This window comes from Bacillus sp. N5-665, from assembly GCF_022637375.2.
Taxonomy (GTDB): domain Bacteria; phylum Bacillota; class Bacilli; order Bacillales; family Bacillaceae_G; genus Bacillus_A; species Bacillus_A wiedmannii.
The window spans coordinates 288,358-346,028 of sequence record NZ_CP093324.1 but is presented as its reverse complement, the minus strand read 5'-3'; the positions used below and the strand labels follow the sequence as shown (position 1 = coordinate 346,028).

37 protein-coding genes and 8 pseudogenes (2 of these 45 only partly in view) are annotated in these 57,671 nt (G+C 32.1%); 34 read left to right on the top strand and 11 right to left on the bottom strand.

Annotated features, from left to right (window positions below):
* The 15 genes and pseudogenes from MNO09_RS01520 to MNO09_RS01450 all read left to right on the top strand — a co-directional run.
* Positions 1–1,233, top strand: partial view of a non-ribosomal peptide synthetase gene (locus MNO09_RS01520; protein WP_070169512.1) — the 3' end only. 7,368 nt of this gene lie to the left of the window's left edge; 1,233 of the gene's 8,601 nt are visible here — the last part of the coding sequence; the start codon falls outside the window, past its left edge; its stop codon occupies positions 1,231–1,233.
* A gap of 82 nt (positions 1,234–1,315) precedes the next feature.
* Positions 1,316–4,672: a non-ribosomal peptide synthetase gene (locus tag MNO09_RS01515; RefSeq protein WP_241949901.1), complete on the top strand. Its 3,357-nt coding sequence runs from the start codon at positions 1,316–1,318 to the stop codon at positions 4,670–4,672.
* A 66-nt stretch (positions 4,673–4,738) separates the two neighbouring features.
* On the top strand, positions 4,739–8,854 hold the full coding sequence (locus tag MNO09_RS01510; protein ID WP_241949900.1) for a non-ribosomal peptide synthetase: 4,116 nt from the start codon (positions 4,739–4,741) through the stop codon (positions 8,852–8,854).
* 37 nt (positions 8,855–8,891) lie between these two features.
* Positions 8,892–9,656 carry a thioesterase II family protein gene (locus MNO09_RS01505; RefSeq protein ID WP_098715409.1) on the top strand — a complete coding sequence of 255 codons (765 nt, stop codon included), beginning with the start codon at positions 8,892–8,894 and terminating at the stop codon, positions 9,654–9,656.
* A 79-nt stretch (positions 9,657–9,735) separates the two neighbouring features.
* Positions 9,736–10,452, top strand: coding sequence for a 4'-phosphopantetheinyl transferase family protein (locus tag MNO09_RS01500; protein ID WP_241949899.1), 717 nt, complete (start codon positions 9,736–9,738; stop codon positions 10,450–10,452).
* A 31-nt stretch (positions 10,453–10,483) separates the two neighbouring features.
* On the top strand, positions 10,484–11,245 hold the full coding sequence (locus MNO09_RS01495; RefSeq protein ID WP_241949898.1) for a ParB N-terminal domain-containing protein: 762 nt from the start codon (positions 10,484–10,486) through the stop codon (positions 11,243–11,245).
* A 79-nt stretch (positions 11,246–11,324) separates the two neighbouring features.
* The gene (sbnA, locus tag MNO09_RS01490) at positions 11,325–12,308 is read left to right on the top strand and encodes a 2,3-diaminopropionate biosynthesis protein SbnA (RefSeq protein ID WP_098656147.1); all 984 of its coding nucleotides are present in this window, start codon (positions 11,325–11,327) and stop codon (positions 12,306–12,308) included.
* 34 nt (positions 12,309–12,342) lie between these two features.
* The gene (sbnB, locus tag MNO09_RS01485) at positions 12,343–13,362 is read left to right on the top strand and encodes a 2,3-diaminopropionate biosynthesis protein SbnB (protein WP_070169519.1); all 1,020 of its coding nucleotides are present in this window, start codon (positions 12,343–12,345) and stop codon (positions 13,360–13,362) included.
* 164 nt (positions 13,363–13,526) lie between these two features.
* The gene (locus MNO09_RS01480; RefSeq protein WP_241949897.1) at positions 13,527–14,258 is read left to right on the top strand and encodes a hypothetical protein; all 732 of its coding nucleotides are present in this window, start codon (positions 13,527–13,529) and stop codon (positions 14,256–14,258) included.
* A gap of 622 nt (positions 14,259–14,880) precedes the next feature.
* Positions 14,881–15,645: an SDR family oxidoreductase gene (locus tag MNO09_RS01475; RefSeq protein WP_241949896.1), complete on the top strand. Its 765-nt coding sequence runs from the start codon at positions 14,881–14,883 to the stop codon at positions 15,643–15,645.
* A gap of 262 nt (positions 15,646–15,907) precedes the next feature.
* Positions 15,908–16,162: pseudogene (locus tag MNO09_RS01470) on the top strand (DUF4879 domain-containing protein); the annotation flags it as partial.
* Positions 16,163–16,349: 187 nt separating this feature from the next.
* On the top strand, positions 16,350–17,471 hold the full coding sequence (tnpB, locus tag MNO09_RS01465; protein ID WP_241949894.1) for an IS200/IS605 family element RNA-guided endonuclease TnpB: 1,122 nt from the start codon (positions 16,350–16,352) through the stop codon (positions 17,469–17,471).
* A 69-nt stretch (positions 17,472–17,540) separates the two neighbouring features.
* A pseudogene (locus MNO09_RS01460) lies at positions 17,541–17,768 on the top strand (DUF4879 domain-containing protein); the annotation flags it as partial.
* 490 nt (positions 17,769–18,258) lie between these two features.
* Positions 18,259–20,220 (top strand): DUF3472 domain-containing protein, encoded by a 1,962-nt coding sequence (locus tag MNO09_RS01455; RefSeq protein WP_241949893.1) that lies wholly within the window; start codon positions 18,259–18,261, stop codon positions 20,218–20,220.
* 283 nt (positions 20,221–20,503) lie between these two features.
* On the top strand, positions 20,504–21,154 hold the full coding sequence (locus tag MNO09_RS01450; RefSeq protein ID WP_088106839.1) for an RpiB/LacA/LacB family sugar-phosphate isomerase: 651 nt from the start codon (positions 20,504–20,506) through the stop codon (positions 21,152–21,154).
* Between the two features lie 248 nt (positions 21,155–21,402).
* Here MNO09_RS01450 and MNO09_RS01445 read toward each other — a convergent pair.
* Together MNO09_RS01445 and blaIII are read right to left on the bottom strand one after the other, a co-directional pair.
* Positions 21,403–21,570, bottom strand: a pseudogene (locus tag MNO09_RS01445) (IS256 family transposase); the annotation flags it as partial.
* A 138-nt stretch (positions 21,571–21,708) separates the two neighbouring features.
* Entirely contained in the window at positions 21,709–22,662 is a 954-nt protein-coding gene (gene blaIII / locus MNO09_RS01440) for a class A beta-lactamase BlaIII (RefSeq protein ID WP_088106840.1), read from the bottom strand.
* A 754-nt stretch (positions 22,663–23,416) separates the two neighbouring features.
* Here blaIII and MNO09_RS01435 point away from each other — a divergent pair.
* Positions 23,417–24,190 (top strand): ABC transporter ATP-binding protein, encoded by a 774-nt coding sequence (locus tag MNO09_RS01435; protein ID WP_070168774.1) that lies wholly within the window; start codon positions 23,417–23,419, stop codon positions 24,188–24,190.
* Positions 24,162–26,105 (top strand): ABC transporter permease, encoded by a 1,944-nt coding sequence (locus tag MNO09_RS01430; protein ID WP_070168775.1) that lies wholly within the window; start codon positions 24,162–24,164, stop codon positions 26,103–26,105. Before MNO09_RS01435 ends, MNO09_RS01430 begins: the two co-directional genes overlap by 29 nt.
* Before the next feature lie 60 nt (positions 26,106–26,165).
* Here the strand turns inward: MNO09_RS01430 and MNO09_RS01425 are convergent.
* Positions 26,166–26,459: pseudogene (locus MNO09_RS01425) on the bottom strand (erythromycin esterase family protein); the annotation flags it as partial.
* Between MNO09_RS01425 and MNO09_RS01420 the strand changes: the two are divergent.
* From MNO09_RS01420 to MNO09_RS01405, 4 genes and pseudogenes are all read left to right on the top strand, one after another.
* Positions 26,459–26,839: pseudogene (locus MNO09_RS01420) on the top strand (lipoprotein BA_5634 family protein); the annotation flags it as partial. The pseudogenes MNO09_RS01425 and MNO09_RS01420 overlap by 1 nt on opposite strands.
* 698 nt (positions 26,840–27,537) lie before the next feature.
* On the top strand, positions 27,538–29,991 hold the full coding sequence (locus MNO09_RS01415) for a transglycosylase domain-containing protein (RefSeq protein WP_088106853.1): 2,454 nt from the start codon (positions 27,538–27,540) through the stop codon (positions 29,989–29,991).
* A 203-nt stretch (positions 29,992–30,194) separates the two neighbouring features.
* The gene (locus tag MNO09_RS01410) at positions 30,195–31,361 is read left to right on the top strand and encodes a hypothetical protein (RefSeq protein WP_098654312.1); all 1,167 of its coding nucleotides are present in this window, start codon (positions 30,195–30,197) and stop codon (positions 31,359–31,361) included.
* Between the two features lie 1,564 nt (positions 31,362–32,925).
* Entirely contained in the window at positions 32,926–34,353 is a 1,428-nt protein-coding gene (locus MNO09_RS01405) for an S-layer homology domain-containing protein (protein ID WP_088106855.1), read from the top strand.
* A 148-nt stretch (positions 34,354–34,501) separates the two neighbouring features.
* On the opposite strand, the gene MNO09_RS01400 is transcribed toward MNO09_RS01405, so the two are convergent.
* Positions 34,502–35,056, bottom strand: coding sequence for a helix-turn-helix domain-containing protein (locus tag MNO09_RS01400; protein WP_088059283.1), 555 nt, complete (start codon positions 35,054–35,056; stop codon positions 34,502–34,504).
* Between the two features lie 192 nt (positions 35,057–35,248).
* Between MNO09_RS01400 and MNO09_RS01395 the strand changes: the two genes are divergently transcribed.
* The 5 genes from MNO09_RS01395 to MNO09_RS01375 all read left to right on the top strand — a co-directional run bounded on the left by MNO09_RS01395 (position 35,249) and on the right by MNO09_RS01375 (position 39,704).
* The gene (locus MNO09_RS01395; protein ID WP_241949892.1) at positions 35,249–35,470 is read left to right on the top strand and encodes a serine ammonia-lyase; all 222 of its coding nucleotides are present in this window, start codon (positions 35,249–35,251) and stop codon (positions 35,468–35,470) included.
* A 188-nt stretch (positions 35,471–35,658) separates the two neighbouring features.
* On the top strand, positions 35,659–36,162 hold the full coding sequence (locus MNO09_RS01390; protein WP_088106856.1) for a DUF3902 family protein: 504 nt from the start codon (positions 35,659–35,661) through the stop codon (positions 36,160–36,162).
* Between the two features lie 98 nt (positions 36,163–36,260).
* Positions 36,261–37,082: a peptidoglycan-N-acetylglucosamine deacetylase gene (locus MNO09_RS01385; protein ID WP_088106857.1), complete on the top strand. Its 822-nt coding sequence runs from the start codon at positions 36,261–36,263 to the stop codon at positions 37,080–37,082.
* Between the two features lie 258 nt (positions 37,083–37,340).
* The gene (locus tag MNO09_RS01380; RefSeq protein WP_088106858.1) at positions 37,341–39,071 is read left to right on the top strand and encodes a methyl-accepting chemotaxis protein; all 1,731 of its coding nucleotides are present in this window, start codon (positions 37,341–37,343) and stop codon (positions 39,069–39,071) included.
* Positions 39,072–39,449: 378 nt separating this feature from the next.
* Entirely contained in the window at positions 39,450–39,704 is a 255-nt protein-coding gene (locus tag MNO09_RS01375) for a SunI/YnzG family protein (RefSeq protein WP_088106859.1), read from the top strand.
* Between the two features lie 274 nt (positions 39,705–39,978).
* Here the strand turns inward: MNO09_RS01375 and MNO09_RS01370 are convergent, their stop codons facing one another.
* The 3 genes from MNO09_RS01370 to MNO09_RS01360 all read right to left on the bottom strand — a co-directional run bounded on the left by MNO09_RS01370 (position 39,979) and on the right by MNO09_RS01360 (position 43,998).
* Positions 39,979–41,766, bottom strand: a complete 1,788-nt coding sequence (locus tag MNO09_RS01370) for a helix-turn-helix transcriptional regulator (protein ID WP_088106860.1) — start codon at positions 41,764–41,766, stop codon at positions 39,979–39,981.
* Between the two features lie 114 nt (positions 41,767–41,880).
* Positions 41,881–42,459, bottom strand: a complete 579-nt coding sequence (locus MNO09_RS01365) for a sensor domain-containing protein (protein WP_070168702.1) — start codon at positions 42,457–42,459, stop codon at positions 41,881–41,883.
* Positions 42,460–42,660: 201 nt separating this feature from the next.
* The gene (locus MNO09_RS01360) at positions 42,661–43,998 is read right to left on the bottom strand and encodes an erythromycin esterase family protein (protein WP_070168703.1); all 1,338 of its coding nucleotides are present in this window, start codon (positions 43,996–43,998) and stop codon (positions 42,661–42,663) included.
* 360 nt (positions 43,999–44,358) lie between these two features.
* On the opposite strand from MNO09_RS01360, the gene MNO09_RS01355 reads away from it, so the two are divergent.
* Complete coding sequence (locus MNO09_RS01355) at positions 44,359–45,240, top strand: CPBP family intramembrane glutamic endopeptidase (RefSeq protein WP_088106861.1); 882 nt, start codon at positions 44,359–44,361, stop codon at positions 45,238–45,240.
* Positions 45,241–45,338: 98 nt separating this feature from the next.
* Here MNO09_RS01355 and MNO09_RS01350 read toward each other — a convergent pair whose 3' ends face one another.
* Positions 45,339–45,785: a hypothetical protein gene (locus MNO09_RS01350; RefSeq protein WP_016135638.1), complete on the bottom strand. Its 447-nt coding sequence runs from the start codon at positions 45,783–45,785 to the stop codon at positions 45,339–45,341.
* 583 nt (positions 45,786–46,368) lie between these two features.
* Positions 46,369–47,361 carry a helix-turn-helix domain-containing protein gene (locus MNO09_RS01345; RefSeq protein ID WP_070169534.1) on the bottom strand — a complete coding sequence of 331 codons (993 nt, stop codon included), beginning with the start codon at positions 47,359–47,361 and terminating at the stop codon, positions 46,369–46,371.
* 401 nt (positions 47,362–47,762) lie between these two features.
* Here MNO09_RS01345 and MNO09_RS01340 point away from each other — a divergent pair, with 401 nt between their 5' ends.
* The 5 genes and pseudogenes from MNO09_RS01340 (at position 47,763) to MNO09_RS01320 (ending at position 54,319) form a co-directional block, all read left to right on the top strand.
* Positions 47,763–48,935, top strand: a complete 1,173-nt coding sequence (locus MNO09_RS01340; protein WP_088106862.1) for a tyrosine-type recombinase/integrase — start codon at positions 47,763–47,765, stop codon at positions 48,933–48,935.
* Positions 48,936–49,638: 703 nt separating this feature from the next.
* Positions 49,639–50,246 (top strand): annotated as a pseudogene (fic, locus tag MNO09_RS01335) (protein adenylyltransferase Fic).
* A gap of 849 nt (positions 50,247–51,095) precedes the next feature.
* Complete coding sequence (gene sdaAB / locus MNO09_RS01330; RefSeq protein ID WP_070168682.1) at positions 51,096–51,794, top strand: L-serine ammonia-lyase, iron-sulfur-dependent subunit beta; 699 nt, start codon at positions 51,096–51,098, stop codon at positions 51,792–51,794.
* 21 nt (positions 51,795–51,815) lie between these two features.
* Positions 51,816–52,706, top strand: a complete 891-nt coding sequence (gene sdaAA / locus MNO09_RS01325; protein ID WP_070168683.1) for an L-serine ammonia-lyase, iron-sulfur-dependent, subunit alpha — start codon at positions 51,816–51,818, stop codon at positions 52,704–52,706.
* A 293-nt stretch (positions 52,707–52,999) separates the two neighbouring features.
* Positions 53,000–54,319 (top strand): aromatic amino acid transport family protein, encoded by a 1,320-nt coding sequence (locus MNO09_RS01320; RefSeq protein ID WP_070168684.1) that lies wholly within the window; start codon positions 53,000–53,002, stop codon positions 54,317–54,319.
* Positions 54,320–54,433: 114 nt separating this feature from the next.
* On the opposite strand, the pseudogene MNO09_RS30965 reads toward MNO09_RS01320, so the two are convergent.
* Positions 54,434–54,544 (bottom strand): annotated as a pseudogene (locus MNO09_RS30965) (IS6 family transposase); the annotation flags it as partial.
* A 217-nt stretch (positions 54,545–54,761) separates the two neighbouring features.
* Positions 54,762–56,075, bottom strand: coding sequence for a condensation protein (locus MNO09_RS01315; protein ID WP_241949891.1), 1,314 nt, complete (start codon positions 56,073–56,075; stop codon positions 54,762–54,764).
* Positions 56,076–56,615: 540 nt separating this feature from the next.
* Between MNO09_RS01315 and MNO09_RS01310 the strand changes: the two genes are divergently transcribed.
* Both MNO09_RS01310 and MNO09_RS01305 read left to right on the top strand, forming a co-directional pair.
* Positions 56,616–57,017: a BlaI/MecI/CopY family transcriptional regulator gene (locus MNO09_RS01310; protein WP_070168686.1), complete on the top strand. Its 402-nt coding sequence runs from the start codon at positions 56,616–56,618 to the stop codon at positions 57,015–57,017.
* Positions 57,017–57,671, top strand: a pseudogene (locus MNO09_RS01305) (M56 family metallopeptidase); it runs 1,261 nt beyond the window's last position. Before MNO09_RS01310 ends, MNO09_RS01305 begins: the two are co-directional and overlap by 1 nt.

The window sequence follows — 57,671 nt, the reverse complement described above, 5'->3', positions numbered from 1 at the left end:
TATATATTACCTGATGAAGCTGAACTTGATCCAGAAGTGCAACTGAATGAAATGGAAAAAGCGAATTTAACAGTATTTGAAACTGTACCTACGGTACTTCAATCAACCTTAGAAAGAATTTCTTTAAATGAAGAAAAAAGACCGAGCTTTAGTTCCTTACGATGGGTAGTGTTAAATGGGGAAACTTTACCACCTGAACTTTGCCGTCAATGGTTTAAGTATTATCCGGATATTCCGATGATTAATGCTTGTGGAGCAACGGAGAGTTCAGATGATGTTAATCATCATTATATTTTAGAGCCGCCAGCTTTAGAAGAAAACTTTATATCAATAGGAAAGGTAATTCCGAATTGTACGGTATATATTTTAGATCAATTTATGAATCCAGTACCTATAGGGGTACCTGGGGAATTATGTTATGGTGGTGTTTGTGTAGGACGTGGTTATCTTAATGATAAAGAAAAAACTGAAAAAGCTTTTAGGAAAAACCCGTTTACTAATGATAAAAATGAACGTTTATATAAGACTGGAGATTTAGTTCGTTTACGTAATGATGGTGCAGTTGAATTTTTAGGGCGCATAGATTATCAAGTGAAAATTCGTGGTTTCCGAATTGAGCTAGGCGAAGTAGAGGCAATATTAAGTAAACACCCAGATATTATACAAGTCGTTGCTTTAGCGCATACGGATTCTTCAGGGAATAAAAGATTAATAGCTTATTTAACACTTGAAAAGAATTCAAATTTAACAACAAAAGAATTACGTAATTATATGAAGGAACAAGTTCCAGCTCATATGATTCCTTCTTTCTTTGTCTTTTTAGATGAATTCCCAATTACTTCAACTGGAAAGTTAGATAGAAAAAATCTACCTGATCCTATGTTTAATCTTAATGAGGATAATTTTGTTGAACCTAAAACAGATTTAGAGAAAAAAATTGCAAAGATTTGGGGAAATGTACTTGGATATCAATCGGTTAGTATGAGAGATGACTTTTTTGAAAATGGGGGAGAATCTTTAATTGCAACAAGATTGATTTCTTTAATTAGAAAAGAATTTCAAATAGATATGTCGTTACGTACTCTTTTTGAGGTAACAACTGTAGAAGGATTAGTTTTAGCTGTTAAATCTGAATTAGATTTAAAACAGAATCAGGAAATTCAAGATTTAATTAGTGATCTTCAAGGACTATCTGAAGAGGAAATAAATTTAATTTTAAAAGATGGTCAATAATAAGTTGTAAATAATGAGGTAGGTGGGAATATTAAAAGTCTATTCCCACCACCAATTTATGATATTAGGAGGATCAGAAAAAATGAGTAAAGAAAAGCTTATGGCTAGGTTAGCTAAATTATCTCCTGAACAAAGAATATTTTTAGAGAAACAATTGAATAAAAATGAATCAAGTATAATTCCTTCTCGAAAAACTAATGAACCTACAATTTTATCATTTGCACAACAAAGAATGTGGTTTCTTGAACAATTAGAGCCTGGGTCTTCTACATACAATATGCCGTTTTTAGTAAAAATAAAGGGAGACTTTAATATTAGTGTCTTTAAACGTTGTTTAAATGAAATTATATGCAGGCATGAAATTCTTCGTACTACATTTTTATCGTTAGATGGAGATTTACGTCAAAAAATACATCCATTTATGCGAATAGATTTTGAAGTTCATAATTTGTGTTCCTATTCCAAGGATACTGCTGAAGATATATGTTCGTCACAAATGAAAAGGAAAGCAATCGAACCTTTTAATTTGGAAACGGGTCCATTACTACATACAAGTATTTGGCAGATAACAGAAGATGAATTTTGGGTTTTAGTAAATATGCATCATATTATTGGGGATGGTTGGTCAATGGCTATATTAATTGAGGAACTATCTATTTTATATAATAATTTTTTGAAAGCGGATGTTGCTAATTTATCACCTTTAAAGATACAATATGCAGATTTCTCAATTTGGCAAAAGAATTGGTTAACAGGTTCTAAATTTCAAACACAATTAGACTATTGGAAGAAACAACTTAAAGGTGTCTTACCAGTACTAGATTTACCCACAGATTTTTCGAGACCAAGTAAATTATCATACAAGGGTAGTAATGAACTTATTAATATTTCATATGAAACTGTGCAGAGATTAAAAGAATTAGGTAAAAGTGAAGGTTGTACATTATATATGACTTTGCTTGCAGCATATTATACCCTTCTTCTAAAGTATACAAACCAGGAAGATATTATCATAGGATCACCAATTGCAAATAGGAATCATAGAGAGATAGAGCCTCTGATTGGATTTTTTGTAAATACATTAGCTTTAAGAATTAATTCAAAAAGAGATGTAGCTTTTCGTGAACTAATTAATAAAGTAAAAGAAATATGCTTAGGAGCATATTCAAATCAAGATATACCTTTTGAAGCAATTGTGGGTGAATTAAATTCAGAACGAACAGCAAATCATTCAGTTTTGTTTCAAACGATGTTTTCGTTAGAGCAGAACATTAAGAAATCTCTTAATCTTGCGAATGTAAAAATGGATTTTGAAAGATTCGAAACCGATACAGCAAAATTCGATTTAAGTTTAATAATTAATGAACATGATGATGGACTTATTTGCACGTTTAACTATAGTACAGATTTATTTATGAAAAGCAGTATACAACAGATGGCGAAACATTTCGTAACTATATTAAAAGCTATTATAGAAAATCCGAATGTTCAATTAAGTGAAATTTCATTATTAGATGATGAAGAAAAAAGAAAAATTTTAAATGAGTGGAATAATAATAAAGAAAATTTAAGGAGTATGTGTATACAAGAAAAATTTGAATTACAAGTAACAAAAACCCCTGATGCTATAGCTTTAATTTGTAAAAATGATTCATTAACTTATCGTGAATTAAATAATAGAGCAAATCAAGTTGCGCATTACTTGCGGAGAAATGGGGTCAGGTCGGGAAAATATGTTGGAATTTGCTTAGAGCGTTGTTCGGAGTTGATGATTTCAATATTGGGAATACTTAAAGCTGGGGGAGCTTATATCCCGTTAGATCCTTCTTATCCAATGGAAAGGCTGTCTTACATATTAGAAGAATCTCAACTTGATATATTACTTACTCAGAAAAGTTTTATGTCTAAGTTTACTGAATTTAGAGTTGATAATGTAGTGCAAATGGATGGAAATCAAGAGTTTAATAAGGAAGATACTATAAATCTTGACCATTTTGTAGATTTAGATGATTTAGCGTATATGATTTATACTTCTGGTTCTACCGGAAAGCCAAAAGGGGTCATGGTCCCACATAGAGGATTAACAAATTATTTAAATTGGTGCACTCAAAATTATTATAAAGGGAATGGTGGACAAGGTTCATTAGTTCTGTCATCAATATCTTTTGACTTAACAATTACGGGAATGTTTTCTCCATTATGTATAGGAGAAACAGTAGTTTTATTTCCTGAGCGATTAGACTTAGAAGAATTGGGAAGATGGGTTCGGAAAAGAAAATATAGTGTTATAAAGCTAACACCAGCACATTTAGAGTTATTATCTCATCAAGTTTCTGAAGAAGATGCTGCTTTTTGTACAGATACTTTTGTAGTAGGAGGAGAGCCTCTACTCGCAAAACATGTTGATTTTTGGGTAAAGCATGCTCCAAATACGGTAATAATAAATGAATATGGACCGACTGAAGCAGTGGTTGGATGTACTAATTATATAGTAAAAACAGGAGAGGATTATAGTAAATCCATACCTATAGGAAAGCCTATTTTTAATACTGAAATGTATGTATTAGATACCTCTTTACAACCCGTACCTATTGGTGTTCATGGAGAACTATATATTGGAGGAGAGGGATTAGCAAGAGGGTATTATAAACGACCGGAATTAACTGCGGAAAGATTTATTAATTCTCCATTCAATAGTAATGAAAAACAGAAATTGTATAAAACTGGAGATATAGTGCGTTATTTATCAAATGGAAATCTTGAGTATATTGACCGCATAGATCAACAAGTTAAATTGAGGGGATTTAGAATTGAATTAGGAGAAATTGAAAGTATTTTAAGCAATCACGATGCAATTTCAAGTGTAGTTGTTAATGTTTATGAGGAAAATGAGAATAAAAAATTAATAGCATATATTGTACCAAAATATAGACATGAGATGCAATGGGATTTTCTTTATGATTATATGAAAAAACATGTACCAGATTATATGATACCAGCAAAGTTTGTAGTATTAGAAGAACTTCCATTAACTCCAAATGGGAAAATTGATAGAAGACGGTTACCAAAACCAATATTTAGTGGGGATGATCAGAAATTTGCAGAACCAATAACTGATTTGGAGAAAGAAATTGCAATGATTTGGGGCGAAGTATTGGGATATAAGAAGGTTAGCATGAAAGATAATTTCTTTAAAAGTGGTGGAGAATCTTTACTAGCAACAAAATTTATTTCGCTAGTAAGAAACAAATTGAAAATAGAATTACCATTAAAGCTGATATTTGAAGTTACTACCTTAGAAGAATTTGTTTTGTTTGTGAAGCAAGAACTAGAGTTGGAGCAAGATAAAGAGTTGATAGATTTACTAAAAGATTTAGAAGATACAGATGAAATGATGTCAGATAAAGTATTATCAATATTAATTAATCATCAAGAGTAGATAATTTATTAATTTCAGAAGAGTTGTATATTACGAAATACACTTTTAAATAATGGAGGTGCGTTTATGGAAGGAAAGGAAGATTTGTTTGCAAAATTAGAATCATTATCCCCAGAGAAGAAAAAATTTTTAATGGACCGATTAAAACGGAATAACCCTAAAAATATTATGAAAAAGAGAAGGGAAAGTGACCTTCCTGTTCTATCTTTTGCTCAGCAAAGACTTTGGTTTTTTGATCAATTAGAACCCGGTTCTTCAACGTATAATATGCCGTTTCTTCTGAAGATAGAAGGAGACTTTGATATTAATGTTTTTGAAAAAAGTTTAAATGAAATTATACAAAGACATGAAATTTTACGCACTACTTTTTTATTAATGGACGAGCAGCCAATCCAAATTGTAAATCCAAATTTATCAATACAAGTTAAATATGTCGATCTTCAGGCGTACTCTAAAGAGGAAAGACAAAAAATTTCTGATGAACAGATAAAAAAGGTTTCAAAAAAACCCTTCAATCTTGAGATAGGTCCCCTTGTACGTGCAAATATTTGGCAAGTAGAAGAGAAAGAATATTGGATGTTGCTAAATATGCATCATATTGTCGGAGATGGATGGTCTGTTGGGATTTTAATCCAAGAAATTTCGAATGTTTATAATGCATTTATTAAAGGAAATAACTCCCCTTTATTACCATTAACAATGCAATATACTGATTTTTCTATTTGGCAAAAGGGATGGTTGCAAGGTTCCAAGCAACAAGAACAATTGAATTATTGGAAAAAACAATTGAGTGGCAATCTACCTGTTCTTGATTTACCAAGGGATTTTTCAAGACCTAATAAAGCAACATATAATGGAGACGAAGAATATATCACAATTCCTAAAGGGTTAGTAGAGAAATTAAGAACCTTATCCCAACAGGAGGGTGGTACATTGTATATGCTGTTATTAGCGGCGTATAATACTTTGTTATATAAATATAGTAAACAAGAAGATATTATTGTAGGTACACCAATTGCAAATCGAAATCATTTGGAAATTGAACCATTAATAGGTTTTTTTGTAAATACGTTAGCATTGCGTACTAGAGTGAGAAAAGAAATGTGTTTTAGGGAACTACTACAAGAAGTAAAACAAACATGCCTAGGAGCATATTCAAATCAAGATATCCCATTTGAAAATATTGTTGCAGAAATTGTATCAGAACGTCAGAGTAATAGCTCTGTACTTTTTCAAACTGTTTTTGCTTTAGAGAAACAAACACAAAATATAATTGAAATGTCAGGTGTAAAAGTTAAGCCTGAGAAATTAAATATTAATGTTGCAAAGTTTGATTTGACCTTATCTATGATTGAGGAGGAAGATAAGGTATCTGGAACTTTTAACTACAATACTGGTCTATTTAGAAAAAGTACCATTCAACGTATTTCAAAACATTATCTGTCTATATTAGAACAGGTAATTGAAAATCCTAACATAAAATTAAACCAATTATCATTAATAAACAAAGAAGAATTAAATCAAATGATTAAAAGGGAACATAATGTAATAAAGAATTTACAGATAGAAACCACTCTACCTGAACTATTTGAAGAACAGGTCAAAAAAGTACCGAACAATATAGCGGTACAATACGGGGATGCTTCATTAACTTATGATGAATTAAATACAAAAGCTAATCAGTTAGCTCATTATTTAAAAGGTCAAGGGGTAGGTCCAGAAGTTATGGTAGGTATTTCCATGGAACGTTCTTTAGATCTAATTATAGGAATTTTTGGGGTTTTAAAGGCAGGTGGAGCATATGTACCAATTGATCTAAATGCTCCATCAGCCAGAATTCATTATATGTTAGAAGATTCTATGGTACCAATTGTTCTTTCCCAACAGGGCTTATCTAATAAAATCCTTAAAGATAAAGTGAAGGTTATTTGTTTAGATACGGACTGGAATGAAATTGAAAAAATGAGGACTTCGGATTTAATAGGGGAAGTTCAAGTTTATAATCTAGCTTATGTAATTTATACTTCAGGATCTACTGGAAAACCAAAAGGAGTCATGGTTCCACATAGAGGATTAACAAATTATTTAAATTGGTGCACTCAAAATTATTATAAAGGGAATGGTGGACAAGGTTCATTAGTTCTGTCATCAATATCTTTTGACTTAACAATTACGGGAATGTTTTCTCCATTATGTATAGGAGAAACAGTAGTTTTATTTCCTGAGCGATTAGACTTAGAAGAATTAGGAAGATGGGTTCGGAAAAGAAAATATAGTGTTATAAAGCTAACACCAGCACATTTAGAGTTATTATCTCATCAAGTTTCTGAAGAAGATGCTGCTTTTTGTACAGATACTTTTGTAGTAGGAGGAGAGCCTCTACTCGCAAAACATGTTGATTTTTGGGTAAAGCATGCTCCAAATACGGTAATAATAAATGAATATGGACCGACTGAAGCAGTGGTTGGATGTACTAATTATATAGTAAAAACAGGAGAGGATTATAGTAAATCCATACCTATAGGAAAGCCTATTTTTAATACTGAAATGTATGTATTAGATACCTCTTTACAACCTGTACCTATTGGTGTTCATGGAGAACTATATATTGGAGGAGAGGGATTAGCAAGAGGGTATTATAAACGACCGGAATTAACTGCGGAAAGATTTATTAATTCTCCATTTAATAGTAATGAAAAACAGAAATTGTATAAAACTGGAGATATGGTACGTTATTTATCAAATGGAAATCTTGAGTATATTGACCGCATAGATCAACAAGTTAAATTGAGGGGATTTAGAATTGAATTAGGAGAGATTGAAACTATACTTAATCAATATTCTAAAATACGTGAGGGTATTGTTTTAGTTCGAGAAGACATTCCAGGTGACAAAAAACTAGTGGGGTACATTATTGGAGAAGATCTTACAGCTGATGAGGTTGAGAAACTTAGCAATTACATGTCAAAGCAGTTGCCTGATTATATGGTACCGAGTGCTTTTGTGTTATTAGAAAAAATACCGTTAACAATTAATGGGAAAGTAGACAAGGAGGCATTGCCTGCTCCAGATATGTCTTTAATTAAACGACCGGAATATAGTGAACCAAAAACAGATGTTGAAAAAAAATTAGTTGAAATCTGGGAAGAGTTACTGGGGTATTCCGGAATCTCCTTATATGACAATTTTTTTGAAATTGGTGGGCACTCCTTATTGGCAGTTCAATTAATGTCAAAAATTAAAAAGAAATTCAATGTGAAAATTCCATTAACTGTAATCTTCCGAAGTGGAACAATTGCTGCATTAGCAAAACAAATAGATAGAAATAATATTTATAAAGTTAATAATTCAATAGTACCTCTTCAACCAAAGGGGGAGAAGAGACCTATTTTCTTTGTTCATCCTATTGGTGGACATATTATAAGTTATTTTGAATTAGCTAAATATTTAGGTGTTAAGCGTCCGTTTTACGCTTTTCAGTCGCTAGGATTAGAGGGTGGAGAAACTATATTAACAAATATAAAAGAAATGGCTAATTTTTATATTAAGGAAATGCAGAATGTTCAGGAAGAAGGGCCTTATATTATTGGTGGATGGTCTTTTGGCGGGGGTGTAGCTTTTGAAATGGCAAGACAATTAGTTGAGAAAGGAATAAAGGTTGAAGCCATTATATTACTAGATACATGGGCACCAGAGATATATAATGTTACATCAGAATGGGATGATTTAGCCGTATTTATGAATGATTTAATGAAGCAATATAACCTAGAGGTTTCCGAAGAATTAATATTAGGATATAAAAATTTAAGTATGCAAGATGAACGTATTCGCTATGTAATAAATTATTTAAAGAATCATTCAAAGTTTAAGCAAGATATACAAGTTGAAGATCTAAAAAAGATGATTCAGGTATTTCAAACAAATCTTAATGCCTATCGTAATTATAAGCCCGCAAAATTGAATCAAGATATATTACTTTTTACTGCAAATCATCCAGATAAAGAAAATAATCATGTAGAAGATGACACCTTGTTTTGGGGAAAATATGTAGAAAAACAATTAAATGTTATAGAGCTAAATGCAAATCATTATAGTATGATTCAGTCTCCGCATGCTGAAGATATTGCACATCATATTGATGTATTCTTAAAAGGGATAAGTAAAAAAATTACAAAATCCTAGTTCTAATTTTAATTAAATTTTTAAAGGTGTGTTTCATATGAATAATATTTATTCACCATCTCTATATTTCAAAAAATTCAATAAGATGAATTCTTTTCCAGCTAGTATGAGGTTATTCTGTTTTCATTATGCAGGAGGAAGTGCTAGTAATTTTAAAAAATGGTCAACTGAATTACCTGAACAGATTGAAGTAATTGCTGTTCAACTACCAGGTAGAGAAAATAGAATTATGGAGAAACCATTCAATAATATCCAATCTATTATATGTGAATTAGCAGTAGAGATTCTTCCTTTATTAGATAGACCATATGTATTTTTTGGACATAGTATGGGGGCATTATTAAGTTATGAAATGTCATGGTATCTAAAAGAAAAGTTTTCAACATCTCCAGAGAAGTTAATTATTTCGAGTTTTAGGGCACCGCATCTATCACCAATAACAAATAATATGCATGATTTATCTGTACCTATTTTTATTGAGAAGTTAAAAGAAATGGGAGGAACATCTGACGAAATATTACGTAATCAAGAGCTAATGGAATTAATTATACCTACTATACGTGCAGACTTTGAAGTGTGTGAAAAGTATGTATATAAAGAAAGAAATAAATTAAATTGTCCTATTGTGGCGTATGGTGGAACAGAAGATAATAGAGTTCGTTTAGAGCACCTAAAACAGTGGGAGAAACACACTAGTAAAGCTTTTAAAGTTCAGATGTTACCAGGGAATCATTTCTATTTAAAAGACGTAGAAAATGAGTTGCTATATTTAATTTCTAAGGAATTATTAGAAAATTATTAAATGAATTTCATCATGTTATCAAATAAATTTATTTTTATACAAATGGATGATAAGTGAAATATTGTTGAGAGGAAGAATAATGGAAGAAAGAGTATCCGTTTTTTATCTAAAAATACCTGAAAATATTAAAATATCACATTTTACTTGTTGTTTGAATGTTTTAGATGAAGAAGAGCAGGTAGAATTTAATAGTTACTTAGTAGAGCATAAAAAAATAGAGTTCTTATTTGGAAGACTGCTGGTGAAATCTCTATTTGCACAAAAATTAAATTTGTTAGTATATGATATTTTGCTTAAAAAAAATAGTTTTGGAAAGCCATATGTAAAATGGGAATTCAATAGACAACGAAATCCTATGTATTTTAATTTATCACATACAAGTCAGATTATTGTTTGTGGAATTGCAAAAGAAAAATATATTGGAATAGATGTTGAAAAGACCAATAGAAATTATTTAGATGTTATGGATGTAGTTTTTTGTAAAAGAGAAATTAACTTAGTATTAGATCAGATAAAGTCTACAGATAAGAAAGAGATGTTTTTTAGAATTTGGACAAGGAAGGAAGCTTTATTAAAAGCCAGAGGTACAGGACTTTACACACCTCCTTTATCTATTTCTGTACCAGAAAATAGCGGAATTATTAAAGGAGGTGATTTTTTATATAATTCCTTTTTATTAGACCCTGATTATATTGTTTCAGTTGCTTTAAAATGTTCGGAAAATAAAAGATATACATTTAGTATTCAAGAAATTCTTCTTAAAGAATTAATAGATTTATATAAAACTTTATCTTAAATGATGAAAATAGTTTCCAGGAGGAAATGGTATGCTAGATGACTTAAAAGTAATTTCAACCGAGCAAATATATTTACATGAAGAGTATGAACTTGAAAGGTTAAAGAAGCTAAGTAATAAAATTAAAAATGAACAGGTTTTAAAGAATCCGCCAATCGCTTTACAATTAGCCAAAGATAAATATCTAATCCTTGATGGAGCACACCGGACGTTATCCTTGAAGCAATTGAATTGTAAAAGAATGGTTGTTCAAGTCGTTAAAGCAGATTATTTATCAATTGGAGCATGGTCACATCATATAGCAGATAGTGAGGGAGTATTAGAGGTATTAAAAGGTAATTCTAATATTTTCTTGAGTAAAAATATTAAAAGTGAAAATTCAATTGCAACAGTATTTATTAATGGAATAAAGTACGATCTTAATATTAATCCAGAATTAGAAATAGATATGGAAATGAAAATTAAAGTTTGGAAAGAAATTGTTAATGCTTATACTAATAAATATCCGTTCACTAGAATAACAAATGACGAATTAATTCCTTTAGGCGGCATAGTATTTAGCTATACTTTGCTAGAGTTGTATCAAATTAAACAATTAGTAGAATCAAATTTACTACTCCCTGCAGGGGTAACTAAGTTTAAATTAAATTGTGGGCGTATTTTGAACCTAAACATTCCATTAAGTTTTCTAATCCGAGAAGATTTTGTAGAGGAGGATTGGATGGAATTATTGGAATTATGGGAAAAATCAATTCGGTTGTATACCGATCCAGTCTTATTATGTGAAATTTAAATTGATAAATGATTGGAGTATGGATATTGGTTTTTTATAAAAATTAAATGAGTTGATTAATGTGAAAAGGGGCAAAAACATGATTCATGATGACGTTCTTTCATTAATAGGAGAAACACCTATTGTAAAAATTAATAAGCTGGTCCCACCTGAGAGTGCTCAACTTTATGTGAAATTAGAAGGATTTAATCCTGGAGGAAGTTCAAAAGATAGGGTAGCAAAGCGAGTAATTGAATATGCTGAAAATAGTGGACAGTTAAAGCCAGGAGGAACAATTGTTGAATCCTCATCGGGGAATCTTGCAATTGGTTTAGCCTTAGTAGCAAAGATGAAAGGGTATAAAATGATTTGTGTAGTTGACCCTAAAATAAGTAAAGTGAATCTGAATCTTATTAAATCATATGGTGCCCAAATTCATATGGTTGATGTATCAGACGAGCACGGAAACTATTTGAAAACTCGACTTATAACAGCACAAGATTTAGCGAATTCAATTGATGGAGCTTATTGGCCTAATCAATATAATAATCCTGAAAATCCGGAGGCTTATGTAAAAACTTTAGTTCAAGAAATTTACGATGATTTTAATGATACTTTAGATTGGATTGTATGTCCTGTAGGTACTGCTGGATTAATTACAGGTGTTGCAAAAGGCATGAAAAGATTAAACACATCTGTAAAAGTTATGGCTGTTGATGCTGTAGGATCAGTTATATTCGGAGGACAGCCGGGGGTAAGAAGGCTTTTGGGGATAGGAAATGCAATTGTTCCTGGAAATGTGAATCGAAATCTTTATGATGATCTAAGTTACGTTAATGATGCAGATGCCTTTTTTATAACAAGAGAGCTTGTATCAAAAGAAGGGATATTAGTTGGTGGATCTTCCGGAGCAGTTGTATGTGCAGCTCTAAGATTAATAGATAAACTACCAAAGTCTAAAAAAGTATTAGCGATATTACCAGATAGAGGTGATCGATATTATAATACTATATTTTCAGATGAATGGTTAGATGAACATGGTATTGAATTACCACAATCGATTAATGATTGCATTTTAGTTTAAATAAAATAGATATTATTTTAAGGGAGTGTTAATTATGTTATTAGAAACAAAACCAGAATTAGTTTATCTTAGTAAACAGGATATTATAGATTTAGGTGGTTATAAAGCAAACATTTACGTTCATGCTATTACACAAGCACTAACCTTACATTCAGAAAGAAACTTTAGTCAACCTTTAAAGCCGTATTTAAAAACGAATAAAGATGGAGAGCATATCGCAGATAGAATTATTGCTATGCCAGCTTATCTTGGCGAACCTTCTATTTCAGGAATTAAATGGATCGGAAGTAAGTTTGATAATCCAACTAAGAAGAATATGGAAAGAGCTAGTGCTTTAATTATTTTAAATGATCCAGAAACAAATTTTCCAATTGCCATTTTAGAAGGTAGTGTAATTAGTTCTATGAGAACAGCAGCTGTCACTGTAGTTGCAACAAAATATTTAGCCAAAAAAGGATTTCAAAATGTTTCAATTATCGGTTGCGGATTAATTTCTAAAATGCACATAAATTCTTTACTAGAACAGTTTAATCATATTAGACAAATTAATTTATTTGATCTGGATCATGCAAAAGCGAAAGCTTTTGCTCAAGAAATGAAAGAACGTTTTAGTCATGTCGATTTTCATGTAAAAGAATCAGCAAAAAATGCGGTAGAACAAGCTGAGGTGCTTGTAACATGTACGGTAGCAGACACTCCATATATTGAAGCAGATTGGATTCAAAAAGGAACTTTCGTCAGTAATATCTCTATAATGGATATAGAAAAAGAAGCTTTTTTAAAGGCTGATAAGGTGATTGTAGACGATTGGGATCAAGCAAATAGAGAAAAGAAGGTAATTAATCAGCTCGTAGTAGAAGGGAAATTTTCAAAAGAAATGCTTCATGCAGAACTTGGCGATATTATAACTGGTAAAAAATCAGGAAGAGTGACCGATGAAGAAATTATTATATTAAACCCTATGGGAATGGCTATTGAGGATATTGCATGTGCTCATGCCATTTATGAGAAAGCGAAACAAGAGGGATTAGGAAAAGTGTTAAGTTTATATTAAGTACTTTTTATCAAAAGGAACTGTAATACGTTTAATTACAGTTCCTTTATTTAATTAATAGTTGTGTAGAAGTTTCACTTTAATATTGAATCCACTAAAATTAGGATTCTTATCGTTGATAATAAAACATTAAAGTGTAGGAAATTAAGAGAGGTGCTAAAATTATGATTTATGAAATCAAATTTATTCCATATGAACAATTAATTTTTTTTGAAGAATATAACGAAGAACAATTAATTAAAATTAAAAGTAACATTGATGCTCAAAAAGCCTTGAATAATCTACCAATTATTATGAGAACTGAATCAAACAAATATCTTGTCTTAGATGGAATACATCGTATCTTGGCATTAAATAAATTACGCTGTATGAATATTACTGCACAAATAATCGATGAGAGTATTGTAATAAGTAGTTCTTGGCTTCATCAGATTCCTAAATGTAAGGAATTAATAAGTGATTTAAAAAATAACTCGAATTTTTATTTTACTGGAGAAAATTTATTAGAACAGAAGTATTTTGCAAAGGTTTATATAGATAACCAAGTCTATTACTTATATGATATAGATTCTAAGAAAAAGGAACAAGGAGAAGTTATTTCATTTTTAAATTCAATTATTAATGTGTATGATAGTAAGTATGGATATGCAAAGATAACAAAAGAAGAATATACTCCAAACTTAGAGTATATTACGATTGAGTTTCCGGATTTTTCTATACAAGAATTAATGAAAAATATCGATAATAAATTGTTTCCATTAAACGTTATAAGATTTACTTTTAATATTAAAAATATGAATGGTATAAACATTCCAATTTGTGTTATAAGAAGTCCAGAGGCTTATGAGTTTGAATGGAGAGAAATTATAGAGAAATTATCTTTACCTAGTCAGTGATAAATTAAATTCTAAATGGAAAATTGTTGGAATTTATTCTTTTAGTAAAAAGCTACTCAGGAGTATACATTGTAAAACGAGGGTTGGGTCTTTGTATTCTGTAAAATGCGGTCATTAAGTAAGTTCATAGGTGGAAAATACAAGAAATTAAATTATTGTAATCGTTATAAAAATCCCATAAGTACCATTTTTATTTTTGAGAAACTTGTTTGAAGAAGAAATGAGTAGGGTAACAATGGTATCAGTCCACAGAAGAAATGCACAAAACCTCTCTAATTAGGTGTATGTAATTAATGAAAGTAGTCTTAATAAATATAAAAAGACTATTAAAGAAAATGTAGTGAGTAGATATAATCAATTGGAGACTTCTTGGTTAATAATAGTATAACATCGAAATAGAACAATTTAAAAGTTTTTTGTATATATAAATTTAAAAATATCTATATGTATGTGACTTTATTTTATATCCATAGGAATAGCCAATTTATATGTGAAGTGAAAAGGTCGACTCTTATAATTATGAGCCGGCCTCTTTGTTTTATGGATATCAAATTAGTGAGCAACATTTCAAAGAGTATCCTGTGATATAACTAAGTAGAATTTTAAACAAGGGGATGATGAGATGAATAAATTGAAGGGGAAAGTTGCATTAGTAACAGGGGCTAGTAGGGGAATAGGACGAAGTATTGCCTTACATTTGGCACAGGCTGGTGCGTTAGTTGTAGTTCACTATAGTAAAAGAAAAGAAGAAGCAGAAAGTATAGTGGATAAAATTAAACAAGATGGCGGTGCCGCATTTGCAATCAGTGCAGATTTAAGTACTTTTAACGGCATTAATAACTTGTATTTAATGATGGATCAATCTCTTCAAAAACATATAGGTAATACTACATTTGATATTCTTGTAAACAATGCTGGAATTGGGCAGATTTTAACGTTAGAGGAATCTACAGAGGAGTCTTTTGATGAGGTTATGAATATTAATGTGAAGGCTCCATTTTTCATTATTCAAAAGGCTTTGCCACGTTTAAAAGATGGAGGAAGGATTATCAATATTTCATCATTTGTTACACGAGTAGCCACCCCAAGTGTTTTTGCCTACAGTATATCTAAGGGGGCAATTAATACACTCACTCATACTTTAGCACAACAACTTGGTGCTCGTGGTATTACAGTAAATGCAATTCTCCCGGGTATAATTAATACAGAAATGAACGCTGAGACATTGAGGAATAAAGATGGCCAAAAATATGCTGCAGGTTTATCGACTTTTAATAGGTGGGGAGAACCTAATGATATAGCTGATATTGTAGGTTTTCTTTCTTCATCAGACAGCCGTTGGATAACTGGTGAGTTAATCGATGCAAGTGGTGGATCTTACTTATAATGCTAGAGAAAAGGCCAAATAAACAATAGAGTTGCATTTGCAACTCTATTGTTTATTTGCTAAATCACCGAACTATGCACCATTTATTAACTCTTATAAAAGCCAGCTTGAAATGAGTCCAAATGTAGTAAGTCAATCAAGGTAGAGAACCAATTATGCTGTAGTAGGATTAATGGTAAGTGTAAATAGTAAAAATGCAATGAATATGCACAATTTCATATATAAATGGGTTCTTTTTGTTAACTCTTTCACAGGGAAGGGAATGTATGAAATTAGTATGATAGAATCAATTTGTATTTAATATAAAGGGGATGATTGAATGCTAAAAAGAATGATCCTAGGGGTTTCATCATTAGTAGTTGGAGCAACAGTTGGTTTAGCGACAGATGTATCTGCAGCACCTGCACCACCATTAACTTCATTAAAAGTAGTAAAAGTTGAATTTCAAATAGGCGGAGTTGAATTTATTGGTGTAAACAATTTAAGTACGGTTAAAAATCATGGAGGAAGCTATTTATCATTTTAGCCAAGAAGACTCATTCCTCAAGGAACGCGAAGTGAGTAGGTGGGAGAGATGAATTGGCTTCGAACTAGGGATGGTAGGAAGCCATCTTAATTGTTCGACATAATAAAGTGTTACTTCACTATCCATAGAATGTACGTTCGGTGCATGATAGTCATATACCGAAATGGAGGTGAATCAAATGATAATTAATAAAGCCTTTAAGTTTCGTATCTATCCAAATCAAGCACAAGCAATTCTAATTAATAAAACGATAGGTTGTTCTCGCTTTGTATTCAATCATTTCCTATCCCTATGGGATCACGCATACAAAGAGACTGGAAAAGGTTTAACATATGGTACATGCTCTGCCAAACTTCCTGCCATGAAGAAAGAGTTTGTTTGGCTCAAAGAAGTGGATAGTATTGCGATTCAGTCGTCTGTTCGCAACCTTGCGGATGCGTATACACGATTTTTCAAAAAACAAAATAGTGCCCCGCGTTTCAAATCCAAGAAGAATAACGTACAATCTTATATCACAAAACAAACAAATAAAAACATTGCCGTTGTAGGAAACAAAATAAAATTGCCAAAACTAGGTCTTGTTCGATTTGCCAAAAGTCGTGAAATAACGGGACGTATTGTAAATGCTACAGTTAGACGTAACCCTTCTGGTAGATATTTTGTGTCACTATTAGTTGAAACAGAAGTACAAGAACTTCCGAAAACACATTCTTACATTGGAGTAGATGTAGGACTAAAAGATTTCGCCATTTTGTCAGATGGAACACCCTATGCAAATCCGAAGTTTTTCCGATCATTAGAAGATAAGTTGACGAAAGCACAGCGTGTCCTTTCTAGAAGAATGAAAGGATCTTCTCGTTGGAATAAACAAAAAGTAAAAGTAGCTAGAATTCATGAATACATATCAAATGCTAGAAAAGATTACTTAGACAAAATCTCAACTGTAATCATCAAAAACCACGATGTTATCGGTATAGAGGATTTGCAAGTATCGAATATGTTAAAGAATCATAAGTTAGCAAAAGCAATTAGTGAAGTATCTTGGTCACAGTTTCGAACCATGTTGGAATATAAAGCAAAATGGTATGGTAAACAAGTCATTGTCGTATCGAAAACATTTGCTTCCAGCCAATTATGTTCTTGTTGTGGATATCAAAACAAAGACGTTAAAAATCTAAACCTACGTAAATGGGACTGTCCTTCTTGTCGTACACACCATGATAGGGATATTAACGCAAGTATCAATATAAAGAATGAAGCAATAAGGCTTCTAACCGCAAGGACTGCGGGGTTAGCCTAATCAATTAGAGTTCGATAGAACTCTTTACTTAGGAATCCCCCACTTCTAAACGAAGTGAAAGTGGAGGTAGTTCAAACAAATGAAATGGGATATGGTAGAAATCCGATTGCTCAAATGAGTGGTCAAAAACTAAAAAAAGTAGATTCTAAGATGATTGATATTAATGGTGATAGAACAGTTGATAGATGGGAATATAAATGGGATGCTTCGGGACAGCAAAATGGACAATTCAAATATCAAAACACATCTACAAATGCACCTTGGAATACATTATCTACGTCATTAAATATCAAATAAGTTAACAGAAGAATTTAATGTTAATTTTTGGTTGTAATATTTAATATTTAGGTAACTAAAGGAGTCTACGTTTTTTGTGGGCTCTTTTAATCTATTGAAAAGACACGCGCAAATTAATAAGCTATTTTATCTAATTATCACGATGTATGTTTACATAATGTTATTTCCGTAAACAAATTTTAATTAATAGTGTGAGTAATTAAGGAAATGAATCTATTGAAAAATCATGTAATATCAAAGGAGTCTTTTCAGCATCCTAATCTTAAACTATATATTTATGAATTTTTATAATATTTTTAGCCAACATTTAGTCACAAATCATACGATACTCTTACAAAATACTATGATTTGGTTAGTAATAGTAGTGAAAAAAACATTAAACATAACTAGGTAGTATAGCTAATGTTATTTTTTTACATAATTTGTTTAATAGTATGTATATCGTTATTATTCAATGTAACTAAAATAATTTAAAAGGAGATAGGAAGTCATGTTTAAAGAAAAAACAAATGGAAGACTAAAAAAGATTGTTATAATTACTGCGGCTTGCACCATGATGTCAATGTATGGAGCACCAATTTCTAGTACAAAGGCAGCAATCCGATCTCATGCTCCATCAGTTTATGTAACACCACAAAATACTGCTGCTTCAGATATTATTAGCATAGACTGGTCACCAGTCCAAACAGCTCCTTATACGTATTGGGCTGTGCATAATTGGAATCAGGGGGGAGAGGGTGGTGGTTATGCTGGCTTCCAACAACAAAGTGGTTTTGATCAAACTGGTAAACGTACCCTTCACTTTGCACTTTGGGATCCAATAGCATCAAACCAAGCAATAAAAGCTGAATATTTATCGCCGACTTCAGAAGCCAATAGATTTGGTGGAGAAGGAACAGGTCTGAAGGTACAAACAACTTATAATTGGAAAGATAGTGAATGGTATCGAATGACTCTACGTTCTTGGCAAGAAGATGGCCATACAAAATTTGGCCAGTGGATAAAAGATAATAAATTAAATCAATGGAAGTTAGTTGCTATTATGGATCATCCAGTTGCGAATGTTGCATTTAATTATGGTCTATCGATGTTCCAAGAGGACTGGGCTGGTAATGGACAAGATGTAAGAGAAGCACGCCTAAAAAATGGATACAGTAGAAAAGTTTCAGATAAACAATGGAATTCTTGGAATAATCAGCGTATCAGTGGGCAACATGAAACATCTTATCAATACGATGGAGGAGCAAATTCAGAATATATATGGGTTAAGGCAGGAGGAAATACTCAATCAACAATTGGTACTGGAAAAACTTTTAATATAAATCAGCCTAGTCAACCAGAAATGGGAAATTTAGATTTTGATATTCAAAATATTCGCTTTGAAGCTGAAAAATTAAATGTGTCTTGGAAATTGAAAGAACAAAGTACCCCACAGTTTAAAGGGAAAATTGAAATCTATGACAATGAAAAGTTAATGGGACAACCTTTGAAAGTAATTGATAATATTAAGTCCTACCAAACTGAGGTAAGTCAAACTATGCAATTGCCTCAAACGGCTTTTGCTAAAATTACATTAACAGACATATTTGATCGAACTGTAGAGAAAAAAGTAGGAATTACAAATGGAAATTCTGATATTTTAGTAGGGAATCAATTTGCATGGTCCCTAAAAGGATATAGTGATCGAGGAATTGCAAAAGTAGATTATAATAAAGCGGCAGAAGAGCTGAAAATCAAATTAGAAGCTGGTGTACCGCATTCTTACTTCAATAGCACATATGCAAGTATTAAGGTCCAAAACTCATCTGGTAGCGTATTATACAATAAGGAAATCGTGGGGAATAGACAACAAAATACCGAAAGCCAAACTGTGTCTGTAAAAGTGGGGGATTACATTGAATTAACTCATATAGAAGGAGACGCAGTAAAGGAAAAGACACGCGCAACATTAACAAATCTTGGAAATAACAAAAATGAGACTATTGGAAAGACAGCAAGATATCAGGTTACAATAGAGGGATTAAAGAAAGTTGAAAAAATGCCAGAGACAACGATTCTAGATGGAAAACAATTTGCATGGTCATTAAAAGGATATAGTGATCGAGAAATTGCAAAAGTAGATTATAATAAAACAGCAGAAGAGCTGAAAATCAAATTAGAAGCTGGCGTACCGCATGTTTACTTTAATAGTACATATGCAAGTATTAAGGTCCAAAGCTCATCCGGTAGCGTTATGTTCAATAAGGAAATCATGGGAAATAGACAACAAAATGCTGAAACCCAAACAGTACCTATAAAAGTGGGAGATTATATAGAATTTACTCATTTAGAAGGGGAAGCAGCAAAGGAAAAAACGCGAGCGACTTTAACTAACCTTGAGAATGGAAAACAGGAATATATAGGTAAGAAAAGAACATATCAGGTTACATCCACAGGATTAATAAGAAAATAGATGTATAAAAAAGTTGGGGGAATCCCCAACTTTTTCTTTAGAAATGGAAGAATAACCGTTTTTGTAACATTAAATGGTCAATACTTCTCAAAATACATAAAAAAAACGTCAAAATATTGTGATGGAAAAATGAAAAAGAATAACCGGGATTGTAAAGAAATCTGTGTAAGTTTTTGAAACGAACACATAGAATAGCAAATTTTAAGGTAAGATTGGTTTTATCTTTTTTATCTACTTTTGACTTTCGGTATGTGTGATAATTAAATCGAAAGGTCGTGGAAGAATGAAGATAGCTGTGATACAAGCAAGTACCCAAACTAGCAAAAATGAACTGATTTTTGAAGAAACAAAAAGGGCAGTGGCGAAGCATGGATATGAAGTGTTTAATTTTGGTGTTATAATTGAAGATTCGGAGTTAAGTTATATACAAGTGTCCTTAGCTGTTGGTCTACTTCTAAATTCAGGCGCAGTTGATTTTGTCGTCACTGGATGTAGTAGCGGTGTTGGTATGTCGATTGCCTGTAATACACTTCCGAATGTCATTAGCGGTTATCTGCCAACTCCAACAGATGCGTTCCTGTTTGGTAGGATAAATAACGGAAACTGTGCATCACTGCCACTTGGATTGAACTTCGGTTGGGCGGGCGAACTAAATCTTCGCTTCACGCTTGAGAAACTTTTTGAAGAACCGTTCAATACTGGGTATCCTGAAGAATCCACCGAACGAAAGAAACGTGATGCAGAACTTTTGAAAGAAATCAAGAGTTTTTCACACCATGGCATCGTTCAGATTCTAAGTCAGTTAGATGTAGCTGTTATTAATCCTGTTCTTCAAAAACAAGATTTAGTGAAATTCCTCTTGAGGAATGGCACCAACACAGATATATCAAATTATCTTATCGAACAAACGACGAATTTAAATCACGGTAGATAAATTCTGTATTTTACAATAAGTTAGGCAAATTTAACGTTAACCATAAGCTGATTCAACAAGATTGACCAATTGAGGGATATGATTGCCATTCCATTTGTTATGGGGTTCTTTTACAATCCTTCTCCAACAAAAAAACACATAGCCTTTAGGCAAGGGATGAAAGTGAGATTGGATACGGAGTGCTACTAAATGACCGCAAGGTTTGTGGCACTTTAGGTATCCAAAGTGTGGGTATCCATTATGACAATTTTCGTGTTCTTTCCGTTTTTTGAGTTTAAATCGTAACCAAGATGGTGATTCATTTCGCCCTGAACCATTGCCTCAAACAAAGGTCCACCGATGTCTTTCAAAGCCTCTTGAAAATCTTCAACAGTTTCCGATTGGTAAGCTTCAAAAATTGATTGAGCTAATTTCACGGATTTTGAATCTCTCTTCTAACTATAAGTGTAACCACTCCTTCTTAATTATTTTTGAAAAAGAAAAACCGTGAAGCAACCATCTATCTATGATGGTAGGTTACTTACACGGTTTATATGACACGCTCCAATAATCTATTATTTTTTATTCGTAGCTTTTAAAGTATCTAACACGACTTTGGTTGTGTCTGCAATGAGTTTATCATCGTATTCTGCATCTTCTTTATCATGATTAGAAAGGATGGCAAGAACAATTGGTTTTTTATTTGGTGGCCAAATAATTGCAATATCGTTCCTTGTCCCATAAGATCCTGCACCTGTTTTATCAGCTACTTCCCATCCTTTTGGTACGCCCGCACGTATTAATTTATCTCCAGTTGTATTTCTCTTCATCCAATCTACTAATAGTTCACGTTTCTCCTTTGGAAGTGCAGTTCCTAATGTAAATGACTGAAGTGTCTTAGCTATCGCTTCTGGTGTACTAGTATCATGTGTTTCTCCTGGATTTACTTCATTTAATTCAGGTTCAAATCTCTCAGAATTAGTAACAGTATCACCAATTTCCCTCAATATTTTTTCAAATGCGGATGGACCACCTAACTTTTTAAGAATTAAATTATGTGCAGTACTGTCACTATATCGAACAGAAGCATCTGCAAGTTCTTTTAACGTCATTCCTGTATCCACATGCTTTTCAGTAATTGGATTATAATTAGAAAGGTCTTCTCGCGTATACGTAATCTTTTCATCAAGAGCTTCTATTGAGTTCTGACGTAAAAGAGCTCCCGCTGCTAATGATTTAGATGTAGAGGCAAATGCAAAACGATCATTTGCATGGTAAGCAACAGTTTGATTCGTACCTGTGTCCAGTGCATAAATACCAAGCTTGGCATCATATTCTTTTTCAAGTTTAGCAAAAGAATCATTACCAGTATTTTCTTGTTTAATTTGATTTGTTTGTTTCGTTTGTTTAGGTGATTCAGATGAAGTATTACTATTGGAACAGCCTATTAGTGTTACGCATGAAAGTAATACGACAGGTACAATTTTTTTGTAATGTGAAATGGTAAAGAACTTGTTTAAAACGAACATAAATTTTCAACCTCTTTCAAGAATATATGGATTTTGTTTTGGCGTTTTAAATACCGATGTTAATTAAAGTGTGTATAGGATAACAATACTTTTGAAGTTGAATTTTAACAGGTTAAGCAGAATTAAAACGTTTAGATGAATGAACTGACGCTGTTTGGATTGTTTCTTTTTTTAATTACACTTGTAATAGTCCACCTGTGAAAGTATTAAACTCGTAACATTTAAATGCTGTATTTCAAAACACACTTTTTTACATCACTTTACTTTTGGTAATAATAAGTCCTTTCATATTTTTAGGAATACACGTAATAGACACTCTAAGTAATAAATTTGTTCCATTTTAAAAATAGGAAGAACTTGGTGAACGGTAAAGAAAATACGATGAATTGCAAATGAAATCTATATGGAAATCTAGTACCGTATAGTACAGTGCATATGAAAAATTCCTTAATGCTATTTCTCAAAAAATTATGTTTTTTGGATTATAGACTGTGTTTTCAGAAACATTTCAAGCGTGTAAGAAAAATGAAAGATAATTCAATATGAGAAAAACAACCATACTACTACAATGAAAAACAGAAACATGCTTAAAAATCCTGAGGTACGATAGCAAGTTATTTTACTGCTTAATACATTCGAACAAGTATGACAGCTTAAATAAGAAAAGCTGAAACAAATGATTAAGTCAAAATGTAGGCATGCATTAGTTATCAAATCTCATTCTTAGTAGATAAAATTGGAGGGAATTTCTCATATGAAAATAGTAGAAGTAAAAGAACTTAGTAAAGAATACACAGGAAATGTTTCACATACAGCACTTTCAAATATTAATTTAACAATTACAGAAGGGGAATTTGTTGGGGTTATGGGACCGTCGGGTAGTGGAAAAACAACTTTATTGAATATGATATCTACTATTGACTCACCAACATCAGGTAGTGTATTCATTAATAGTAAAAATCCGTATCAGCTTTCGGTCAATGATTTGGCCTTATTTCGCAGACAGGAATTAGGATTCGTCTTTCAATCCTTTAATCTGTTGCATACATTAACAGTAAAAGAGAATATGGTTCTTCCGCTCGTATTAGATGGCATGAATGTGAAGAAAATAAATAAACGAGTAGAATCTATTTCGAAAAAATTAGGAATCAACGAAATCTTAAATAAACGAACATATGAAATATCAGGAGGACAAGCGCAGCGAACAGCGATTGCTCGTGCACTCATTCACTCTCCTAAATTGGTTCTTGCCGATGAGCCGACAGGAAATTTAGATTCTAAAGCTTCTCAAGACGTAATGGAGATATTAACACTATTAAATAAAGAAGAGAAGGCAACAATGATGTTAGTAACGCATGATCCTGTTGCTGCAAGTTACTGTGACCGCATTATTTTTATTAAAGATGGACAGCTATATAATGAAGTTTGCTACAATGACGATCGTCCATTATTTTATAAAAATATTATGGATAGTCTTTCTATGTTAGGGGGGAAAAAACATGACTTTTCGACAGCTTGCATTCAATAATGTTTTACGGAATAAACGAATATATCTTGGTCATTTCTTTAGTAGTACATTTGCGGTATTGATTTTTTTCACTTATGGGCTACTTGTATTTCATCCGAGCCTACAAGGCGAACTGACTCATGTAAGTACCATCATGAGTACATTTGGGAAAATAGGATTTCATTTATCTTATTACTTAATCTTTGTTTTTTCTTTCTTATTTATTTTCTATTCTGTTAGTACATTTTTAAAAAATAGAAAAAAAGAGTTTGGATTATTAATGTTACAAGGAATGTCTCATAAGCAGCTTCATCGATTAATTTTTTTCGAAAATATGTTGATTGGAATCCCTTCTATAGTAGTAGGTATCGGACTGGGGGTAATTTTTTCTAAGTTGTTTTTACTAGTTAGTGGGTCTTTATTAGGAGTAGAGCATACGTTAGCATTTTACTTTCCATTAAAGGCTATGGTAGTAACAGCTATGTCCTTTGTTGTTTTATTTTTACTTATTTCATTGTTTACATCAAAAATGGTGAAAATGAATGAGCTTGTAGAACTCATAAAATCAGAGGAAAAGCCAAAACCGGAACCCAAAGTGTCTGTTTGGATATCCTTATTGGTACTTATTTTATTGGGAGCGGGTTACTCCTGCGTCTACCACGGTATTGCCGCGGTAAATTACATGACTTTGAATCAATTATTCCTACTCGTAGGAGTAGGTGTCGTATTAATTGTATTTGGAACCTATTTTTTGTTTACTCAATTGTGTGTATATGTGTTACACACTTTAAAAAATAGAGAAACTATATTCTTTAATAGAACCAATCTCCTTGTTATTTCAGAATTAATGTATCGAATGAAAGATAATGCAAATACGTTCTTTATCGTTACAATTATTTCCGCTGTTTCTTTTACAGCAATTGGAGTTTGTACAGCTATCGCAAATCCTGAATTGGCAAAACATGAGACCCCATATGCATTTACCTATCGATCTGATAAGGGGAATACACAAGAAAAAGCCCATATTGAAGAGATAAAAAAACAATTAAAAGAATCTGGATTTTCTTATGACCTTGTAGCAACAAAATTTAAAAGATCACTAAACGGATTGTCGTTAATTAGTCTTTCTGCGTATAATGAATACGCAAAAAATTTAGGGTATAAAATTGAGAAATTAACAAATGAAAATGATAGCATTGCTATACGACTAAATAAGAACGAAAAAAGTGCAGAAGATTTAAAGGATTTTGTTATAAAACATGGTGATCTAGAGGTTCTGCTTTCTGTAAAAAAATCAATTTATATCCCAGAATTAGCAATGGTTGAAAGCCCTGTTATTGTATCTGATGCTGTGTATAATAAGGTCCTAATTGTTCAAGAAGAAGGCGTACTCCGAGATTACACGATATACGGTTTTATCGTTAAAAATTGGTCTGAAACAAGTGCGATTTCTTCAAACCTTACGAAGTTTATTGGTATGAATCAAGAGGATTATTATGCCTTTTCATCCTTGTATTTAAAATGGATTGAATTGAAACAACAAAACGGATTACTTTCTATTTCAAGTGTAATGGTGGGGATTGTATTTTTCGTATTTACGCTTAGCTTTTTATATTTCCGTCTATTTACTGATTTAGTACGTGATCAAGAACAGTATCAAATGATTTCAAAATTAGGTTTAAGTCAAAGTGAGTTGAAGAAAATTGTGACAAGACAAATGATGCTACTATTCTTCTTACCGATTGTAGTTGCTATGATTCACAGCAGTTTTGCATTTCTAACGTTTCATCAATTAGGACAAACAGTAAGTAAGGAAATGTCCGTTATTCAAAGCTCAATTGTTGTATTAATAAGCTTTATTTGTATGCAAATTATTTACTTCCTTATTATTAGAAAGCACTATTTAAAACGTATATGTACAAAGATTTATTCATAGAAAAAGAATTTATAAAAATATAATTAAAAGCATCCTTATATTGTAAGGATGCTTTTGTATTTACTTCAGTACAGAAGGCGTCGTCTTTTCTAACCAGAGAATGCCATCATATTGTTCTGTCGGAATCATGATTTCTTCTTTATCTTTTATTCCCCAATAACTTGCTGCAGTAGGAGTAAACATCCATGAAGTTTCTGGTCGGTAACTTTCTCCCTTTAGGTTAACAAAAACATGGGGACTTCCCACCGTGCTGATAATTTTTTCAACGCTTTGTTCTTCATGTTGATTATGTACAGGAATAATATATTCATTAACATCATCCCAACTGCTTCCACTATACGCAAATACACCAATCTTCAGATCCTGTGGATTCATTACCAAAATCAAAAAAAGGTGAAACTATCTTATTTGCAAATAAAGAATATAAGGACTTAAAAGAAATAACATATGATGCGAAAAAAATGAGTACACAATACGCAGGTGATGTATGGCTAGCGCCATATCGTGGTGGATCCAATGTAATCCTATTAATAGTAGATGATACATTATTTAAAGAAATAAATGGGAAAGAAAAGACTAGACAGATTCTATCTTTTAATAAATCTTTTGGGAATCTTAATTTAGTCAATCAAGGGAAAGCACCAGAATTAAGTAAGGAATTAGATAAAGTAAAAACGGCTTTAGGTACTGAGGGCGAGAAATCTGTCAATTTTTTGAATGTTAAAGAAAAATAAATAATTACGTCTATTTGGGTAGAACTCTGTCACAATCAAGTTAAGCAAAAGAAATACACAAAAATGAAAAATCTCACTTATTATCTGAAAAAGATGAAAAGTGAGATTTTTTGCTTAGTGGGGTAATGTTCCAGAATGTTGACGGTAACCCATACCCGTCACGCTAAGATTGGATTTTCTATGAAATTCCATTTTCGTTGCTGTACCCCTAGTAACGTTTCTGCTCCGTTACTATACAAACTCAAATTTCTTTCTCATCTTAAAGTGGAACAAATTTATTACTTAAATTGTCTATTCAATGTAAACCTAAGATGCCCTCAAGTGAGGGCATTGATTTTACCTTTGCTTTCTGATTCCCTGTATCCATACAAACTATAGGATAAAATTAGTAGTCGATTCTTTTCATGCTGATTATGTTAACATGAACCATTATTTTAGACTGGTTTTTAAATAATGTAATATTTAAAATTTTGGTTATATAACAAAAAGATGAAGAACAGCAAACAATATTCTTACTTTAAGGAGCAACATTATTAGAAAGAATAGAGAGGAAATAGTCAGATTAAGAATTAATCTAAGTTTTATAATCTATATATTAGGAAAAGATTCACTATTTCTGATTAGCATACTTTTTAAATATAAGTATATTTCTGAAGGTGCCCCCTCTAATTTTAAGTAAATCAACAGGAGGATATAGCATGTTAGAAAATCATCGTTCTAGAGAGGAGCGACGACAAGTTAAAAAGAAAAAACAGCCAGCTTCTAAAAAACAAAAACCAAAGGGGAAAACTCCGTTTTTTCGTAAATTTTTAATTAGTTGTTTATTACTAGGTATTGTGGGGTTAGTCGCAGGGGTTGCTACTTTTTTCGTTATGATCAAGGATGCACCAAAACTTGAGAAAGCAAAACTTGTTAATCCGTTATCCTCAAAAATTTATGATAAAGATGGAAAATTGATATATGAATATGGGAAAGAGAAACGAACGAATATTATGTATAATCAAATTCCTAAATTAGTAGAAAATGCGTTTTTAGCGACAGAAGATGCACGTTTTTACGAGCACAGTGGCGTAGACTTTAAAGGTACTGCACGTGCAGTTTTAGTCAGCCTAAAAGGTGATTACGGCTCTCAAGGTGGAAGTACGATTACGCAGCAAGTTATTAAAAATTACTTCTTATCGATGGAAAAAACGTCAAAGAGAAAGGCGCAAGAAATATATTTAGCGTATAAGCTGGAAAAACAGTATTCAAAACATGAAATTTTAGAGATGTATTTAAATAAGGTTTACTTAGGCAACCGTTCATACGGAATCGCAACAGCAGTACAAAACTATTATGGTAAGGAATTAAAAGATTTAACACTACCAGAAGTTGCGATGCTTGCCGGTTTAATGAAAGCGCCTAATAACTATGATCCAACGGAAGAACAAAATATTCAAAAGGCAACAGAAAGAAGAGATGTTGTTCTTGAATTAATGAATCGACATGGTTATATTACAAAAAAAGAAATGGATGAAGCATCAAAAGTTCCAGTAACAGAAGGACTTAAGGGAGCAACTGAACAAAAAGAAATGCCATATCCTGCGTTTATGGATGCCGTTGTGAAAGAAATTGAAAAAGAGTTGCCAGAAGCTAATATTGGATCTGATGGTTTAGAAATTTATACAACATTAGACCAAAAGGCACAGGATTTTGCGGACAAGCTTTTAAATGAAGGTATTATTAATTATCCAAATGAGAAATTTCAAGGGGCTTTCACATTTATGGATACGAAAACAGGAGAAGTTCGTGCAATTGGTAGCGGACGTGGTGAAAATAAAGCTGTATTTAAAGGACATAATATTGCGATTGAATTAAATCGCTCAGCAGGTTCAACGATGAAACCAATTTTTGATTACGCTCCTGCAATTGAATATTTAAAATGGGCTACTTACCATCAAATTGATGACTCTCCATTTAAGTATTCAACAGGACAAGAAGTTAGAAATGCAGATAGAAAGCATTTAGGACCAATTACAATGCGTGATGCATTGAAGACGTCCCGAAATATCCCGGCAATAAAAACTGCAAAAGAAGTAGGAATTAATAAATCAAAAGGTTTCTCTGAAAAGCTAGGTATTACTTTTAATGTAGCACCGACCGAATCAACAGCGATTGGTACAAATGAATCGTCTCCAACTGAAATTGCAGGTGCTTATGCGGCATTTGGGAATGGTGGTAAATATACGAAACCGTATTTTGTCAAGAAAGTCGTTTATCCAGATGGAAAATCAAAAAACTTTGAACAAAAAACAAAACGAGTTATGAAGGATTTTACAGCATATATGATTACTGATATGCTTCGTACTTTTGTTTCATCTGGTTTGGGTACAACAGCCAATATAGGTTCTTTAGATATAGCGGGTAAAACAGGTACAACAAACTATTCTTCAGAACAAATAGCACAATATAATCTACCAGAAAGCGCAACACGTGATAGTTGGTTTGCTGGTTATACACCACAATATACGATGGCAGTATGGACCGGATATACAAAGGATAGTAAAGATGATTATATTAGTAGTAAAAATACGAAAATAGCTCAATTGATTTTTAAAGAAATGATGAGTAAGTTTGCTACAGATAAGTCGCGATTTAAAATGCCGAACAGTGTAGTTCAAGAAGGTAGCGAATTACGTATTAAAGGTGAGAAGCGTGATTCTTCTCCAAATACAAAAATAGCAAATACGACTGAACAGCCGAGTGAAAATAAGCAAAAAGAAAAGCAAAAGAAACCAGAAGAATTAAAGAAACCAGAAGAGCAAAAGCAAAGTGAGCTAACTAATGGAAGTGATCGTGGAAATACAACGCCACCAACTAATGGAAGTGACCGTGGAAATACAACGCCACCAACCAATGGAAGTGATCGTGGAAATACAACGCCACCAACTAATGGAAGTGATCGTGGAAATACAACGCCACCAACCAATGAAAGTGACCGTGGAAATACAACGCCACCAACTAATGGAAGTGACCGTGGAAATACAACGCCACCAACCAATGGGAGTGGCCAAGGAAATACAACGCCACCAAACAATGGGGATGGCTATGGAACGCTAACGCCACCAAGTAATGATGGGAATATAGAAGAGGCTCCAGATAATAATGGATAATAAGTAATAGTAAGAAATTTTTAGTTCTGTTGCAAATTTTAAAAAAAGCATAAACAGGTTGGTAAATGAAGAACAATGTTCAGGAAGTAGCTAGTAATTGCTGAAGTTCATTGTACGTTGAAAAGGCAAAGCCTCTTTGTATAGTGATTCCAAATTTGTAAACCTTATTTAAAATAAGAATTATTATAGAAAAGGAGTGTCTGATGAAAAAGTTTTTAAGAGTAATTCTAATCATATTGGTGATATTTATAGGAATTATGTTGGGAAGCATAATTTTAAATAAAACATATCATACTGAGTTTAAGTTTTTAAATGAAACGGATCAAAACATGTTAAATGAATTATCTACTATTTATAAGAGTTTCGAAGAATCGAATGATAAACTTTGGAATGAAGATTATCATTTCGAAAAAAAGCCATTAGTACTGATACATAGTAATAAAGATGGGGGATTCTTTAGACAAGAAGCTTATGCAGTTAATGTAAAAGGAGTAGAAAATAGTATTTTTGCAAAAGAAATAAAAGTCCCAAATTCTTTGCATCTACCTAAAGTCTATCGTTTAACTCGTTTTGATTTTAGAACGGTTTCTACCTGGATGCCTTGGAACTTTGGGACAATAAATATTAACGATATGGATGTATTTTATTTTAAATATTATCCTAAAATGTTTGTTAATCCAGATTTATATTTTGATTTCTCGTCTTTTTTATTACATGAGGCTTTTCATGCTTATAAACAAAAAGATTGGACTTATGATTCAAATGGTGGAGAGTATATTCACGAATATCCGATAAATAAAGAAAATTATGCATTAATGGGATTAGAATTTAAGTTATTAGATAAAGCAATGGTTGATACGAACCCAGAAAATATTATTCAAGCATTATATGATTGGACAATTGTACGTAACTATCGCTATAATAAATGGCCACAATTGATTGGAGAAACAAAAACTGAAGCAATAGAAGGTTCAGCACGATACTTAGAGTATCGTTATAGTAAGTTAACTGGTGGGAAACTTATGGTACTTGCAAAGAATGAGAAGCCATATCATGTTACTTTTATGGAGGCTTTCAACTTCATTGCTAATGGACAAGCAGAATCTCCAAGGTTTTTAGAGCGGAATATGAGATATGAGACTGGTTCAGCTCTTGAATTAAGCATGGACAGAGCAAATATTCCATGGAAAGAAGCTATTGAAGATAGTGCAACCAAACAAGGAAAGACACCCTACGAAGTATTAAATACGTACTTTAATATAAATAATACGCCCACAATTGAAAATAAAATAAAAGAAATTAAAGAAAAAAATGACTATGACGCAATTTTAGACCAAGGAGAAAAACTGGTGAAAATAAATAACGAGTAAAGAAAAGATAATTTGAAAAAGTATATATTGAAATTATAGTAACATAATCATGGTCTACTATTTTAAAGTAGAAGAAAGAGTTAATTTAAAAGAGAATTGTTAGTACCACCAATATCTTTAAAGTAATATTTTAATTGTCTATAAGAAAAGTAATAAAAACACTGCTATTGAGTGTTTTTATTACTTTCATTTATCATTTATCTGGTACATAACACGTGTGGTTATTCATATAACATTTCTCTATCTTTGTTTTAGTATTATCTTTTTTATCCCTGTAAAAAATTTCAACTGTCCCTTTTGCACTATTATAATCAAATTCATAGGCATTAGGTTATTTGTCTCTAACACTTATTATCCTGAACCAGCACTTGCTGGCATTGTAGAAATAAGTAATGCGTATGTTAAACTTAGCGTCCCAAAATACCTTTTTAATTTTGGTTTTGACATAAAAGATTCCCCTTTATTTTATATTAATCTATTAAAATGATATATATTTAACGCTTGTAAAAATTGATAAATGTATATTGTATATGTCTTAAAAAATGGTTTTTTGTTCTATATTTAATCTATAAAATTATAGATCTTCAAGTATACATATTCATGTTATAGTAAACTAAAGTATTTAATGGTGACTGTATATCTTGTGAATGTGAGGTTATTATATAAACTATTAAAAGAGATTATACGAGTAATTTGTGTTAGCTTTCAACATAGGTACTAAGAAAGAAACTGCAAAAAAGAACAGTAAAAGACCCACTCTTCGCCTTAGGAAGCTCAAGCGTGGGTCTAAAAAAGGATAATACATACATAAGTAGCAGTTATGAGACGTGATGTTAAAGTATCTCGTCCTTTTTAGCTTATACGATCCAAAGAATTACCGTATTTTGTATATGTAGCATACCATATTTGATTTCGGGTTCAATCACTTAAATCAAACAGGGGAAATATGTAATTGGTTTGTAAAAAAATAGGCAATCCTCTTTATAAAGGAATTGCCCAATCAAATGAATTAAAACAAATAACAGACAAATCTATTATACTATAAATCTTAATATAAGTATATAATAATTATAGAACTTAATTTTAATTAACAAAGGCTAAATATTCTATTATTAAATACACGTTAACACGGTATTAATTATAAGTAAATATAATTAAATGTAAATTAATTATTATTTGCTCTTCTAAAGGAAATTAACTACATTTACTTTAATAATTTTATTATTGATTTTGCAACCAAATGTAAAGTAATAGCATTTAATACCAACTTTAAGTTTTCACTGCATTAAGTTAAAGAGACTTACAATACCGGGAGGAAATTTAACTATTAAATCTACCTTATACATGAGTCAATTATGATATTGTGGAAATCCAAATTCATATAAATATCATACATTTTTGTAAAAGACATCTATTGACACTTGTACATATAAGTAACTATAATCATTACATCAAATTGAATGCATGTTAATACAATCTGATTATGATTACAGGCAAGTAAATATAAAAATAGAAAATCTCAATTTGATAAATACAATAGTATGGTAGAGGTGTATATTTTTTTATGAACTACAAATTCATCGCGACAAGTATCCTCGCAGGAGCAATATTATCTTATTCTTCTAATACTTTAGCAAATACTCAAAAATTTTCTGATGTTCCTAAGTGGGCAGAGCAATCCGTTAATTATTTAGTGGATAAACAAGTATTAAGTGGTTACCCAGACGGAAGTTTTGGCTCAAATGATTCACTAGACAGAGCTTCCGCCGCAACAATAATGACAAAAGTTTTAGGTATACAAATTGACTACAATGCAAAACCATCCTTTACAGATTCACAAAACCACTGGGGGGCACCTTATATTGCCGCAGCTGAAAAAGCTGGCATTATTAAAGGCGAAGGTAATGGAATCTTCAATCCATCCGGAAAAGTAACGCGCGCTTCTATGGCGGCAATGCTAGTAAATGCCTATAAACTTCAAAGTACAGCAAATGATAATAGCCAAAGTAAATTTCAGGATTTAAAAGGCCATTGGGGTGAAAGATTCGCCAATGTTTTAATTGATTTAAAAATTTCCGTGGGTACTGATAACGGTTGGCAACCTAATAGATCGATAACACGCGCCGAAGCTGCTCAACTTACTGCAAAAACAGATATTATGCAACTAACTCCAAAGAATGTTTTAGAGGAAAAAGAGATTATTACTGCTACATCATATGAAGATTTGAATTTAACAGTTGCTTCCAAAATCACAGCTCAAGAGATTGATAGTTTTATAGCAAAATATCATTCAGATAGTCCATTAGTTGGACATGGGCAAGATTTTATCAATGCGCAAAATCAATATGGCGTGAATGCTCATTATTTAGCGGCGCATGCGATTTTAGAATCTGGATACGGTAAATCAGAAATTGCATATCAAAAACATAATCTATTCGGATTACGTGCATATGATGGAGATCCATTTAAATATGCAAAATACTTACCGACGTACGGCGACAGTATTGCTTATAACGCTAATTATGTACGAGAGAGATATTTAGAAGAAAGTGGTATGCATTATAACGGACCAACGTTAACTGGTATGAACGTGAAATATGCATCAGATAAAGGCTGGGCTAAAAAAATTGCGGGTATTATGGAACGTATGAAACCGTTCCGTGCAGAAGACTATACATATGCAAAAAAATTACCAAAGAATCCTGAAACATTAGATGTTGAAGCGTTATCTAATGAAATACCGTATAAAAAGTATTTAGATGGTTCGAGCACAAAAATTATATCATCAGCTGTTTATTACTATGTACCTTATCCATTTGATTTGAAAATTAAAAGTAGATCAGATGTAGATGTAACGCAAAATAATGTTGGTACATTAACTCCTGGAACAAACATCTTTATTTATCGTGAAGATCCAAATGGATGGGTCGAATTCTCTTTTGACGCTAATGGGGAAAAATACTGGACATTAAAAAGTAAATTAAGCATGTAATTAAAAAGCTCTACTTTACTATTCTTAATTGTTTAGCTTTTAATCTTATATAATTATGAGACCAGTTTTTTATTTGCTTAAAATATAGTTATGTATACAAAAAGTTAGAGAATTATTTTCTCTAACTTTTATCCTATAGTATATGGAATTAAAAAGATGGTGGGGTTACTCCGAATATAACAGTGACTTTGTTTAAAGAAGTGTTTTCCCATTTATGCTTTGCATATGGTGGGATTTTAACACTATCACCTGTATCGAGAAGTAAAACCTCATCATTTAAATATAGTCTTACTTGTCCTTCCATAATAAATGCTATTTCTTCACCTTTATGTGCCACAGGTTCTATAGATGAAGCCGTTTGAGGTAACAGATTCATTAAAGCCAATTCCAGTGATCCATCTAAATTGGGAGATAATAACTCATATGAAACGTTACCGCTTTCAGGGAAAGTTATTTTTTTTCTTTGATTAGCTCTTACGACTAATTCTTCCGTATTGGTATCTTCTAAGAAAAAATTAAATAATGGAATATTTAATGCTACAGAAATTAATTTTAATGTTTGTAATGATGGATTCGTGATTCCTTTCTCAATCTGACTTAACATAGAAGGTGTTATATCAGCTAATTCAGCTAAACGTTTACTAGTTAATCCGGCAGCTTTTCTAAATGCCATAATTTTTTGACCAACATTAATATTGTTCATATGCGTAATCCCCTTTAAATAAGTAAAAAATATTAAATTAAAATTAATTTTATTTACTTATACTAAACATGTTGTTAATATATACTTAATTATAATAAAGTATTATTAATTTTCCAAGTACCTGCACAGTTGTGAGAAAAATAAATAAGACGAGAAATAATTGGTATTTATTCTTCATGTATGTTTTTAGGTATGATGACCAGATTACATGAGGGCATTTCCATACAAGTTATTGGGATTGATAATAAAAAAATGGCTGATAGACTGGCAGTTAGAATAGCATCTGGGTTTGTAGATAAAACATTAGAACTATTTTTAAGCGGTGCATATACAGCTAGTAATAATTATTTATATAAGTTATTAAAAGAATTAGTAGATAAAGAGGGAAAAGACTATATACAAAAAATGCTTTAAAACAAAATTTGAATCAAGGTACACATATTGTATGGGGAATAGGAGAAAGTATGAGTTCAAGAAAAGTAATGGAAGAATAGTATCAAACAGGTTCTCAATTAATAAAAAGGGCTTTTAATATGAAAAGGATAACTTAAGAGTAAACATCAATGCTTTATCATAAAAATTATTAAGGAAGTGAGAACATCATGAAATCAGCTTTAAATAATATTATGATTTCTTTGATTTTTGCATTAGGAGGGGCTATTGCACTTTTATTTAATTTAATGGGAAATCAAGATTGGATATTAAATTGGGTGGGAGTATTACTGGCATATCTATCTTTGGCCATTTTAATAGATCTATCAAATAAAACTGTGTATTATAAAATATTTCCTAAAATACTATATAGAACTTTGTTTATTTCCTTTAATGCTGCAGTATTAGGAATAGTAGTAGGGATTACATACCAACTATTAGGAAAGTGGAATGTTACTATAATGATGTACTATTGGTTGATAATCTTATTCTTATATTTAATTACTATAATAACATTAGTTATCTTGATATTTTTAAATCTTAATAATCAAAAAATCAGTTTCTTATATAAGTTTATTATACTTTTAAACATTTTCCTTACCTTAGGGCCAGTGTTATATCCATTAGTTCTAACTATTATTGGAAATGGTATGAGCAGTAGTGCAGGAAATTAATAGGGCTTATCCAGATTGTTAAAACTACTAGCAAAGGCAAAATGAGTTTGGTTAAATAACGTATAGTGGAATAATAGGATAGAAAGAAGAATTATGGTATGAAAATTAAGCTAAAGAAAAAAAGAATTTTATGTGTATTGTTAGCTATTACATTAGTAGCAATTGGTTATTACATGTTTCAATCAATAACGAACCCTAAGCTGGTAAATGCGAAAGAGGTAAACAGTGTTCAACTAGTGAGCAGTTTACCTAAAAATGAACTTAGAAAGTCGATACCTAGTCGTTTTGATGGAAAAGAAAGAAAAGTTGTATATTTAACTTTTGATGATGGACCAGGAAAGTATACAGCTAACCTGTTAGATATATTAAAAAGAAATAATGTGAAAGCAACATTCTTTTTAATTGGTAATAATGTGAAAAGGTTCCCAGATTTAGTGAAACGAGAGCATGAAGAGAGCCATTATGTTGGCATGCATAGCATGACACATGATTTTAAAAGGTTATACACCAATAAGGAATATGTTAAGGAAATGAAAGAGGATCAATCTTTAATTAGAAATGTTATTGGAAACTCACCGAAATTAACACGGCCACCATATGGATCAATGCCTGGATTAAATGAATCACTTCGAAATGAAGTGGTCGGATATGATTTAAAAGTATGGGATTGGACAATTGATTCTTTAGATTGGAAATACAATAAATTAGCCGTTGATGTAGCAGCCGCAAAAATTGTGCAGAATGTATTGGCAGGTGCGACATCTTCAAAAGAAATTGTTTTAATGCATGATATTCATCCCCAATCTGTCGCGGCAGTTCCAGCAATTATAAAAGGATTAAAAGAAAAAGGTTATGAATTTGAAGCTTATAATCAGAATGATCATTTTCCGATAAACTTCTGGCATGATAATCGTATATAAAAAGATATGTATTAGTAAAAAGGAATTAAGAATGGAAAAAGCGATTACTATAGGGTTTAAATATTTGCAGGAGCGTGTTTAGATAAATAGATGAAAACACGCTCTTTTTACCGGACTATTTTTAAATTTAGATTTAAGTATAAACTCTCTTATTTTAGAAAACTTTATACGATTTTTTAATGAATATAAATATTTAAATGTCTTTTATTTTTACATATAAAATTATTTAATCATAATATAACAATGAGGTGGAGTTAATTGTCGTTTTTTAAAAACAGTAAAATTGGCACAACATTAAGTGTATTAGTAATTATAGCAAGTATGGCTTGTATAATATTATCTATGCTGGGATTTTTTGGCCTGAAAAAAGGGGAGCATGCATCAAATATGATGTATGAAGATAGTTTATTACCAATTCAGTGGATAGGAGCTATAGAGTCTAATTTTTATCTAATCAATATGAATGTAAAGGAAACTATTCTATCTAAAGATCAAAAAAGAATAAAAGAGCTTTTGACAGAAATAGATGTAGCTCGTTCAGAAACTGATCAGTTAATAAAGAAGTTTGAGTCTAGAGTTAGTTCTAATAAAGAAAAAGAATTATATACAACATTTCATGAAGTATTTAATGAATTAAGAACACAATTGAGGAAAGTACAAGATTTGGGACAATCTAATAATGATGAAGCATATGCTTATTATCTGAAAGAAGTTGACCCTAATATGAAAAAGGCAGTGCAGGCTATTGGTGAGCTCATTCAGGTTAATAATAATAATGCAGATCAATTACAAAAAAATAATACAGCTAGTGCAACAAATACTATAATGCTGTTTGTTAGTATCTCCATTATAGCAATTGCAATCGTTATTTTTATTGGCTATATCATTAAAAGTGCAATTAGACAACCAATTGTATTATTAGAAAGAGATATGGAAAGGGTATCTGCAGGTGATTTAACGATACGTACTTCTTATAAATCGGATAATGAATTAGGAAGTATTGTAAGGTCTTTTAATAGTATGTTGGACAACTTACAACAATTAATTGGAGAAGTAAAATTCACAACTCAAGAGGTCATTTCTTCTACCAATGGGATGTTGCAAGATACTAAACGAGCATCTCATATATCAAGAGAGGTAGTTCAAACTATATCTGAGGTTGATAAAAAAATAGAAGGGCAAGTTACTAGTATTCAAGAAAGCTCCTCATCAATGGAAGAAATTACGACTGGCGTTCAAACTGTAGCTGAGTCTTCAGCAACGGTTACAGAAGTGGCGGTCACAACAACAGAACAAGTCAATTCTGGTAGTGAAGTAATTAAACAATCTATACTTCAAATGAATAGTATTCATGAGGTTGTTGAAGAAACATCCAAAGTAATAGAGAGACTTGTTATGCGTACACAGCAAATTGATAAAGCTCTGGATGCGATTACTAATATTGCTGAACAAACAAACCTTCTTGCCTTAAACGCTTCAATTGAAGCCGCACGTGCTGGAGAAAATGGAAAAGGATTTGCAGTGGTAGCAGCGGAAGTAGGGAATTTAGCTGAACAGTCTAAAGCATCTGCAGATGAAATCAATCATTTAATACTAGCCATTCAACAAGATACAAAAGATACAGTTGATGCAATGCAAAAAGGGCAACAAAAAGCTTCGGAAGGAAAGGAAACTGCTAATAAAGCAAATCAAGCATTTTCATCTATTATGGTGGCTATTAATAAAATCACTAGCCAAATTCAAGAAGTATCTGCAGCAACAGAAGAAATGTCTGCTGGTACAGAAGAAGTTAATGCCTCTATGTCGAGTGTTTCTGAAAGTGCAACGCAAGTAGCTAAGGAAACAACTCAAACTGTACAATCAATCCAATTACAAGCAGCATCAATCGAGGAGATATCGAATCAATCTAACAAAATAAAAGAAAAAGTAGAAGCATTGTCAGTACTAGTTTCACAATTTATTATTGAGAAGCAAGACAAAAAGCAATAGAATATATCAAATGTGATATAAAAATAATAAAAAGACCATTGTAACTTTTATAAAGTACAATGGTCTTTTTCATTGGGTGGATGTTCTAAAAATTCTCCTAATCATTAAATACAAAAATTACATCAATTTATGTTTTTTTAATTTGTTAATAGAAAAGGAGATTTAATTCTAGTTAATTACTGTCAAATGTAAAGAAATAAAATTGATTAATAGTAGTTCAAATCGTAATTATTAGATTGTATTTTTTGGGTAATAAGAAGTTTGCGCATGTAATTTTACATACAAACGCATAAATTTATTATATTAATATATAATAGTTTATATATTTATTTAACCAATTTAGATAATTATCTAAAACTGAAAAAGGATTGATATAAAATGTCAAGAATGAGCATTACAAAGTTCCAAGATAGTATAATGATTGCATGGCAATCAGCAGAGATTACCATCCCTATAAAAGATATCCTTACTATATCTATGAATGACGTTCCTTATAATAAGCTTGATCATGTTGTTTATATTGGAACGCCATCTTCCTCAAAGAATAGAATACTGATACATACTACAAACTTAAACTTCATTATATTCACTGCTAATCCATCTATAGTATTAGAAGAAATTAATATTGAGTAATGCTGTTCTAATTAAAACTCGAGCTTAGATAAAATTCTTTAATTACATATAGTTATTAGATTTCAAAAAATGTAATGCCAGAGAAGTGGAATGTTAAGATGATTAGTCACCTTATAAAAAAAGAAGAAAATCCCATGTGAAGGGATTTTCTTTTCAAATGAATTTTAAAAAATAACAGACCTATCAAAAATGCATTGAAATTTAATATAAACAAATATTATTGTACCTTATAACTAATGCTTGCCTAGTTTTAAAGAAGCAACAACCATTTTTCTCATCCGATAATACCAATTTCTAGAGCCTTTTGAACAGCTTCTTCTTTGTTACGCACTCCTAGCTTTGCATAAGCTGTGGAAGCATAATTTCTGACTGTGCCATTCGATAAATACAGCCTTGAAGCTATGGAAGTGTATCGAAGTCCCTTTGCTACTAGCTGTAAAATTTCTATCTCTCTGGCTGTTAGCTCATACGTAGTTGCTTTTGATTGTGGTGTCTGTTTTTTCTCATCAAACTTCTCAAATATTTTGTGAGACATTCCCTGATCAATCAGTGTCCCACCTTTGTGAATAAGTCGGATTGTATTAGCTAGCTCCAACGTTTCAATAGATTTGAGTAAAAAACCATCTGCACCGTTGCGAAGTGATTCCAACGCCTGTTCGGTATCCTGAAAAGTTGTAAAAATCAATATGCGGATATGTGGCCATTGTTGCTTAATCTTTTTGGTTGCTTCGACTCCATCCATGTGCTGCATATCTAAATCCATAAGTATAACATGGGGTTGAAGGCGCCCACACAAATCGATGGCTTGATTGCCATCCTCAGCTAAACCGACTACATTTAAATCTTCATATCTATCGAGTAGTGTCCTCAAACTTTCCCGAACAAATGGTTGATCGTCTACAATTAACAAACGAATAAGTCCATCTTTTATTTCAGTTTGTCGCGGTATGGTACATGTAACAAGCATTCCTTCCTCCGGCTTTGTATATACAGACAATTGACCTTGCAAATTCATTGCCCGTTCTTTCATCGCATTCATACCGAAGCCTTCCTGCCATTCTACATTTCCTTTTCCGTTATCTTGAACTTCTAACCTCGTATATTGTTGTTCAAACTGCAATGAAACTATAATTTCGGTCCCCTGACCATGACGTACTGCATTCGTAAGGGACTCTTGTAAGCAACGAATGAATGCGATTTTCGCTTGCCGAGACAGTTGATATTCCTCTCCGAATGTCCTGAAATTCACATTTACCTGAGCGTGCTCCTGAAATTCGGCTCCAAGATTTTGTAGAGATTGAATCAAGGAAGGGGATTGACAGGGAGAATCCATTTGATGTAGGTAACCTCTCACGTCCTCAATACTTTTACGTCCCATTTCAAGCAGAGAATCTAGCCTCTGTATACCCATCTCAGTAGCAAGTTCGGTACGCAACGTTTCCATCCCCATAATAATAGAAGTATAAGCGTGACCAACTGTATCATGAAGCTCGCTCGACAGCCTGTTCCGTTCTTCTGCCAGTGTAATGCGTTCAATCTGAGACATATATTGCTCAAGTACCGCGTTTTGTTTACGAATTACTTCATTTTGCTTATGATTGGCGATTAATAAATGAAAAGCGAATCCCATTACATAAGCGAATCCATAGTAGGTGACCATAGTCCAATAGTTATTACTTGGCGCAACAGCATAGAAAATTCCAGTTGTTATAAAAACTGTTGTTGGAGCTGTCCAATAATAGGACAAATGCTTACTATTTACAGCAATTAGAAACACTGATATAAGAAATATGTTGTAAGCTTCCGGAAATAATGAGGTTAAATATATACATTGTCCACCATATAGCAGTATTTCTGTGAACAAGTAATATTTGTAATTGAACAGTAAGGCTACCCATGGAATTGAGAAGGCAACAACCTCCCAAAAAATAATAATCCAAAGTGGCAATGTTAACCCATCCTGAAAACTTAATGTAGCTAGGATGATAGACACACTTGTAAGTAGACGTATCCCTAACATAATCCAATCGTACCAAAACCAATACTTAACCATATCTAACAAGTCATTTACCCCCTAAGTAGCCTACCTTTTTACTTCATATATTATAATTTAATCCTTCATGCCTATTATACTTTTAAATTTAAAACTGCGATACTACTCACAGATTGCAAACTTCTATCGATTTAGTTGCCGAATCATGTTACGTGTATAGCCCCCAAGTTTCTTTGTCAAACCATCTACTATTTTAATACTTATGGCGGTAAATACTATACCCATAAACATTACAAAGAGTGACTTGGCAAAAGTATCTATCTGTATGAATATAATATTCATTTCGATGTATTGATACAGTAGTGGTGCCAACAGCAACATAAGTGGCATTACATAAAAAATGATTGCACTAATGAGACTGAAAATGCCAATCACTAATTTCTGCATTAACCAAAAGACAGCAGACCAAGTACGACGATCCGTAAGCACTAATTTCACCTGAGTCCAGTTCGATGTATCTATTGTTATACTTCTATCATAAGAGGCTGTTGAAATATCTGTATAAATTTTCGTCTGTATGCGCTCGAATTGGATAAAAGGTGTAGTAGTCTGTAGTACGCGTATAACTAGTGGAATCCCAATTACCGTAAATGAAAGGGTGAAGCTGAATAGCAGAGATATTAGATAAAAACAAAAATAAAACAATCCTGTAACGAAAGTTAGCAATAAAAAATAGCCATTCTGGATGAATCTTGATTTCATAACGTTCTCGCTCCTATCTATGTAATAACCGAATTGTACTGCTTTTTTTGTCATTCTCACTAGTGTAAAAGTGTCATATGACATTTCTAAATGATGCTAAAAAGGGGAGAGTAACCTACTTCTGGTTAAAAAAGATGCTTATATTAATCACCATAAAACAATCCCGTTCTTGCAGATGCAAGAAGGGATTGTTTTGTACTTTTATTTAATATGAGATGGACTTGTTTTTCGAATGTGAAAAATAATATCAAATTGCTCAAGCAATGATTTATCAAAGTATGCCGATTCGTTTGGGAATATTTGTCCCCCTATACTTAGTAATGGTCTTTTTGCTTTAACCCATTTCTCTGCTTGTCCTTTAAGGTGACGGTTATCCAATAAAAACATGTTATATGGTACTTTTCCGAGGGTATAGTTAAAACTATTTACATTTTGTGGAATCGCACGCGTTGTAATCTTACCTCCAGTAGAAGGATCATATTCGCTGTATAAGGTGAAATTCCCCTCCGTAGTTGTACTACCAATTGTGACATAATTAGTGTCTAAACGTTCCTTCAAAAATTGCCCCGCAACATAAGGGTATAATTTCTCATCGATAATTCCTTTAGCAATATGAATATTGTGTCCCCATACCATCGTTTTACCACCCAATGTCTGTTGTGCCCACATTGCATGATCGGCCAAGTATTGCTCATGGAGCTTTAACATACTTGGATAGTCGTTAGGAATTAGCATTGTGGTAAATCTCTCTATTGCACTTGCCGTTGCTTTTGCCCAGATGTACTCGGGTGAAACTATTTCTGTGTTGGCGTGTGTATTTTCATCTTTTAGTAATCGAGCTACTCTCTCAGCGTTTGCTTTGAACTTTTCTTTTATTTCAGGAGCAAGGTCCATATATTCCTGTGTACTTCCAGTAAAAGCCGACAATTCTTTATAATTTTCTTCTACTTCTGCCAGCAAATCTGGTCGATGCAGCCTTACATAATCAATTACTTTATTAAAGCAACCTTGGTCCAATTCCTTTAAGTCGAGCCCAATAAATTGGATCTTTTTTTTATTGGATGGATCGGCATTATAATCTTTCATCCACTCAATCATGGCTATAATTTCATCAGTAGGATATAACAAGTTTAAAAATTCCCTAGGGTTTCCTTTTCCTGTTTGGATATATTCATTTAGTTTTAAGCCGTTTCCCCAATCTTCTTCCATTGTGAAATTTGTAAAACCCATCTCAGTAACCAAATATTTCACAAGTCTAAACTTCATAGTGAAAATTTCAGAGCTTCCATGAGTATTCTCTCCTAATCCTACATATTGTGCACTCCCAATCATTTTCTTAAGTGGTTTTAAATCCTCAAATGATTTTGACGGCTCTATCGTTTTTAATGGGTGAGCCTGTGATTGTATTGATTTAATTATATTTTTTTGGATTGATTGACCTGAATTTTCGACTGCTACTGTTTGAGCGTTTCCTACTTCTCCACATCCTGTGACTAATAAAGCTGTACTAACCATTGCAATCATTCTTTTCTTATTCATTTTTTTCCACCTCAATTGAATTATTTTTAAAAGCAAGATTGATTCATGTACTTGCACGTATCAATTGCCTTAATTCAATTGTTATCTATCCCATATCATATTTTCTAGTTACATATTGTCATAAGGTGAATTGACACAGGTCATAGACTAATCATTACACTTTTGTACTATCGGCTATGACAACTTATAAATAATAATTACATTGATGAGTCGCAATTAAGACTAGATTATAAATTTGGGAGGGATTTTAAATATGAATGAATCTGCATACAAAAATATTTTTATTCTAAGTTGTGTCTGTGGAAATGACAAGAAGTAAATTCGATAAACAAGTGAATTAAAGGGGAAGGGCGGATTACAATGATATTACACGCAAAATCGTTCCACAATAAAGATAAAATCCAACGTGCTAAAATAGGACTTCAACTCTTTCTGAGTATCTTAATCATTACTTCTATTATCTTAAATGTAGCAGTAATAATTACGAAAAGTATGCCGCTTATTGTGGTATATATGTTTACCCCAGCATTTACTTCTATTTTGACTCGCATAATACTGAAAGAAGGGTTTAAAGATGTTTCTTTTAGTCTCGGTAACTTAAAGATATGGAAGGGGATTGGTTTTGCTCTGCTAATACCCATGGTTATTTGTGGAATTACTTATTCTATCGCCTGGTTGAGCGGAATCGCGAGGTTTCAGCATCCCGAAGGTGGTAGGTTAGAACCAATCTACAATATACTTGGACTTCAGTATCTACCGGAACCATTCAGTTTCATTTATCTAGTAGTATTGAGCGGCATTTTAGGAAGTTTGCTTAACTTAATCCCAGTTTTGGGAGAAGAAATGGGTTGGCGAGGTTATATGCTCACAAGGCTAGTCGATGCAGAGTTTTCACGGCCTATCCTTATTAGTGGATTGATTTGGGCAACGTGGCATGTTCCAATTGTTATTGCTGGTCTATATGTAGAGGGATCATCTGTCCTACTTTCAGTACTTGGCATCTATTTTTGTATTGTGCCATTCAGTTATATTACAGCTTATTTACGACTTATCACAGGTAGCGTTTGGCCTTCGGTTATCATCCATACCACTTGGAATGCCATCATACAAGGACCTTTCGCACGTGCAAGTACAGGACATCAGTCAGAGATTTGGATTGGAGAATCTGGCTTAATAACCGCTATTATTATCTTGATTACGGCAATAATTTTATCTCGGATAACAAGATTTACAAAACATTGATTTGCCACATAAATTATTGAAAATTAGAATTATGTTTCTATTAAATAAAAAATACATCCTTATAGGGATGTATTTTTTATTAATAATAATGTTATAAGTTATTCTACATGAACCGATATGGTTTTAGATAATACTTGCATTGAGAAAGGAACTCTAGCTTCAAAAGTTATAGTATTTGTTGAATTTGATGTGTTTGAAAAGATGTAAGAATCTTTGATACGTAATCTAAATGTTTTTTCAGATCCGAATGGACCAGAATAAGAACTAACTTCGTCTAAAGAACTTCCCGCATATCTAATACCATTAACAGTTAAAGCCTCAGAATATGAATCTGGTGTACCTACTTCACTAACTTTCACATAAAGGTAATCGCCTTTAAGAACAGGAATAGATAAGTAAGAACTTGCGCTATACATTTTGTTATTATCGCCTACAGCACTAATGCTAACACTTCGTAATGGGGAAGAATCCGCCTTTGAAATAGATGGTAAAAACGCTAGTGTAAGTGCGAAACACATAGCTAACATGCTCATAAATTTTTTCATATTTACAACTCCTAGGTAATTTAATTAACATCCTGTATTTTACAGGTTATAAATGTAAAATACAATATCGTTATATAAAGAATAATTATGTAATTATGCATATTTAATATAAGGCACATGATAATAAATCTAAAACAGACATTATAGCAACAAATAAAGTCTAAAAATAATGTGAAATACAACTGAAAGGTCCTTATATTTAGTGATGATTGTAATAAATTATTTAATAGTCATGTGAATGTTAAATGAATCTATTTGCGAATCTATCTAAAAAAAGAATGGTGTATAGACTGGTTGCAAATGCAACTACCAATATTTTTTTGTGAGAGAGTACTTACTAGGAATTGCTCTTTTTATAATATTTGAACTATCCCCACTTGAAACAGTCCGTGAGCATTTTGAGTGGGGAGTAGTTTGACTATTAAGCTTTATTATTATAACTGAAAATTATTTCGGAATCTTGACAGTTATCACTTTTGTCATACTCAATGCAAGCTATGTGACCATCAGGGTGAAACAAAACGGTATCTATATTTTAAAATTAGAATCATATAGCCATTAAGGATGTTAACGTAAATAAAGTTCAAAATTTTTCAATATAAGACTTTACTGCTTGTAATAAAAACTCTTCTTGCCCCATACCAGATTCTGAAGCCATTTTAATTACTTTCTGTTTAAAGTCATGATCTGCATGAAAGGTTAATGGCTCTACTTTACTTTTAAAATAAATACCTTCAACATGGGGGAGTATTGAGCCTGACATCATATGTGAGTGTAAATACTTAATCTCTTCTTGGAATTGTAATGGCTCTACCTGTAAAACAAATGGTTTAATTTCCAACCTGATGGTATCTTGTGTAGAAGTCAATCGCATATTTGTGACACCAAGCTCTTTATAAAATAAATTTATTAGATTATAAGTAATAGAATTAAATAATTGAGGCTTTTTAAATGTAAAAGATAAATACCCTCGCTTCGTAATCACTGTGTGTTTTTTGAAGGGTTCAAGGGAATAATTATGTTCTTTATAAGCTGATAATGAGAAAATTTCTTCATCCTCTGTAAGAACCTTTCCATCGGATCCATTAATTTCTATTACCCTAGCTTTTTTTTCTGTATGTCGATGTATCAATAATTGATACAAATAAATGTCTGTATCTTGAATCTTAGTAATGAATGTTTTACGTTCTTTTGTTGTAGTTTTTTCATAATTAAGCTGGAAATTTTTTAGTTCTTCTTCATTAATGACATATACTTGTTTACCCAGCTTTTCTACCATTGTGGCTGTTAATTTCCCAGATTTAATATATGTAAAGATTGTAGAGGGTGCTACGTTTAGAATTTCTGCTGCTTTTTTTGTACTTAATCCTTTTATTTCATCTTTATTCATTAACCGTTCAATATCTTCTAAATAGAATATTTTACTTCCGAATTGCTTCCAATTATCTTTATATACACATTCTATAAGACCTTCTTTTTCTTTCTTTAGAATGGTCTGAACGGTAACTCCCATTAAATCTGCTGCTTCTTTTGTTGTTACTGTAGGTTTTGTAATAAACAGTAAATCTTGTGTCATGAAAGTTTACCTCCTTATTTACTCTCTATAATTCATAAAGTATGTATATATCATATCAGATTCTTAATTAGATATAAAATAAGATTTAAATATAAAATAAAATATCATTATACCAATATGTTATAGCGAATTATAACTTTACTTTAATTTTATATAAAATTAAATGTTTATTTATATATAGATGTTTTATCAAATTGTATAAAATTATGCTAAATGTTTATCTATTTAGTAAAAAATTATTAGAAATTATATATATATCTAAATAGAGAAGAATATAGACTTATTACAGAAATAATATGATTTTTAATTTCTATAATTGATGTAAGTGATTTAAAAATCATAGTATACTTAATAAATATACTAAAGATTAAAATCTATACAAGAAGAGGTGATGTATAGGTATGGATAATAAAAGTCAAAACGAAAATTTACCTATTTTAAAAAGTCAAAGAGAATTTACAGATATATATTTAGACAATATAAAAGGTATATCTTCATTTATGTATAACAATCGTTATATGAATGATTTGGAACAAAAGATAGAGGATGCAGAAAAAGAAGGAAAGGGAAAATATGCATTTCTAGGTGATCTTGAAGTGATATATCATTTTGTAAATTTACAAAATGATATGGATGAAAAGAAAAATAGAAAGGATGATACAAAAAAGAGTTATGTGTCTGAGATACTATCATTTTGCGAATGTATGGTGCAGCATGCAGAAGAGTTTGAAGTGAATGGGGAAGAAGTTCAGCGAAATGCTTCCTTATTAAAAACATTACAGCCTTGGCATATTCGTAAATTTAATTACTGGTTAAAAAATATACAAAATGGTCGAGGTGGGAAAACGTATGCTGTTGCAACTTTGGCGAAGAAAACGGTATTGATTCGTTCTTTTTTAAAACATCTTCATGTATTTGGGTATATTGAAAAACCACTTCATGAAGAATTACAGCGTGCAAATGTAAATGAAAAAGATCGGCCAAATCGGGATTTATCCTATGAGGAAGTCATGAAAATATTAGGTTTTTATAAAGAAAGAGGACATTTAATAAACTATACAATAATACTTGCATTAGCTAGTACTGGTGCACGTATTCAGGAGTTGTGTACTGCAAGAGTAAAAGATTTACACTATGATGGAAAGTATTGGTTAAAGGTTAGGGGGAAAGGGGACAAAGTGCGTGAACTTTTCGTTTCAGAACATTTATACCAATGTATTTGTGAGGTGAGGAGAAGAAGGGGTTTCCAAACGGTATTGGAAAAAGGGGATGAGAGTCCGTTATTTATAAATCAAAGAGGAAGTGCGTATAACTCTAAAACATTATCAAACCAAGTAACAGATATGATAAAGAAGACAAACTTAGAGTTCTTACAATATCGTGAAAATCCAGTAACCGCACATACATTTCGACATGCTTTTGCAATTATGGCAGTAGAACAAGGAAATGCAGATTTATATCATTTAATGCAAACACTTGGTCACGAAAATATTCAAACCACAAAAATATATTTAGAGAAGCATATGAAGCGTAAAAATAACGTTGGATCTGCTTTCGCTGATATGTTGATATGAATTTTATAATGATTATTACTGTATTTAATTATGTGTTTTTTACACAATTAAATACAGTTTATTTTCATTTTATTTTAATTAATATGAGTAACTTATCAAAATTAATTAATTGAATATTTAAAAATTTATATTCCTATGTAGATTTAGACGATAGTGGGAAATTAATCACGTACTATGTCCTAATTTTAATCATCAGGATATTAAAATTAGGATACTGAGTTACTCATATTTGTATAAAAACATGTAAAAGTCATTGTAACAATTGAGGATATGAAGCCTAATCAACTGAAATTAAAGTTTGTTTTTAGAATAATATGAATATACATTAATGTTAAGAAAATGAAAAAATAATTTAATATTCAGACTCTCTAATTTATCTTCTTCAAAGAAGATAAATATTTTGAAACGATAAAATCTAAAATTATATATTTGATATAGCCATAGACTAGGGCTTTGTCTCTAGCTTGTCTTTCGCTTAAATATATTACTAAGTCTCATATATAATATGCTTTGAGACGTGAAAGTGAGGAAGAGAATGGCATACAGCAAGGCGCAAAATGAAGCCACAAAAACTATAAAAAACGTAATCCAAAATAAGCGAAATACCCAAATTATAAAACTATGGTTAGAAGCTTCATCAAGAATATAGCCACACAAGGAGATTTGGTTATGCTAAAAGAATTAATGGCAGAAAAAGAGGAGAATGACCGTGCTAGAAAATGAATTAGGTATCAAAAATCAGTTGGAATTGAATCGGGTGGAAGAACGACTATCAAAAATAAAAGCCAAAGATTTATATGATTCAGGAGAAATAAACAACATAGAAGTTGGCACATTTAAGGGTCTTTCCGATATTCATAATTATCTATTTGAGGATATTTATTTCTTTGCTGGAAAGATTCGAAAGGTTAACCTAGCGAAGGGGAACTTTCGATTTGCTCCTGTTATGTATCTAAGTCATTCACTAGAACATATAAACGCTATGCCACAAACAACCTTTGATGAAATCGTTGAGAAGTATGTTGAAATGAATATGCCCACCCTTTTAGAGAAGGAAATGGTAGGGCGACTAGAATATGGTTAGATTTAATCTTTAAGAATGAAATTCAACAGGTGATTGACTGGAATAGAATTGATAAAGAAGATTATTTACTGGCAATGGAACGCAGCCCGATTAAAGATATTGAAATTAGACATTTACTCCAAAGTGCACTAGTAGATAAAATTAATAGCCGTGAAGTATTCATGAGAGGCATTGATATTAGTTACTATTATGAGGGATATACCGAATATGATATAGAGGATTTATAAATAAACAAGGGCTGAAATGGCTCTTGTTTATTTGCGTTTTGAAGAGGATTTTTCAAATGAAAACAGTATAAAACGGATTTCACTAGGGATCCCTATTGTTATTTGGAACTTATCTTTTATTTGCACCAAAACCGGCACAATACTGTGCAGTTATAAGAAGAATAAATTAAATTTAAAGTAGTGAATACTGCTAAATTATTACTTTATGTTTAGATTCACGAAAAAAGTTCCGCTTTTCTGATAATAAATATTAATACGTAATAAATAATTAATATACGTAAATTGTTTTATATTTCATTCATGTATTCCTTTCCAACTACGTGGATCATTTAATGCAACAGCTTACATGTCCAAAATAAGATGTTCCAACAAAGGACAATATAAATATCTTTATAAGGATTTTTCAATATAATCATTGTGTTAATGAAAGGAATGCTGTGTTATTTTTACTTTTCTATTAACTAATACAGCTTCAAACAAAGGACATAATTGCTACATGCTAAGTGTAATTTATTACCCATTCAAGATTCTGTTTATTCAATCTTTCTAAAAATAAAAAAATATTGAACTCATAAATATACAAGTTATAATGAGGGCGTCGAGAGATGGTTTATTACCTCTAGATAAAATATCAATCCTAGTATTGGTACAAAATTTCTAAAGGCCTTACAAGTAATTTTCTTAAATTGGACATATTAATACGATTACTCTATAAAGGATGTGTGATCAGAAAGGAAATTTATTCAACATTAAAAGAAAGCGCTATCAATATAATCTTATCTTGAATTAATTATTCTAATAACGTAGATTCAACTGCAATTAAAAATCATAAATCATGGGGGTGCTTATATGAACATAAATGTGGCATCTATTAAAGAAAAAAAGGTTATTAAATACAAAAGTTGTTTTGATGTGATTGGTCCGGTAATGATAGGTCCTTCGAGTTCTCATACTGCAGGGGCTTTGGCTATTGGAACAGTTGCCAATAAATTATTTCAAGGTCTTCCAAAAAAAGTCGTGGTAAGGTATTATGAATCATTTGCTGAAACCCATAAAGGGCATGGAACGGATTTTGCGATTATTGCTGGGATATTAGGATTTGCAGCCGATGACAGCAAAGTCCCAGATGCTATTAAAATAGCAGAATCTAAAGGAATCGATATTACCTTTATTGAAAAAGCGGGTGATAGTCCAGCTGATCATCCAAATACGGCAGATGTATATTTAGAGGATGAAAGTCGAAGTATTAGAACGATGGGTATCTCTGTCGGCGGTGGATTAATTGAAATCAAACATGTCGAAATTGACGGATTTAGTTTAGATCTGAAGGGGCCATTGCCAGTTATTATTGCAATTTCCGAAAAAGCTGACTTTGAATTTGTTTTACGTAGGATTTTTAAACAATATGATGTGGAAATTAATAACTTTCATAGTTTAGAAGGAAATAGGAAATATTTATATGGATTCGCATTGGATTCGCTATTGCCTAGTAATGTCCAGGAGGAATTAGGAAGTTTAAGTAATATAGCTAATCTTATTATTCTTTAGTTACATGAAGGAGTGACAAATATGTATATGGCCATAAAAGAAATTGTGGAGACAGCTAATAAAAGCCAAAAGCCAATTTATGAATTAGCAATTGAACAGGAAATAGAACAAACTAAATCTACTTATGGAGAAGTTTGGAGTAAAATGGAACGAAATTTGGCGACTATGAAAAATGCTATAAATAAAAGTATTGAGGGCGATGGGGTATTTTCTCCAACTGGTTTAACTGGAGGTGATGCTGTTAAAATTAAAAACTATCGAGAAAATAGGAAAACTCTTTCTGGAGATTTGATGGTGTTAGGGATTCAAAGTGCTATCGGTGTTAATGAAGTAAATGCTGCATTAGGAGCTATTTGTGCAACTCCAACAGCAGGTGCGAGTGGGACGATTCCGGGAGTCCTATTTAGTATTAAAGATACGTTGGAGTTTAGTCATGAAGATATGATTCATTTTCTATTCACATCAGCGTTATTTGGAACGATAGTAGCAAACAACGCTTGTATTTCAGGAGCGTACGGAGGATGTCAAGCTGAAGTAGGTAGTGCCTCAGCGATGGCGTCTGCTGCTGCGGTAGAAGCTGCGGGTGGGACGCCACAGCAATCTTCTGAAGCTTTTTCGATTGCATTACAAAATTTACTCGGTTTAGTTTGTGATCCGGTCGCGGGTTTGGTAGAAATTCCTTGTGTAAAGAGAAACGCCATTGGAACGGCAAATGCTTTAGCAGCAGCGGACATCGCATTAGCCGGAGTAAACAATCTCATCAATGCTGACGAAGTTATTGAAGCCATGTATAGAGTTGGAAGACAGATGCCTCGCGAATTAAGAGAGACAGGTTTAGGTGGTATTGCAGCTACACCTACAGGGATTGCCATTAAAAATAAAATCTTTGGAGAGAAACAATCTAATCAATGAACAATTACCGGGTATATTGTGAAAAAGTTAACAATGTATTCTCTATTGTTTGCCTAAGGATATCTGTATTTTGGGGGAATTACTAATAAAATATACTACTATATAATTGAAACATTTTGAAAGTGGTAACAACCTTTTCAGATTAATGCTTCGTTAATTTTTTGATTTTGATGAACTTAGAAGAAGGATATACGATGTAGCGCACTTTATAAGCAATTCATTTTTCAAGAACGGACTATATTTCGATGCCTTAAATAGAGAAGTAAGAATAGGACACTAGGAGGAATTATTATATGAATGGGAATACTGCAAAAAACATAGAATTTCAAGTTGATAATACTGCAGTAAAAAATGAGAAATATCTAGACCCTAAAAAGTGGCATAAACAGGATACTACCTGGGCATTGAGTCTATTTGGAACAGCAATTGGAGCAGGTGTACTCTTCTTACCTATTAATGCAGGTTCAGGTGGTTTATTATCATTGCTGATAATTACCATACTTGCATATCCGGTTATGTATTACTCACATAGGGCGCTTGCTAAAATGATATACGCTTCGAATTCTGCCGACGAGGGGATTACAGGAACAATAAGAGAGTATTTCGGTAATAAAGCAAGTATCATTTTTAACATTGTATATTTCGTCTCAATTTATACGATCGTGCTGATGTATTCGGTTGCACTTACAAATACTGCAAGTAGTTTTATTGTGCATCAATTACACATGCCAGAGCCTCCAAGGGCCATTTTATCACTTGTATTAGTACTCGGTCTTATCACTATACTGAATTTTGGTCAAGATATTACTGTAAAGATAATGAGCATGTTAGTATATCCTTTCATTGCTTCTCTACTTTTTATTGCAATATCTTTAATTCCACAATGGAATACTTCAATGCTAAGTTTTTCAAGTGTTTCTACTGCTTCAACTGGAACAGGATATTTCGGAATGATTTGGATGATACTACCAATCATAGTATTCTCGTTTAATCATTCTCCTATGATTTCGTCATTTGTTATGAAACAGAGGGCTACGTATGGAATAGACGCTACTGATGCCAAGTGTGCTCAAATACAAAAAGTTTGTTATATCATGACATTCGTTGTTGTTATGTTCTTTGTGTGGAGCAGTACTTTAAGTTTGACTCCAGATGATCTTAAGGTGGCAAAAGAACAGAACTTGTCAATCCTATCATATCTTGCTAATGAGCTTAATTCACCAGTAATCACTATTGCGGCTCCGATCATTGCATTTGTGGCTATTACAAAGTCATTCCTTGGCCATTATATAGGAGCGTATGAGGTAATGCGTGACATGATTATCAAGTCCGGTAAAAAACGTGGGAAAGATATAGGAGAGAAAACAGTTAAGACAATGATTCTTACTTTTGTCGTATTAACATGCTGGTATGTTGCTTATACAAATCCAAGTATTCTTGGAATCATTGATGCTCTTAGCGGTCCGTTAGTCGCTGCTATCTTATGTCTATTACCAATGTATGCGATTCGTAAAGTACCAGTACTAGCAAAATACAGAGGGAAAATGAGTAATGTATTTGTAATTGTTATAGGAATACTGACTGTTCTAGCAAGTATTAAGTCATTATTCTAATTAACTATTGTTCGTTCGGATGCAAAAATAGTAGGATATGAAAAGAGAATAAAAGACTTTTAGCGGAACTGAATTATATATTGTTAAACCATAGAGTTTATAATTTTGGACAAACTATTCAACTTGGATAGCTTGTCCTTTTTTAATTATATGCATAACTTCTATTGCAGCATTTTTTTAAAAAGCTGTTTGTAATGATTTTAATCCAAGCATATGAGGGCACCGAACCATGTGCATCAAGCTAATATTTTGAAGTATCTCACATCTGTTTTATTAGGTTAATGGGAACGGGCCGGTACCCCATGTATGGCGAACAACTAAACTGGCTTCCTTTCATCCTATGTCCGAAGACAGTTCATCTCTCACATACTCACTTCGCATTCCTTGAGGAAGGATTCTTCTTGGCTAAATTTAACTTATTGAGCTTAGGATGATACTCCCATTACAACTTTAATAGTTGATTGACCACACTTTCTAAAAATTGCTCTACCTTTTCTTTTGCAGTATCTGGCGAATGATAACCAATTGTAAATGTAAGTCTCCCATTGTAAGAGCTTGCACCCATTGTAAAGAATGGTGCATACATAATTGGTGATGTTACATACCCGTCCTGAGCTTGAACTTCACCAAACTTAATAGGTTCATCAGCTATCGATCCGAAATTAGTAAGTAAAGGTAAAGCCATTCCCATTTGTAAAGCCAGTTCGTATTGCTGTTTATACATTTCCTTCACTTCAGATAGCTTTTTACTTGCCAGTAACTCCATTCCTGCAGCTGAAGAAAGACCTGGATTTTGAGATTTTATTGTAGCCATTGATTCTTTGACTCGAACTAGAGTTTGATTAAATGAGTCATCATTTTCCATTTTAATCACTGGCATTTCCATCCCGGATAAGTTGCAAATTGAACGAGTTGTATGATTAGGGAGATATCGGCGTAAATCAATTGTTAAACCAATCATTTTTTCTGCGGTGCGAGGTTCTGCATACACAGCGAAATGTGATAAAGAGCGGAAGTATGCAGTCATGATGGCATCATTTAAGGTAGCTTGTTGTGCTTTTGTCCATTGGGTTAAACGTAGAGTTTGCTCATGGCTTAACCGTCGCACGGCCATTTTGGGATAAGTATTTTTATTAGGTTGAGATGGAAAAGACCATAATGCTGCTTGTTGTTCTTGGCTGGGACGATACGCACTTTTGATGTCTGTTATTCCAGTATATTCGAATATGGGGGATTGATCACGAAAACCGTCATTTTCTTCATTAAATCTCTTTATAATTTCATCCTTAGACCGCCCCAGAGAAAGTTGAGTATAAATCGCTCCCAGTAAATTAATATATTCCTTGACTCCAGCACCATCTGAACAAAGGTGAGATAATTTCACAACTAACATATTTTTTGAAGTACCTTGTAATAATTTTGTCTGAACCATTGGCCCCTGAATAGGATCTCCAGATTGCTTAATAAAATCTATTGCCATCGTTTCAAGATTTTGATCATTTCCTTCTGCAAAAAAACAAATTGGTGAGTTAGTACTAGATGAATGTTCCTCCCAGTAAGGTATATCACTTTCTACAAAACGGCTGTTTAAAACGGGCTGTAATTGTAACGTTATCCTTACTGATTGTTCAAGTACCTTTTTCGATATACCTATAGGAAAATAAAGAACGGCATTAATTTGTTGATTTGCGGAATAAAGACCTAGTATATAATTCATTCGATCTTGAGGTGTTACTGAATATTTCCTTTGTTCCATAATTTTCTCCCTCTTTTCAGGCTATTTTTGGTTACAAACTTGTTTTTCATAGGGTTGTAACTTTTTTCAAGGATTCAAAGTGTTGTCTTTTCAATTTTTTTAGTATTTCACTTATGAAGGTATGTTTTCCGTAATGATTCATGTTGTTATTGGTATTAACAGTATTCATCAATTATTTTTAGTTTTTGAACAATATAATAAACTAAATACATTTTTGTTTGGTTATACATAAACATTTTATATAAAAGTTTATATAAAATCCACTGAAATAATCGGATCATTTTTATCTTTTTTCGACAGTATCTCTCATCAATTTACTAGCGCTATCCCACCATTAAACAAATTAGGTAGGGAGTCTTCTGACATAAATATTTATGAAGGATCTACTTTCATGTCTCATTAGGAAGACACGAGAGTTTATACTTCTGTTAATTTATTGCGTTCTTATATTGGTAGGTATAGGAAAGGATTCCACAAATATAAAATAAGATTGACAACAAGAGATTACACTTGTAATCCGAGGAGGTGAAATATTAACTAATGAAAGAATTACCTAAAATTTCAGAAGCTGAATTAGAAATTATGAAAGTACTGTGGTCGAACTCTCCACAAACGGCAAATGAGGTAATTGAAGCGTTGGAGGTGAAAATGAATTGGAAACCCAAAACGATTCGGACGCTAATTAACCGATTAGTCCATAAAGAAGCAGTTGCTTATCATCAAGATAAAGGGCGTATGTATGCTTATTATCCTTTGGTATTGCAAGATAGTTATTTACAAGTGGAAACGAAATCTTTACTTAAACGTTTCTATGGTGCAGCATTTAAACCTTTGCTTGTAAATTTCTTGAAAGAAGAAAAGCTGTCTTCAGAAGATATTAACGAACTTAAACGTATACTGGATGAGAAGACTGAGGAAAATCAGAGGAAGGATAGATCATAATGATAGAAATGTTTATTAATGTCTATCTACCTGCTTTTTTTGATTGGATGATTGAGACCTCTATTATGGCTAGTATATTAGTTGGCCTAATCTTATGTATCAAGATCTTGTTTAGAAATAAGTTAACTCCACGTTGGCTATATATGCTGTGGATTATATTAATTATAAGACTTGTATTACCTTGGTCGCCAGATAGTTCCTATAGTATCTATTCTGTTCTTACTTACAAGAGTGATGATACATTCATTTCTAGCCAAAACCCTATAGCTAGTTTTCTTACAAAAGAACGTATGCAAGAATTGAAAGATATAGACAATAAAAGGGTACTCACACAAGAAGATACTTATACCTCAAGTTCAACACAAACTGGTCAGGTAAACAAGACACAAACACACAGTAATAAAAAGCAGGATGATGACACGATTTCATTTTATATAGTCTTTATATGCATTTGGCTTACTGGCGTTATCCTTCTAAGTGTTGCTACTTTTGTAATGAACAGGCGTTTATTACTTTACATAAAAAAACAACCTGTTATTACAGATGAAAAGATTGTGCAGATTTTTGAAAAGTGTAAGCAATCTATGTCTGTTCAAAGAGATATCCCTTTGCTTGTATCTGGAAAGGTTTCCAGTCCGACAGTGTTCGGATTTA

Coding starts and splice junctions, on each gene's coding strand:
- MNO09_RS01515 (WP_241949901.1), top strand. CDS start 1,316: ATGAGTAAAGAAAAGCTTATGGCTAGGTTAGCTAAATTATCTCCTGAA.
- MNO09_RS01510 (WP_241949900.1), top strand. CDS start 4,739: ATGGAAGGAAAGGAAGATTTGTTTGCAAAATTAGAATCATTATCCCCA.
- MNO09_RS01505 (WP_098715409.1), top strand. CDS start 8,892: ATGAATAATATTTATTCACCATCTCTATATTTCAAAAAATTCAATAAG.
- MNO09_RS01500 (WP_241949899.1), top strand. CDS start 9,736: ATGGAAGAAAGAGTATCCGTTTTTTATCTAAAAATACCTGAAAATATT.
- MNO09_RS01495 (WP_241949898.1), top strand. CDS start 10,484: ATGCTAGATGACTTAAAAGTAATTTCAACCGAGCAAATATATTTACAT.
- sbnA (WP_098656147.1), top strand. CDS start 11,325: ATGATTCATGATGACGTTCTTTCATTAATAGGAGAAACACCTATTGTA.
- sbnB (WP_070169519.1), top strand. CDS start 12,343: ATGTTATTAGAAACAAAACCAGAATTAGTTTATCTTAGTAAACAGGAT.
- MNO09_RS01480 (WP_241949897.1), top strand. CDS start 13,527: ATGATTTATGAAATCAAATTTATTCCATATGAACAATTAATTTTTTTT.
- MNO09_RS01475 (WP_241949896.1), top strand. CDS start 14,881: ATGAATAAATTGAAGGGGAAAGTTGCATTAGTAACAGGGGCTAGTAGG.
- tnpB (WP_241949894.1), top strand. CDS start 16,350: ATGATAATTAATAAAGCCTTTAAGTTTCGTATCTATCCAAATCAAGCA.
- MNO09_RS01455 (WP_241949893.1), top strand. CDS start 18,259: ATGTTTAAAGAAAAAACAAATGGAAGACTAAAAAAGATTGTTATAATT.
- MNO09_RS01450 (WP_088106839.1), top strand. CDS start 20,504: ATGAAGATAGCTGTGATACAAGCAAGTACCCAAACTAGCAAAAATGAA.
- blaIII (WP_088106840.1), bottom strand. CDS start 22,662: ATGTTCGTTTTAAACAAGTTCTTTACCATTTCACATTACAAAAAAATT.
- MNO09_RS01435 (WP_070168774.1), top strand. CDS start 23,417: ATGAAAATAGTAGAAGTAAAAGAACTTAGTAAAGAATACACAGGAAAT.
- MNO09_RS01430 (WP_070168775.1), top strand. CDS start 24,162: ATGACTTTTCGACAGCTTGCATTCAATAATGTTTTACGGAATAAACGA.
- MNO09_RS01415 (WP_088106853.1), top strand. CDS start 27,538: ATGTTAGAAAATCATCGTTCTAGAGAGGAGCGACGACAAGTTAAAAAG.
- MNO09_RS01410 (WP_098654312.1), top strand. CDS start 30,195: ATGAAAAAGTTTTTAAGAGTAATTCTAATCATATTGGTGATATTTATA.
- MNO09_RS01405 (WP_088106855.1), top strand. CDS start 32,926: ATGAACTACAAATTCATCGCGACAAGTATCCTCGCAGGAGCAATATTA.
- MNO09_RS01400 (WP_088059283.1), bottom strand. CDS start 35,056: ATGAACAATATTAATGTTGGTCAAAAAATTATGGCATTTAGAAAAGCT.
- MNO09_RS01395 (WP_241949892.1), top strand. CDS start 35,249: ATGATGACCAGATTACATGAGGGCATTTCCATACAAGTTATTGGGATT.
- MNO09_RS01390 (WP_088106856.1), top strand. CDS start 35,659: ATGAAATCAGCTTTAAATAATATTATGATTTCTTTGATTTTTGCATTA.
- MNO09_RS01385 (WP_088106857.1), top strand. CDS start 36,261: ATGAAAATTAAGCTAAAGAAAAAAAGAATTTTATGTGTATTGTTAGCT.
- MNO09_RS01375 (WP_088106859.1), top strand. CDS start 39,450: ATGTCAAGAATGAGCATTACAAAGTTCCAAGATAGTATAATGATTGCA.
- MNO09_RS01365 (WP_070168702.1), bottom strand. CDS start 42,459: ATGAAATCAAGATTCATCCAGAATGGCTATTTTTTATTGCTAACTTTC.
- MNO09_RS01360 (WP_070168703.1), bottom strand. CDS start 43,998: ATGAATAAGAAAAGAATGATTGCAATGGTTAGTACAGCTTTATTAGTC.
- MNO09_RS01355 (WP_088106861.1), top strand. CDS start 44,359: ATGATATTACACGCAAAATCGTTCCACAATAAAGATAAAATCCAACGT.
- MNO09_RS01350 (WP_016135638.1), bottom strand. CDS start 45,785: ATGAAAAAATTTATGAGCATGTTAGCTATGTGTTTCGCACTTACACTA.
- MNO09_RS01345 (WP_070169534.1), bottom strand. CDS start 47,361: ATGACACAAGATTTACTGTTTATTACAAAACCTACAGTAACAACAAAA.
- MNO09_RS01340 (WP_088106862.1), top strand. CDS start 47,763: ATGGATAATAAAAGTCAAAACGAAAATTTACCTATTTTAAAAAGTCAA.
- sdaAB (WP_070168682.1), top strand. CDS start 51,096: ATGAACATAAATGTGGCATCTATTAAAGAAAAAAAGGTTATTAAATAC.
- sdaAA (WP_070168683.1), top strand. CDS start 51,816: ATGTATATGGCCATAAAAGAAATTGTGGAGACAGCTAATAAAAGCCAA.
- MNO09_RS01320 (WP_070168684.1), top strand. CDS start 53,000: ATGAATGGGAATACTGCAAAAAACATAGAATTTCAAGTTGATAATACT.
- MNO09_RS01315 (WP_241949891.1), bottom strand. CDS start 56,075: ATGGAACAAAGGAAATATTCAGTAACACCTCAAGATCGAATGAATTAT.
- MNO09_RS01310 (WP_070168686.1), top strand. CDS start 56,616: ATGAAAGAATTACCTAAAATTTCAGAAGCTGAATTAGAAATTATGAAA.